The sequence below is a fragment of the Leptospira chreensis genome (assembly GCF_016919165.1).
GTDB lineage: Bacteria > Spirochaetota > Leptospiria > Leptospirales > Leptospiraceae > Leptospira_A > Leptospira_A chreensis.
In genome coordinates this window covers 1-57,671 of record NZ_JAFFPS010000017.1, presented here as the reverse complement: position 1 = coordinate 57,671, position 57,671 = coordinate 1, and the positions used below count along the sequence as shown (strand labels likewise).

General features: G+C 39.3%; 53 protein-coding genes (1 of these 53 running past the window's edge). 37 read left to right on the top strand and 16 right to left on the bottom strand.

Features of this window, described 5'->3' with window-relative positions; genetic code table 11:
• Positions 1-1,325, bottom strand: partial view of an NAD-dependent succinate-semialdehyde dehydrogenase gene (locus JWG41_RS05550; RefSeq protein WP_205268946.1) — the 5' portion only. Its footprint begins 133 nt before the window's first position; 1,325 of the gene's 1,458 nt are visible here — the first part of the coding sequence; the start codon lies at positions 1,323-1,325; its stop codon lies beyond the left edge, outside the window.
• A 139-nt stretch (positions 1,326-1,464) separates the two neighbouring features.
• On the opposite strand from JWG41_RS05550, the gene JWG41_RS05545 reads away from it, so the two are divergent.
• The 16 genes from JWG41_RS05545 (at position 1,465) to JWG41_RS05470 (ending at position 20,007) form a co-directional block, all read left to right on the top strand.
• Complete coding sequence (locus JWG41_RS05545; RefSeq protein WP_205268945.1) at positions 1,465-2,634, top strand: ABC transporter substrate-binding protein; 1,170 nt, start codon at positions 1,465-1,467, stop codon at positions 2,632-2,634.
• Positions 2,635-2,667: 33 nt separating this feature from the next.
• Complete coding sequence (locus JWG41_RS05540; RefSeq protein WP_205268944.1) at positions 2,668-3,693, top strand: ABC transporter ATP-binding protein; 1,026 nt, start codon at positions 2,668-2,670, stop codon at positions 3,691-3,693.
• Between the two features lie 10 nt (positions 3,694-3,703).
• Positions 3,704-4,621: an ABC transporter permease gene (locus JWG41_RS05535; RefSeq protein WP_205268943.1), complete on the top strand. Its 918-nt coding sequence runs from the start codon at positions 3,704-3,706 to the stop codon at positions 4,619-4,621.
• Positions 4,611-5,414 carry an ABC transporter permease gene (locus tag JWG41_RS05530; RefSeq protein WP_205268942.1) on the top strand — a complete coding sequence of 268 codons (804 nt, stop codon included), beginning with the start codon at positions 4,611-4,613 and terminating at the stop codon, positions 5,412-5,414. Before JWG41_RS05535 ends, JWG41_RS05530 begins: the two co-directional genes overlap by 11 nt.
• Before the next feature lie 132 nt (positions 5,415-5,546).
• Positions 5,547-5,978: a universal stress protein gene (locus tag JWG41_RS05525; RefSeq protein WP_205268941.1), complete on the top strand. Its 432-nt coding sequence runs from the start codon at positions 5,547-5,549 to the stop codon at positions 5,976-5,978.
• 101 nt (positions 5,979-6,079) lie between these two features.
• Positions 6,080-7,339: an AfsA-related hotdog domain-containing protein gene (locus JWG41_RS05520; protein ID WP_205268940.1), complete on the top strand. Its 1,260-nt coding sequence runs from the start codon at positions 6,080-6,082 to the stop codon at positions 7,337-7,339.
• On the top strand, positions 7,336-8,100 hold the full coding sequence (locus JWG41_RS05515; RefSeq protein WP_205268939.1) for an SDR family NAD(P)-dependent oxidoreductase: 765 nt from the start codon (positions 7,336-7,338) through the stop codon (positions 8,098-8,100). The genes JWG41_RS05520 and JWG41_RS05515 overlap by 4 nt, the downstream gene beginning before the upstream one ends.
• Positions 8,101-8,109: 9 nt before the next feature.
• On the top strand, positions 8,110-13,824 hold the full coding sequence (locus JWG41_RS05510) for an AAA family ATPase (RefSeq protein ID WP_205268938.1): 5,715 nt from the start codon (positions 8,110-8,112) through the stop codon (positions 13,822-13,824).
• Between the two features lie 11 nt (positions 13,825-13,835).
• Complete coding sequence (gene acpS / locus JWG41_RS05505; protein WP_135579194.1) at positions 13,836-14,219, top strand: holo-ACP synthase; 384 nt, start codon at positions 13,836-13,838, stop codon at positions 14,217-14,219.
• On the top strand, positions 14,219-14,440 hold the full coding sequence (locus tag JWG41_RS05500; RefSeq protein WP_205268950.1) for a hypothetical protein: 222 nt from the start codon (positions 14,219-14,221) through the stop codon (positions 14,438-14,440). Before acpS ends, JWG41_RS05500 begins: the two co-directional genes overlap by 1 nt.
• 5 nt (positions 14,441-14,445) lie before the next feature.
• On the top strand, positions 14,446-14,814 hold the full coding sequence (locus tag JWG41_RS05495; RefSeq protein ID WP_205268937.1) for a bactofilin family protein: 369 nt from the start codon (positions 14,446-14,448) through the stop codon (positions 14,812-14,814).
• 1 nt (position 14,815) lies between these two features.
• On the top strand, positions 14,816-16,597 hold the full coding sequence (locus JWG41_RS05490) for a sensor histidine kinase (protein ID WP_205268936.1): 1,782 nt from the start codon (positions 14,816-14,818) through the stop codon (positions 16,595-16,597).
• A complete protein-coding gene (locus JWG41_RS05485) occupies positions 16,594-17,451 on the top strand; it encodes an SDR family oxidoreductase (RefSeq protein ID WP_205268935.1) in 858 nt (285 codons plus the stop codon). Before JWG41_RS05490 ends, JWG41_RS05485 begins: the two co-directional genes overlap by 4 nt.
• 2 nt (positions 17,452-17,453) lie before the next feature.
• Positions 17,454-17,819, top strand: coding sequence for a cupin domain-containing protein (locus JWG41_RS05480; RefSeq protein WP_205268934.1), 366 nt, complete (start codon positions 17,454-17,456; stop codon positions 17,817-17,819).
• Between the two features lie 272 nt (positions 17,820-18,091).
• A complete protein-coding gene (locus JWG41_RS05475; protein WP_205268933.1) occupies positions 18,092-18,970 on the top strand; it encodes an acetyltransferase in 879 nt (292 codons plus the stop codon).
• Positions 18,967-20,007, top strand: a complete 1,041-nt coding sequence (locus tag JWG41_RS05470; protein ID WP_205268932.1) for an SMP-30/gluconolactonase/LRE family protein — start codon at positions 18,967-18,969, stop codon at positions 20,005-20,007. Before JWG41_RS05475 ends, JWG41_RS05470 begins: the two co-directional genes overlap by 4 nt.
• 46 nt (positions 20,008-20,053) lie before the next feature.
• Here JWG41_RS05470 and JWG41_RS05465 read toward each other — a convergent pair whose 3' ends face one another.
• The gene (locus JWG41_RS05465; RefSeq protein ID WP_205268931.1) at positions 20,054-23,146 is read right to left on the bottom strand and encodes a beta strand repeat-containing protein; all 3,093 of its coding nucleotides are present in this window, start codon (positions 23,144-23,146) and stop codon (positions 20,054-20,056) included.
• Between the two features lie 83 nt (positions 23,147-23,229).
• Here JWG41_RS05465 and JWG41_RS05460 point away from each other — a divergent pair, with 83 nt between their 5' ends.
• Entirely contained in the window at positions 23,230-23,856 is a 627-nt protein-coding gene (locus JWG41_RS05460) for a trimeric intracellular cation channel family protein (protein WP_205268930.1), read from the top strand.
• Positions 23,857-24,053: 197 nt separating this feature from the next.
• Positions 24,054-25,574 (top strand): HDOD domain-containing protein, encoded by a 1,521-nt coding sequence (locus tag JWG41_RS05455; protein ID WP_205268929.1) that lies wholly within the window; start codon positions 24,054-24,056, stop codon positions 25,572-25,574.
• 22 nt (positions 25,575-25,596) lie between these two features.
• Here the strand turns inward: JWG41_RS05455 and msrA are convergent, their stop codons facing one another.
• The 4 genes from msrA to JWG41_RS05435 all read right to left on the bottom strand — a co-directional run bounded on the left by msrA (position 25,597) and on the right by JWG41_RS05435 (position 29,833).
• Positions 25,597-26,292, bottom strand: a complete 696-nt coding sequence (gene msrA / locus JWG41_RS05450) for a peptide-methionine (S)-S-oxide reductase MsrA (RefSeq protein WP_408611737.1) — start codon at positions 26,290-26,292, stop codon at positions 25,597-25,599.
• A 44-nt stretch (positions 26,293-26,336) separates the two neighbouring features.
• Positions 26,337-26,861, bottom strand: coding sequence for a hypothetical protein (locus JWG41_RS05445; RefSeq protein ID WP_205268927.1), 525 nt, complete (start codon positions 26,859-26,861; stop codon positions 26,337-26,339).
• 85 nt (positions 26,862-26,946) lie between these two features.
• The gene (locus JWG41_RS05440; protein ID WP_205268926.1) at positions 26,947-28,137 is read right to left on the bottom strand and encodes a diguanylate cyclase; all 1,191 of its coding nucleotides are present in this window, start codon (positions 28,135-28,137) and stop codon (positions 26,947-26,949) included.
• 115 nt (positions 28,138-28,252) lie between these two features.
• The gene (locus tag JWG41_RS05435; RefSeq protein ID WP_205268925.1) at positions 28,253-29,833 is read right to left on the bottom strand and encodes a methyl-accepting chemotaxis protein; all 1,581 of its coding nucleotides are present in this window, start codon (positions 29,831-29,833) and stop codon (positions 28,253-28,255) included.
• A gap of 245 nt (positions 29,834-30,078) precedes the next feature.
• On the opposite strand from JWG41_RS05435, the gene JWG41_RS05430 reads away from it, so the two are divergent.
• The 3 genes from JWG41_RS05430 to JWG41_RS05420 are packed head-to-tail and all read left to right on the top strand — an operon-like array spanning position 30,079 to position 32,227.
• Positions 30,079-30,843: a response regulator gene (locus tag JWG41_RS05430; protein ID WP_205268924.1), complete on the top strand. Its 765-nt coding sequence runs from the start codon at positions 30,079-30,081 to the stop codon at positions 30,841-30,843.
• A 51-nt stretch (positions 30,844-30,894) separates the two neighbouring features.
• A complete protein-coding gene (locus JWG41_RS05425) occupies positions 30,895-31,371 on the top strand; it encodes a hypothetical protein (RefSeq protein WP_205268923.1) in 477 nt (158 codons plus the stop codon).
• Between the two features lie 37 nt (positions 31,372-31,408).
• Positions 31,409-32,227, top strand: a complete 819-nt coding sequence (locus tag JWG41_RS05420; protein WP_205268922.1) for a metallophosphoesterase — start codon at positions 31,409-31,411, stop codon at positions 32,225-32,227.
• Between the two features lie 49 nt (positions 32,228-32,276).
• On the opposite strand, the gene JWG41_RS05415 is transcribed toward JWG41_RS05420, so the two are convergent.
• Together JWG41_RS05415 and JWG41_RS05410 are read right to left on the bottom strand one after the other, a co-directional pair.
• Positions 32,277-33,116 carry an SGNH/GDSL hydrolase family protein gene (locus JWG41_RS05415; protein ID WP_205268921.1) on the bottom strand — a complete coding sequence of 280 codons (840 nt, stop codon included), beginning with the start codon at positions 33,114-33,116 and terminating at the stop codon, positions 32,277-32,279.
• 47 nt (positions 33,117-33,163) lie between these two features.
• Positions 33,164-33,766 (bottom strand): TetR/AcrR family transcriptional regulator, encoded by a 603-nt coding sequence (locus JWG41_RS05410; protein WP_205268920.1) that lies wholly within the window; start codon positions 33,764-33,766, stop codon positions 33,164-33,166.
• Positions 33,767-33,866: 100 nt separating this feature from the next.
• Between JWG41_RS05410 and JWG41_RS05405 the strand changes: the two genes are divergently transcribed.
• Positions 33,867-34,334 carry a nuclear transport factor 2 family protein gene (locus JWG41_RS05405; RefSeq protein WP_205268919.1) on the top strand — a complete coding sequence of 156 codons (468 nt, stop codon included), beginning with the start codon at positions 33,867-33,869 and terminating at the stop codon, positions 34,332-34,334.
• A gap of 70 nt (positions 34,335-34,404) precedes the next feature.
• Here the strand turns inward: JWG41_RS05405 and JWG41_RS05400 are convergent, their stop codons facing one another.
• Together JWG41_RS05400 and JWG41_RS05395 are read right to left on the bottom strand one after the other, a co-directional pair.
• Complete coding sequence (locus JWG41_RS05400) at positions 34,405-35,265, bottom strand: AraC family transcriptional regulator (protein ID WP_205268918.1); 861 nt, start codon at positions 35,263-35,265, stop codon at positions 34,405-34,407.
• Between the two features lie 67 nt (positions 35,266-35,332).
• Positions 35,333-35,725, bottom strand: a complete 393-nt coding sequence (locus JWG41_RS05395) for a VOC family protein (RefSeq protein WP_205268917.1) — start codon at positions 35,723-35,725, stop codon at positions 35,333-35,335.
• A 347-nt stretch (positions 35,726-36,072) separates the two neighbouring features.
• Between JWG41_RS05395 and JWG41_RS05390 the strand changes: the two genes are divergently transcribed.
• Positions 36,073-36,936: a DUF6544 family protein gene (locus JWG41_RS05390; protein ID WP_205268916.1), complete on the top strand. Its 864-nt coding sequence runs from the start codon at positions 36,073-36,075 to the stop codon at positions 36,934-36,936.
• Positions 36,937-36,959: 23 nt separating this feature from the next.
• Here the strand turns inward: JWG41_RS05390 and JWG41_RS05385 are convergent, their stop codons facing one another.
• The 6 genes from JWG41_RS05385 to JWG41_RS05365 all read right to left on the bottom strand — a co-directional run bounded on the left by JWG41_RS05385 (position 36,960) and on the right by JWG41_RS05365 (position 44,246).
• Positions 36,960-38,468 (bottom strand): LA_3751/LA_3752 family putative glycosyltransferase, encoded by a 1,509-nt coding sequence (locus JWG41_RS05385; protein ID WP_232373734.1) that lies wholly within the window; start codon positions 38,466-38,468, stop codon positions 36,960-36,962.
• Positions 38,469-38,658: 190 nt separating this feature from the next.
• On the bottom strand, positions 38,659-41,700 hold the full coding sequence (locus tag JWG41_RS05380) for a PAS domain-containing protein (RefSeq protein WP_205268915.1): 3,042 nt from the start codon (positions 41,698-41,700) through the stop codon (positions 38,659-38,661).
• A 423-nt stretch (positions 41,701-42,123) separates the two neighbouring features.
• A complete protein-coding gene (locus JWG41_RS05375; RefSeq protein WP_205268914.1) occupies positions 42,124-42,852 on the bottom strand; it encodes a class I SAM-dependent methyltransferase in 729 nt (242 codons plus the stop codon).
• Positions 42,849-43,484, bottom strand: coding sequence for a hypothetical protein (locus JWG41_RS20900; RefSeq protein ID WP_232373726.1), 636 nt, complete (start codon positions 43,482-43,484; stop codon positions 42,849-42,851). The genes JWG41_RS05375 and JWG41_RS20900 overlap by 4 nt, the downstream gene beginning before the upstream one ends.
• Entirely contained in the window at positions 43,453-43,923 is a 471-nt protein-coding gene (locus JWG41_RS20895; protein ID WP_232373724.1) for a hypothetical protein, read from the bottom strand. The genes JWG41_RS20900 and JWG41_RS20895 overlap by 32 nt, the downstream gene beginning before the upstream one ends.
• Positions 43,905-44,246, bottom strand: coding sequence for a hypothetical protein (locus tag JWG41_RS05365; protein ID WP_205268913.1), 342 nt, complete (start codon positions 44,244-44,246; stop codon positions 43,905-43,907). The genes JWG41_RS20895 and JWG41_RS05365 overlap by 19 nt, the downstream gene beginning before the upstream one ends.
• A gap of 158 nt (positions 44,247-44,404) precedes the next feature.
• Between JWG41_RS05365 and JWG41_RS05360 the strand changes: the two genes are divergently transcribed.
• The 14 genes from JWG41_RS05360 to JWG41_RS05295 all read left to right on the top strand — a co-directional run.
• On the top strand, positions 44,405-44,623 hold the full coding sequence (locus JWG41_RS05360) for a hypothetical protein (protein WP_205268912.1): 219 nt from the start codon (positions 44,405-44,407) through the stop codon (positions 44,621-44,623).
• A gap of 179 nt (positions 44,624-44,802) precedes the next feature.
• Positions 44,803-45,036, top strand: coding sequence for a hypothetical protein (locus JWG41_RS05355; RefSeq protein ID WP_015679594.1), 234 nt, complete (start codon positions 44,803-44,805; stop codon positions 45,034-45,036).
• Positions 45,037-45,038: 2 nt separating this feature from the next.
• Complete coding sequence (rpsB, locus tag JWG41_RS05350; protein WP_205268911.1) at positions 45,039-45,971, top strand: 30S ribosomal protein S2; 933 nt, start codon at positions 45,039-45,041, stop codon at positions 45,969-45,971.
• A complete protein-coding gene (tsf, locus tag JWG41_RS05345) occupies positions 45,971-46,567 on the top strand; it encodes a translation elongation factor Ts (protein WP_205268910.1) in 597 nt (198 codons plus the stop codon). Before rpsB ends, tsf begins: the two co-directional genes overlap by 1 nt.
• Positions 46,557-47,303, top strand: a complete 747-nt coding sequence (pyrH, locus tag JWG41_RS05340; protein ID WP_004786252.1) for a UMP kinase — start codon at positions 46,557-46,559, stop codon at positions 47,301-47,303. Before tsf ends, pyrH begins: the two co-directional genes overlap by 11 nt.
• Positions 47,293-47,844: a ribosome recycling factor gene (gene frr, locus JWG41_RS05335; protein ID WP_205268909.1), complete on the top strand. Its 552-nt coding sequence runs from the start codon at positions 47,293-47,295 to the stop codon at positions 47,842-47,844. Before pyrH ends, frr begins: the two co-directional genes overlap by 11 nt.
• A gap of 45 nt (positions 47,845-47,889) precedes the next feature.
• Complete coding sequence (locus JWG41_RS05330; RefSeq protein ID WP_408611738.1) at positions 47,890-48,564, top strand: isoprenyl transferase; 675 nt, start codon at positions 47,890-47,892, stop codon at positions 48,562-48,564.
• Complete coding sequence (locus JWG41_RS05325; RefSeq protein ID WP_205268907.1) at positions 48,561-49,472, top strand: phosphatidate cytidylyltransferase; 912 nt, start codon at positions 48,561-48,563, stop codon at positions 49,470-49,472. Before JWG41_RS05330 ends, JWG41_RS05325 begins: the two co-directional genes overlap by 4 nt.
• A 30-nt stretch (positions 49,473-49,502) precedes the next feature.
• On the top strand, positions 49,503-50,663 hold the full coding sequence (dxr, locus tag JWG41_RS05320; RefSeq protein WP_205268906.1) for a 1-deoxy-D-xylulose-5-phosphate reductoisomerase: 1,161 nt from the start codon (positions 49,503-49,505) through the stop codon (positions 50,661-50,663).
• Positions 50,660-52,366, top strand: a complete 1,707-nt coding sequence (locus JWG41_RS05315) for a site-2 protease family protein (protein ID WP_205268905.1) — start codon at positions 50,660-50,662, stop codon at positions 52,364-52,366. Before dxr ends, JWG41_RS05315 begins: the two co-directional genes overlap by 4 nt.
• A gap of 43 nt (positions 52,367-52,409) precedes the next feature.
• Entirely contained in the window at positions 52,410-54,170 is a 1,761-nt protein-coding gene (locus JWG41_RS05310; RefSeq protein ID WP_205268904.1) for a proline--tRNA ligase, read from the top strand.
• Positions 54,171-54,364: 194 nt separating this feature from the next.
• The gene (trpB, locus tag JWG41_RS05305) at positions 54,365-55,555 is read left to right on the top strand and encodes a tryptophan synthase subunit beta (RefSeq protein WP_205268903.1); all 1,191 of its coding nucleotides are present in this window, start codon (positions 54,365-54,367) and stop codon (positions 55,553-55,555) included.
• Positions 55,552-56,352 (top strand): tryptophan synthase subunit alpha, encoded by an 801-nt coding sequence (gene trpA / locus JWG41_RS05300; protein ID WP_205268902.1) that lies wholly within the window; start codon positions 55,552-55,554, stop codon positions 56,350-56,352. Before trpB ends, trpA begins: the two co-directional genes overlap by 4 nt.
• 90 nt (positions 56,353-56,442) lie before the next feature.
• A partial coding sequence (locus JWG41_RS05295) for a CHASE2 domain-containing protein (protein WP_205268901.1) occupies positions 56,443-57,671 on the top strand: 1,229 nt, incomplete at its 3' end.

The following is a 57,671-nucleotide window of genomic DNA, read 5'->3' as shown; positions in this document are numbered from 1 at the left end:
TTAATCCCCACCATTCCGTATTCTAGATGTTCGGCGACTCTAAAAATGCGTGCCATATCCTTTGTATACAAATAGGAAGCCAGTCCAAAGTCGGTATCATTTGCTAATTGGATGGCCTCTTCTTCTGTTTGGAAGGTTTGGATGCAAGAGACCGGCCCAAAGGTTTCTTCCTTAGTCATAATCATAGAGGAGTTGACGGGATAAAGCACGGTTGGCTCAAAAAAATTCCCACCGAGACTATGTTCTTTTCCTCCAGTAAGAATTTTGGCTCCTTTGGATACTGCGTCGCTTATATGTGATTTTACTTTTTCCAAAGCGGCATCATTGATGAGTGGGCCTTGTTGGGCATTCGGTTCCATCCCATTGGCAACCACGAGTTCTTTTGCTTTTTCCGCTAACTTCTTGGCAAAGACTTCGGCTATGGACGCTTGGACTAGGAAGCGGTTCACACAAACACAAGTCTGTCCTGTGTTTCTGTATTTGGAAAGCATGGCACCCTTGACTGCTTCATCAATATCAGCATCTTCAAAAACAATAAAGGGAGCATTCCCACCTAACTCGAGTGAGAGTTTTTTTAAGGTGGCTGCTGATTTTTCCATTAAATAAATTCCGGTTTTTGTGGAACCAGTAAAACTCAGTTTACGAACCTCTTTACTTTCCAAAATGGTTTTCCCAATTTTGATGGGGTCTCCAACTAACACATTCCATACGCCTTTGGGAAGTCCTGCCCGTTCGCCAAGTACTGCCATGGCGAGAGCCGAGTAGGGAGTGAGTTCTGCCGGTTTGGAAACCACAGTGCAACCGGCAGCGAGTGCTGGTGCTACTTTTCTTGCAAGCATGGCCGCAGGAAAATTCCAAGGTGTGATGGTTCCCACAACTCCGATGGGTTCTTTTAAAACAAGAATCCTTGTATCTTTTCTGTGAGATGGAATGATATCTCCATAAGAACGTTTTGCTTCTTCTCCGAACCATTCGATATAAGAGGCCGCATAAGCGATCTCTCCCCTAGCTTCCGTTAGTGGCTTCCCTTGTTCTTGCGTCATAATGAGAGCTAGATCTTCTTGGTTGTCCATCATGAGTTGGAACCATTTGCGTAAAATTCCGGCTCTTTCTTTTGCCGGTCGCGTTTTCCAATCTAACAATGCTTCTTTTGCGGAACGGATGGCGCGGTCTGTATCTTTTTCTTCCGAATGAGGAATATTCCCGATCACTTCACCGTTTGCGGGGTTCTTTACTAAAATTTCTTTTTTGTTTTCTGCAGGGCACCAAACCCCACCAATGTAGTTTTCTTGTCGAAAAAGGTCTTTATCTTTGATGTATTTCATACGAAACCTGTGCTTTCATCGAAATACCACCTCATAAAAATTCCTACCTTTTTTTTGAAAACCTAGGAAGTGGTTGCTTAATTTTGAGATTTTGGTATCTAAATCACTGACATAAGTAAAACCAGGAGCACATAGGTTTATGAAATTCGATTCATACAAACGAGTGGTTTTTTCTGTTGCAGTTCTCTCAATCGCATTTGCGGTTGCCTGCGGCAAAAAAGAAACAAAGGTTTCCGAAATCGGACAAGGCGAGGGAGAAGTTTCCATCGTTGCTTGGCCGGGGTACATTGAACGTGGTGAAACAGATAAAGGATACGACTGGGTCACTGAATTTGAAAAAAGTTCTGGCTGTAAAGTAAATGTAAAAACTGCCGCTACATCTGATGAGATGGTAGCACTCATGAATGAAGGTGGATTTGACCTCGTGACTGCATCTGGTGATGCATCGCTACGTTTGGTTGCCGGTGGAAAGGTTCAAGAAATCAACACGGACCTAATCCCTAGTTGGAAAAATGTAGATTCTCGTTTGCAAAATGCTCCTTGGCATACAGTGGAAGGAAAACATTTTGGTGTGCCTTACCAATGGGGTCCAAACGTACTTATGTACAACACTAAGGTTTTCAAAAAAGCTCCCACTAGTTGGAATGTTGTTTTTGAAGAACAAGTATTAGCTGATGGAAAATCAAACAAAGGCCGTGTACAAGCGTTTGATGGTCCCATCTACATTGCTGATGCTGCTTTGTATTTGAAACAAGCAAAACCAGAACTGGGAATCCAAGATCCTTATGAATTGGATGAAAAACAATATACTGCTGTCATTGAATTATTAAAGAAACAAAGACAACTCGTTCCAAAGTATTGGCATGATGCCATGGTCCAAGTGGATGACTTTAAAAAAGAAGGACTTGTTGCTTCTTCTACATGGCCATTCCAAGTGAACCTTCTTGTGAGCGAAAAACAACCTGTAGCCTCTGTTGTTCCAAAAGAAGGAGCGACTGGTTGGGCTGATAGCACCATGTTACACAAAGATTCCAAACACGTAAACTGTGCTTACAAATGGTTAGAACATTCTCTTTCTCCAAAAGTTCAGGGTGACCTTGCTTCTTGGTTTGGATCAGTTCCATCCGTTCCATCTGCTTGTAAAGGAAATGCTCTTCTTGGGGACACTGGTTGTGCCGTAAACGGATTCAACAACTTTGAAAAAATCTCTTTCTGGAGAACTCCAAAAGAAGATTGTTCCGGTGGAAGAAAATGTATACCTTACAAAAAATGGGCTGAAGATTATATTTCCATCATCGGAAGTAAATAGATCCTAACATAAAAGATAACTGAAGGAGAAGGAATGGACCAAGTTTACGATGTTGAATTTCAAAATGTTACAAGGAAATTCGGCCAATTTATAGCGGTGGATGATGTCTCCTTCGGGATTAGAAAAGGTGAATTCTTTTCAATGTTAGGCCCTTCCGGGTCTGGAAAAACTACCTGCCTCCGAATGGTGGCAGGATTTCAAGATACGACCTCGGGAAGGGTTCTTTTGGAAGGTGTTGATGTCACGGGCATCCCGCCTTACAAAAGAAATGTGAACACTGTCTTTCAAGACTATGCCTTATTTCCCCACATGACTGTGGCGGAAAACGTGGGTTATGGTTTAAAAATCAAAAAAACTGGAACCAAAGAAATCGAACAAAGAGTCGCAGATATGCTTGCGATGGTTCGCCTCCCCGATGTGGGAAATCGCAAACCATCAGAACTCTCCGGTGGCCAAAGACAAAGGATTGCCCTCGCTAGGGCCCTTATCAATCGTCCGGGAGTTTTGCTTCTCGACGAACCACTCGGAGCTCTTGATTTAAAACTACGGGAAGAAATGCAGTTGGAACTCAAAGCCATCCAAAAAGAAGTGGGAATCACTTTTATCTTTGTCACTCACGACCAAGAAGAAGCGCTTTCGATGTCAGATCGGATTGCAGTCTTTAATAAAGGTAAGGTGGAGCAGATCGCCACGCCGGAAGAATTATATGATCGTCCTAAAACCGAATTTGTTGCCAACTTTGTAGGAACTTCTAATATCCTTTCTTTAGAGGAAACCAAACGACTCACTGGCCAAACTGGAAAGGGAATGATCCGACCAGAACGAGTCCATGTATTTGCGAACGCCAAAGAGGATAACCATTCCACGGGATACAGAACCTTTAAAGCAATTCTCAAAAGCCAAGTGTATTCAGGGGCCACTTCCAAAATGCATTTTGAAACTCCCAATGGATCCCGTATCATTGCATCCACTCAAAACTTAAAAATTTCTGCAGAAAACATAACTGTTGGTTCGGAAGTTCTTGTGGGTTGGAAAGATTCCGACATGCACTTACTGTAAGGATTTGTAAATGACTACTACCTTTGATAAGTTTTTTACATTTCTTTTCTATCGGAAGGGCCTTGCGATTTTTTTATTACTCGCACCACTTCTCATTTGGCTTGGTGTTGTTTATTTAGGATCACTCTTTACACTCCTCATCCAAAGTTTTTTCTCCATTGATTCGTTTTCGGGTGTGATCAAACGCGAATTTACATTAGAATCTTATTATGATCTATTTCGCCAAAGTACAAATTGGGATATCATCATTCGTACGACAACCATGGCATTCACTGTCACCGTTGTCAGTGCCATCATTGCCTTTCCCATTGCTTATTATATGGCGATGTATGCGGGCCCTAAACTAAAACCCATTCTTTATTTGGGAGTGATGTTGCCACTTTGGTCGAGTTATCTTGTGAAAGTGTATTCCTGGAAACTCATTATGGCAAAAGAAGGAATCCTCACTTGGTGTTTGAATGAACTCGGGTTACTCCATGTTTTGGATGCCATTCTTTCTCTTCCCGTCATTGGAGGGACATCTTTGTCCTTCTCTTATATTGGGATGTTTTTAGTTTTTGTATACATTTGGCTTCCTTATATGATTCTTCCTATCCAAGCGTCCTTGGAACGGATTCCTAAGTCACTGCTCGAAGCTTCTTCGGATTTAGGCGGTGGCCCATCTCAAACTTTCTGGAAAGTTATTTTACCGTTGGCTTTCCCGGGTGTTGTCGCAGGATCCATTTTCACCTTTTCGCTAACGTTAGGTGATTATATCATTCCGACCATTATCGGAAATTCTAGTTATTTTATTGGAATGGCAGTTTACACTCACCAAGGGACTGCGGGTAACATTCCTTTGGCGGCGGCTTTTTCTGTGATCCCGATTATCATCATGATGGTTTATCTTATGATTGCCAAACGATTAGGAGCTTTCGATGCCCTCTAAGTGGAATTTTGGAACCATCGGACTAAAAGTTGCCACCATCCTTGGTTTTCTTTTTATCCATATCCCTATTTTTATCATCATCATGTACGCCTTCTCTACTGATGAAAAAACATTTCAGTTTCCATTACCAGGATTCACCACTAAATGGTTTGGTGTGGCTTGGGACAGAAATGATATTTGGGAAGCCATCATCCTCTCTTCACAAGTGGCTTCTATCTCCACGGTGATGGCCATCATCCTTGGAACCTTGGCTTGTCTTGCCGTCTATCGTAGCAAATTTTTTGGAAGAGAAGTCATTTCCTTTTTAGTGATTTTGCCCATTGCTCTTCCCGGAATTGTGACGGGGATTTCATTACGATCGGCCATGTCTCTTTTTGGAATTCCATTTAGCACCTGGACCATTGTGATTGCACATGCCACATTTTGTATTGTGACTGTTTACAACAACGTACTTGCAAGACTTCGTAGAAGTTCTCACTCGATGGTGGAAGCCTCTATGGATTTGGGTGCCAATCCTTGGCAAACATTTCGATTTGTGATTTTGCCAAACATTGCCACTGCGTTGTTAGCTGGTGGTATGTTGTCCTTTGCATTATCATTTGATGAAGTGATTGTGACAACCTTTACTGCGGGCCAACAGTCCACGGTTCCTATTTGGATGTTAACCGAATTCATTCGTCCAAGACAAAGACCTGTGACCAATGTGGTTGCCGTATTTGTGATTCTTGTGACAACACTTCCCATTCTTGTTGCCTATTACTTAACCAAAGAAGATGAGGGTGGGAAAAAATAATCCCACCAAATCCAATGAAAGGAGCTTCTCTTCGCATTCCGAAACTCCTGAAAACTGTTTAGATACTTCAATTTTGACATTTATCAAAGGAATTTCACTTTCCCTTACTGGGGAAGGTGATAGACTTCTTGTATGGAAAAATTGATTCAAAAACTGATCATCCCCATCGATGGTTCACCAAGTTCTGCCAAAGCACTGGAATTTGGTTTGGCAATCGCGAAGGCAAGTAATGCAAAATGTTACATTGTCGAAGTGATTGAGGATTTTGGTCCTTTGCCAGGCTATTATGATGCGGCTCCTGTAGGAAAAGACCGAGTGAAGTGGATCTCTGAGCAACGTTTTGAAAAAATACATCCGATTTTGGATGAGACCACTGTAAAATGGGATCGAGTGGTCGTAGAAGGTTATCCTGCGGAAGAAATATGCAAACTTGCTGAAAAAGAAAAAGCAGATTTGATTGTGATTGGAAGTAGGGGACATGGAATTCTTGGAAGATTCATTATGGGAAGTGTTTCTGATCGCGTTGTACATTACGCACCTTGTTCCGTAACGATCGTTAGGTGAATTTGACATAAATTTGTCAATACATTGTTAATTTAGTTGCGCTGAATTCTATCCTATCGGAATCTACGGACTAACCCTAGAGTAGATTTCCGGTTATCCATATGAAGGTTTTTGAAAAAGAAGAATTCCCCGCAGTTTTACCTCTCGATAAACGTTATACAAGAACTTATTATCAAGATGATAGTTTTGTTTCTAACATTCGACGCGCACTGCCTAGAATGATTACAACAGCTATCATGGAAGAACATCTCTTTCCTAAGCTAAGTAGTGAAGAAATCGATTTTTTGCTACAATACTATGCAAAAAGACAAGATACTAGCGGCAGTTATTATCAACTCAAAACAATTCCGTATCGCATTCGCAAAGAATCGGCGGAAAGAATTTTAGAAGATGCCGGAGTTGATGAAACTCAAAGAAATTTTATTAGCACCTTTTATCATTTTGATTCAGACCAACAACAATATTTATTAAATGAAAATGTTACCGAATCTGATGAGATTCGTATCCTGCAGATGATCAAACGCCGAGACTACTATGTTGGCAATGTAGAGAAGTCAAAGATATCTGCAATTTTCGAACCAGTGGTAGAGATTCCTAAAAAGGATACTTTTTTTGCGAATCTTTATATTCCCCCTGGCCATAAGTTTTTTTCACCACCCAATCTAAAACATATTTCTGGAATGCAAATTGTGGAAGCCGCCAGACAATTTGGGATCGCTTGTAACCATATGTATGGAAAGGTTCCTTTTGAAGGAGTCACCTTCTTATTGTTATATTTGAATTCAGAATTTTTCCAATATGCGAAAATGAATATGCCGATCAAACTCCGAGCCAAAGCGATTGAAACAAAGAATAGTAAATCAGGGTATTGGAATTACTCGAAATTGGAAATTACCGCTTACCAGGAAAACCAGGAGATCACGCGGATTGAAATGGCTGCGAGTATCCTGCCACTAAAAGTCTACAAACGCTTAAAAAGCACGCAGGAAGAAGTTTATGAAATTGATCCAAGATTTCGAATTTTGGACCAATTCAAGAACAACATTTCTGTTAGGGAAAATGGACGTAATATTGTCTCCACTATCGAAAATATTTCCAGTTCTGGGTTTATGGTGCGGTGCTCCGGGATCCATCCCGGCGAATTGGCCAATAGCCAAAACCTCGAATTTTTTATGCATTTTGATATTGTCGGTTTCGTTCATGGAACTTGCATTTTATTATGGGTCAAAGAAGACGATAATAATGAGGACACCTTCTTTGCCGGTTTTCGTTTTGAATCGATTTCCGAACTAGACCAGGCAAATGTAAAGGAAGCAATCAATCGTTATGGACGTTTGATCGAAGAAAGGGAAATCCAATGAGCGGAAAAAAAGTAGCATTAGTCACCGGCGGAACATCCGGGCTCGGAAGATCTATTGTTTTAGAATTTGCAAACGCTGGTTACGTGGTTGGATTTTGCGGAAGACGGAAACAAGAAGGGGAAGAGACCTTGGCCCTACTTGAAAAACAAGGTGGCACGGGAATCTTTGTTCGTTGCGATGTCACACAATCGGAAGCGGTTCGTAATTTTGTTGAATCAATTGTCAGCAAATATGGATCCATCGATGTTGCGGTCAACAATGCCGGAATTTCTGGTGTATTGAAGGCAACAGCCGACTATCCATTAGATATTTTTGATTCTGTAATGGATGTAAATTTAAAAGGTACTTTTCTTTCGATGCAATTTGAGTTAAAACAGTTTTTGACTCAAGGGAATGGTGGAGTGATTATCAATGTATCTTCCGCTTTGGGTGTTCGGGGAAAAGAAAAAGCCGGCCCATATTCTATGACAAAACATGGAATCATCGGTCTTACCAAATCGGCAGCTTTGGAATATGGATCTGCCGGGATTCGAGTGGTGGCGTTGTGCCCTGGCGGAATCCAAACAGAAATGGATGATGTATTTTATGCCAATGTTCCCAACCCGGAAGAAGTAAAAAAAGAAAGAATGAAATCCTATGCTTTGGGTAGAATGGCAACACCGGAAGAAGTTGCAAAAACTTGCGTATGGTTAGCAACTGATGGAGCTGCTTTTATCACGGGCGCTGTGATACCAGTAGACGGTGGCAAAACAGCTAGATAAGGAATTTCATTGTTTACTGTAGGAAAATATAAAGCGATCAGAGAACTTCATTTAGGGAAAAGAAGTTCTGTTTATACAGGGGAATCTGCGACCGGTAGTTCCGTTGTGATCAAATTACTCAATCGTGATTATCCAGACAATCAAGAGATCACTCGCTTTAAAAGTGAATTTGAAATTTTAAAATCCATTGATTCCCCTTATACATTAAGACCTCTCGATTTAGAATCTTACCAAAATACTGTTGCCATTGTATTTCCAAATGTTGGGTATACAGACCTCGCAAAACTTCAATTAAGCGGCAAGTATAGTAATATTGCTACTTTTTTGAATATTGCTATCGAAGTTTGTCGCGCTCTAATCGACATTCATAAAGCAAAAATTGTTCATAATGATATCAAATCTCAAAATATAATTTATAATCCAGATACGGGAACCTTAAAGGTAATTGATTTTGGTTCAGCAACTCTTTTGACCCATCGAAGTTTTTATCTTCCGATGAACCAAAACTTAACGGGGACTCTGGCGCATATTTCTCCGGAACAAACGGGTCGAATGAATCGGACTGTGGATTATAGAACAGATTTTTATTCCTTTGGCGTCACCTTATATCAGTTAATTACCGGGGACCTTCCTTTTTTATATACAGATAGTTTGGAGATGGTGCACGCTCACCTTGCTAAAACTCCTCTTTCTCCAAAAGAAAGAACTGGGGCTCCTCGAATCATTTCTGATTTGATTATGAAACTTTTGGAAAAAAATCCAGAAGATCGTTACCAAACGGCAACTGGTTTACTTTCCGATCTTTCCGCCATCCAATCCGTTCTTTTGGAAAATGGACGTGAGGCATTGAATCAGTTCCAAATGGAACTGGCAAAAAACGATAAATCTTCCAGGTTTCAAATTCCAAAAAAGTTATATGGAAGGGAATCCCAACTCCAAATCTTCGAAGAAAAATTTTTGGATGCGAAAGAAGGTAAAATTGAAATTTTTCTAATCTCGGGACGTTCAGGGATAGGAAAGTCCGCCCTCATCAATGAAATCCAAAAACCGGTGACCCGGGAGAAGGCATATTTTACTTCGGGAAAATTTGATTTATATAAAAAATCCATTCCGTACCGTGCGATCAACTTGGCCTTACAAGGCCTTGTTCGTCAGTTACTTTCTGAAAGTGAGTCTTCAGTTAAGGAATGGAAAACAATTCTTTCCAATGCACTTGGTACGAACGCAAAGTTAATCATAGATGTAGTTCCTGAACTTTCACAATTGTTAGGTGAAATGCCGACTCCACCAGAACTCGATAGTTTGGAGACAGAAAATCGGTTTCATCTGGTATTTCGAAAATTCTTGCGTACAATTTGTACCAAGGAACACCCTGTTGTTTTATTTTTAGATGATATGCAGTGGGCAGATTCTTCGAGTATTCTTCTTTTGAAAGAAGTTTTAACAGATCCTGAAATTTCACATTTTTTTATTATTCTATCTTACAGGGACAACGAAGTATTTCCTACGGATCCTTTTTTTCGACTGTTAGAGGAACTTCGCGAAAACCAAGTTCCCATTACAGAAATTCGTTTGGAGCCACTGAGAGAACGAGACGTTGCCTCATTGGTTTCAGAAACACTCGTGGTTCCGGAATCAGAAATTCGTCCCATTGCGGAAGTTCTTTGGAAAAAAACCAAAGGGAATCCATTTCACGTAAATGAGATGTTTAAGAATCTTTATGAAAGGTCTTACATTCATTTTACTGATGATCATTGGTCTTGGGATAAGGACAAAATTGATGCCGTCAATATCTCTGACAATGTCATCGATTTAATTATCGATAAAATCAATTTACAATCTGCCGAATTAATTGATGCCCTAAAACTCACTGCTTGTATTGGAAACTGGTTTCGTCACGATATTTATGCTACCATTGCGGAGAGGCCATTTCATAAAGCTTCTATGGATTTGGTGGCCCTTGCCAATGAAGAGTTTTTAATTCTTGGGATGGAAGATGCTAACTTCACTCATGATAAAATCAGGGAAGCCATTTACAAAATCATTTCACCAGAAGAAAAATCCAAACTACATTATAAAATTGGAAAAACATATCTCTCTATTCTTTATAAATACAAACTAGAAGATCATTTGTTTACGATTGTAAACCAATTGAATTTGGGTTCTTCTCAAATGAAGGGTGGGGAAGAGTTAGCTGAGTTAAGGATTTTGAATGAGAAGGCTGGTTTTAAAGCATTAAACTCCTCTGCCTATGATGCTGCCTTTACTTTCTTTGACAGAATGGCCGGACTCATGACAGATGAGGAATGGAATTCCGAGTATGAAAATACTTTAAAACTCCATTTGGCTTATGCAAGGTCAGCTTACCTTTCTAAGAACTTTGAAGCAGCAGAAAAAAGTTTTAATTATATACTCAAGTTTGCTCGGAACGATTTAGATAAAATTTTGGTTTATGAACTCCAATCTTCCATGCTTGTGACCCAAAACAAGATGAAAGAGGTATTGGAAACCTTAAAACAAGCGTTAAAGCTTGTTGGCGTGAGATTACCCAAAAAAGCAACTCCACTTTCCCCTCTGAGTGAAATTCTAAAGTTTAAATTTAAATTAGGTAGAAGGTCCATTGAAAGTTTGGAACACCTACCCGTTTCTGATGATCCAAAATATCTCGCAATCATGCGACTTCTCAATGCTTGTATTGCACCTTCCTTTCTTGCAGAACCGAATTTGTTTCCTGTGATTGTCCTAAAACTTGTCAATCATACTCTGCGTTACGGGCTTTGTGAAATCAGTGCTTTTGGATTTTGTGCGATGGGGATTATCCAAGGTTCCGGTTTGGGGAATTATGAGGATGGACTTAAATTTGGTGAGTTAGGTGTTAGACTTCTTGATTCACTTGATGCAAAAACATTCCGTTGTAGAACTTTATTTATGTTTGCCTGTATGATTTCTCCTTGGAAAAATCATGCTAGAGATAGTCGCCCTATCTTTTGGGAAAGTTTTCTTGCGGGAATGGAAACCGGAGACTTACAATATTCTTCTTATTCTTTAAATAATATCCATTTCCAGGGTTTGTCTTTTCGAGAAAATTTAGAAGACCTTTACAAAAGCCAACTTCGTTACGACGCTTCCCTCCTTAGTTTACGCCAAAACCATGCTTACCAAGTGCATCGTCTGAACCTCCAGTTGGTTGAGAATATGAGAGGGGAGTCAGCAGACCCTATGTGTTTGGAAGGTAGATATTTTTCCGAAACAGAAACTGTCGCGGAATGGTTGTCCACAGGAAATGCCAATGCCCTTTTTGATTATTATTTATGTAAGTTACGAATTGAATACTTCCTTGGGGATAAGGAAAAAGCTTACGAATATTCTACAAAACTAGATACTTTAGAAGGTGCGATGTTTGGAATGATGTTTGTACCGGAACATGTATTCCTCGGAGCCCTTGTTGCTTTTTCATTGATTGTGGATGAAATAAATCCTCCTGGTGTCACAAGGGCAAGTCTGAAAAAAAGATTATTTGTCTTTGAAAAACGAATGAAGGTATGGGCAAAAAGTTCACCCGAAAACTTCGCCCATAAGTACGAAATCATTTCTGCTTTAATATTATACATAGCGAATGAAAAAACCCAGGCCGTGATTGCCTGTAAGGCGGCCATCTCCTCTGCACGTGAATCAAGTTATATACTGGAAGAAGCAATTGCAAACGAGTTTTTGGTCCGAATGTGGAAAGAAACTGGATTTGAACAATACAGTAACTTGCATTTGGTGGAAGCCCACTATCGTTATGGAAAATATGGGTTTTTATCTAAGGTAAAACAACTCGAAGTAAATCATATTTCGCTAAAAAAATACATTGGTAGGAACTTTAGGACCGATTCCACGGATAGCCTTTCTTTATTTAGCACAACAAAAGATATTTTTGGAGACGTGGGTTCTTCTTTAGATATCAATACGGTCATCAAAGCTTCTCAAACCATTTCTGGAGAAATCCAACTCAATCGTCTTTTGGAAAAGATGATGAAGATTCTGATCGAGAATGCTGGGGCCGAAAGAGGATACTTTATCCTCAAATCCGATTCAGGTTGGCAAGTTTTGGCGGAATCAGAAGCTGAAAAAGAATCCGTTTTTGTTTATTCTGAATCTCCTTTTGCGATCGATTTTCTAGAACCTGTGGCCTATGTGAATCAAAACAAAATCCCTTCACAAATCATTGGTTATGTGGTAAGAACTGGCCTTGTTGTGATCTGTGGGGATGCGGCGCGGGAAGGTGATTTTAAAAATGATCCTTATGTAAAATCAACTCTTCCAAAGTCCTTACTTTGTTATCCAATTTTAAGCCATGGAACGGTGGTTGGCATTGTTTATTTGGAAAACAATCTAACAACGGATGCCTTCACTCCAGGTCGTGTAGAGATTTTAAAAATTTTATCTTCGCAAATTGCCGTTTCCATCGAAAACTCCCTTCTGTATACCAACTTGGAACAAAAGGTAGATGAAAGAACCAAGGAATTGAACTACGCATTAACAGAAGTGAAAGGTCTTAAGGAACAACAAGATGGGGATTATTTTTTAGCCTCATTACTCATCGAACCCTTAACACAAAATCTTGCCACTTCCTCCAATTTGAACATTCAGTTTCTTACGGAACAAAAGAAGAAGTTTTCTTATAAACAATGGAGTTCCGAAATTGGTGGAGATCTATGTGTCTCATCTTCGATCCAATTACAAAACAAAAAATACATAGTTGTTTTGAATGGAGATGCGATGGGTAAGTCCATGCAAGGAGCGAGTGGAGCCCTTGTGATTGGATCAGTATTTGAAGCCATCATCAAAAGAAATGGCCAATCGGAAGAGGTGCGTGATATCACTCCTGAAAAATGGGTGAGTAATGCTTATACGGAATTACATAGCACTCTTGTGACCTTCGACGGTTCCATGCTCATCTCTATGTTTCTTTGTTTGATTGATGATGAAACTGGATTCTTTTATTTTCTAAATGCAGAACATCCGCGACCTGTAATTTACAGAAATCATAAAACATTCTTTTTACCGCATAACTATGTTTGTGCGAAACTTGGACTTTTGGCATCCAAAAAAGCTTTGCAGATCAATACCTTCCAACTGGAGAAAGGGGATCTACTCCTCGTTGGTTCAGACGGGCGAGATGATATTTTGATTGGTTCTGAAATTGAAATGGAAGTCAATGAAGACGATGAACTATTTTTAAAAACGACCTTGGAAGGCCAAGGGGATTTGGAATCCATTCGTGAGGCAATCAAAAGTCATGGGGATTTGATTGATGATTTGTCTTTGATCCGAGTGGAATACACGGGGCAGGGGTCACCCATTCATGTTCCAACAAGCCATCCCAAACATTTTGTATACTTACGAGCGCTCACATTGTACAAACAAAAAAAATGGACCGATGTGGAACAAATGATTTCTTCCAATTTTGATTCGATCCATGAGGCGCCTCTTTCAGTTCAAAAAATTTACCTATATACGGAACACAGAATGTCTGCGTTCCCGTTAGAATTTGCCGTAAACTATGTCCAAAAAAATCCTTCAGACAGCCTAACATTATTTTATATTGCAGAAGCCTTGTATGAAAATGGGGATTTTTCTGCAGCTTTTGATTATTCGGAAAGAGTGCAACTCAGACGTCCCTACCACAAAGAAAACAATATATTATTTGCTCGACTCTTAGAACTTCGGCGAAAATAATAAATCATCTTATGTTATCCGTCGGGAACGACATTGTTGAAAACCAAAGGATCCGTGAACTCCTAGAGAAACATGGGGACCGATTTCTGAAGCGGGTTTTTACCGACGAAGAAGTGGAATACTGCCACAAACACAAAGACCCGGTTCCCTTCCTTGCTGGCCGATTTGCCTGTAAAGAGGCCGTAATCAAGGCCCTAAACCTAAATCCCGGGGAAGTGGCGGATATGCGAGAGATCGAACTTGCCGGCACCAATTTTGGTAAAAAAACGCTAGTCATCCATGGGAAAACTGAGAAGTTTTTCCGAGAGAAAGGATTTACTACCAGTTCCGTATCCATCAGCCATGCTGACCACTACGCAACCGCCGTTGTCATTTTCTATAAGGAGCCAAAATGATCGTTAGTGATAAAATGAAGGCAGTGCTTGTTCATTACAACCATGCACTTACCTTGTACAAGTCGCGAAAGTTTGCAGAAGCAAAAGAAGAGTTCAAAAAGGGACTCGCGATTCATCCAGAAGATGGCCCCTCGAAACTATACATTGAAAGATGCGATGATTATATCGCAGATCCCCCACCAGAAGATTGGGACGGGGTATATAACATGAAAACTAAATAGGAACTATGTCAAAAAAAGAAATGCAACCAACCATCACCGAACACGGAGTTATTGCCACTATCCTCGGAAAAGAAACAGCATTTAGCGGAACTTTAGCCTTCAAAAAACCTCTACAAATTTCCGGTGACTTCACTGGTGAAATCATCTCTGATGGTTATCTTGTGATTAGCGAAGGAGCTAGGGTCAAGGCAAACATCAAAGCTGGAACTGTTGTTGTTGGTGGAACCATCATTGGAAATGTAACTGCAACACAAAGATTAGAAATGTTAGCCACAGGAAAAGTGCAAGGTAACATTCGTACAGCGAAACTTCAAATTGCTGATGGAGTTGTTTTTGACGGAAACTGTGAAATGCTAAGCAGCGAAGAAACTTAGTTTGTGGCAATTCCATCCTTATAGTCTACTTTTATTTTTAGCATTCGGCTTCAATCTTGTATTGGGGCTATTCGTTTTAAAATCCTTCCGATTAGATATTGTTAAATACCTTTTAGTTTTAGTATTCGGTTCCATGATGTGGACCGGATTCTATGGTATTGATTTTGTTTTTATCAGTCCTGCTTTACACAGATCCTTTATCGCTTTGTTGTACATTGGAGTTACCCTTGCCAATCTGGGAATGGTTCTTGTTTCTCTAGAGTTTACACAAAACAAACATTTGCTGACGAGAAAGTTTTGGGTAATACTCACTATCCAACCACTACTGACCTTAGCAGTTTGTGTCCTGGATCCTATTTTCAAAACCCTAACACTCGATACTTACTTAGTGAATATCAATGGAAGAATCCAGTGGGTTCAAGAAATCAATACGGGTGGATTTATTATTTCTTACTTTTTTTCCTTTTTTTGGTCTGTATTTGTTGGTTATTTATTAATTAAGGGAATCGTTGTTTCTAAATCTACCGAGAGACGACGGTATACCTTGATTTTAGTTTCCTATTTATTCATTTGGGTAACTGCCATTTTGCATAAGTTAGGTTTTCGGCCATTGCCTGGACTCAATATTACTGCGGTAATGAGTACTATGCAGGTAATTCTTATTTTCTTTGCTATTGGTTATTACCGTATGTTTGATTTAGTCCCCTTGGTGCGCGGGGAGATTGTAGACGAACTCGATGAAGCCGTTGTGATTCTTGATTCTAATAATCGGATTGTCGATTGGAATATGACGGCAGAACATTTATTTCATATTACCTCTAAAAATTCCACCTTACTATCTTATAAATATTTTTTTGCATCTGCCCCTGGAATCATTTCTAGGCTCGATCATTTATCGGATAAACGTACGCTCACGAAATGGATCTGGGAAAAAGATGAAAAATATTGGGAAGTGACTGCCAAACAGATCCGCGATGCCAATCGTAAGAAGATTGGGATGGTGATTGTTTTTAGAGATAATACTGAACAACGAAATTTAGAAAAACAAATGTCGAATGTCAATCGTGAGTTGATGGTCGCTAATGAAACCAAAGATCGATTTTTATCTATCATTTCTCATGACTTACGTGGTCCCCTTGCTGGTATCAAAATGTTACTCAAAGTTTTGAATGAGGACATGAAAAAAAAAGAGGATGCGCTTGCGGGGATGACACAGTCTCTCGTGGATGCCACAGAATCGGTTTTTTCCTTATTGGAAAATCTTTTAGAATGGTCTAAATTACAACGAGGCCAGGAAGAGTTTCGTCCCCATTACTACAGGTTAGATAACATTGTTAGAGAATGTTTGGAGCTTTTTGTTTTGAGTGCTTCCAATAAAGGAATCAGTTTTGAAATCGAAGTCCCTTCTCATGCAATGGTGTTTTGTGATGATAGAATGATCATTACTGTGATTCGGAATTTAGTTTCGAATGCCTTAAAGTTCAGTCATAACAATGGGAAAATTTTGATTCAGGCTTCGGATGTGAATGGAGATTGGCAAGTCTCCGTTGTAGATTCGGGAGTGGGTATGTCAAAGGCTACCGTTGACAAACTGTTTAAAGCAGGGGAAGTCATCAAATCGACTGGAACTGGCGGGGAAACGGGCAATGGGATTGGGCTTTTGCTCTGCCATGAATTTGTGACTGTGAATGGTGGGACTCTTTTTGCCGATAGTGACGGTGTTTCTGGATCCCGTTTCGTTTTTACCATTCCTAAAAAAATACGAGAGGAGATCATTTCATGAAAAAGGTAATTTTAATTACAGGTGCAACCGATGGAATCGGGAGGGTATGCGCCCATTCATTCGCAAAAAATCAAGACGAACTGATATTAGTTGGTCGGAATGCGGATAAATTAGCGGCTCTTGTTTACTCATTACATATCACAGGTGCTGTGGTTCATTCTTATGTTGCCGATTTATCCTCTGCAAAAGAAACCTTTGTTTTGTCGGAAACCATTCGTAAGGATCATCCAAAGATCGACGTTTTGCTCAATAATGCAGGTGCTTATTTTGACAAACGTACAATTACCAAAGAAGGGATTGAGTCTACATTTGCTTTAAATCATTTGAACTATTTTATTTTGGCACTGGGTTTACTTCCTTCGCTAAAGAAAGCAGGGGAAGCGAGGATTGTCAATGTTGCTTCTCGGGCACATATGGGTGTTTCCTTAGATTTCGGTGACTTACTTGGTGAAAAAGATTATTCCGGTTGGAAACAATACCAAAGATCCAAACTAATGAATATTTATTTTACCTATGAACTTGCAGAACGATTGAACCAAACGAAAATTACTGTCAATTGCCTACATCCAGGTTTTGTAAAAACTAAATTTGGACAAAATAACGAAGGTTTGGCGAAAGTACTTTTAACATTTGCTCAAAATGTGTTTGCAATCTCAGAAGATAAAGGGGCCGAAACTTCGATTTTCCTGGCAACAGATCCGTCAGTAACATCCATTTCTGGTAAATATTTTGCAAAAAAGAAAATCACAAAAAGCTCCGATCCTTCTTATGACCTTGCTGCCAGAAGAAATTTATGGGCTTACACCGAAGACCTTTTGAAACATAAGTTTAGTTTTAAATTCCCCGGTTTTTAAGTATGGGTTTTAAACACCAAACAAATCCCATCCAAATTCCTGTGCCTGGAGGGAAAACCATCGCAGAACATTTTGGAATTCCTTCTACGGGAAATTCTGATATTTCGATCGCTCACATGGTGGCACCACCTGGTTGGGGAGAACCTTTTCAAACACCTAACTTTGATGAGTGGACACTGATGGTTCGTGGTAAAAAACAGGTCGAAGTTGATGGAAACAAGGTGATACTTTCTGCAGGCGAATCCATCCATATTGAGAAGGGAACAACGGTTCGGTATTCCAATCCTTTTTCCGAAGAGGCAGAATATTGGTCCATTTGTAAACCTTCCTTTTCGATCGACTTGGTGAATCGAGAAGAAGAAATCTAAGATACGATCCTATTAAACACAATTGACTTTTGGCCTTGGTGACCGTTTATTTATGATATCGGACGGGTATTGGGAACAGGAAAACTGGAAAGGGATTCTCCTCGGAGGGATCAAATTGCTTTCCAGTTTTGAATCTGCTAAGAGTTTGGATTTAAATCTAGCAGACACAATCACATTGTTAATGGATGCGTTTCATTCCTTCAGAGGGGAGCCGCTTTGATAATGATGTTACGATTCTTGGAATCTGCACAACGTATCAATAGGAGTTTTTTTTGGGTTTAATCATTGCTTATATTTTGTTTCTTTTGAATTTATTATCGATCATACCAACTATGTATCCTTTGTACATTTGGAAGTTGGTCACAACTGGTTCGGTAAGACGGTTAGGTGACAGACTTCTTCTGAAAGTAGGTGAGATCTGGATCGAAAACAACTATCGAATTTCTAGAATGTTGTATGGTGTCCAATTTGAAGTGATTGGAGAAAGTTTTAAAGATTTAAAACAAGACGGTCGTTATATGATTATTTGTAACCACCAATCTTGGTCTGATATTTATATCATTCAATCTGTTCTTAATCGTAAAATCCCGCTGATTCGGTTTTTCATCAAAGATTCGTTAAAGTATGTTCCCATTCTTGGACATGCATGGCTTGCCCTCGACTTCCCATTTGTAAAAAGAAGTACAAAAGAGCAGCTGAAAAAAAATCCAGAACTTGCTTCTAAGGATTTGGAAAACGTAAAAAAAGTTTGTGAGAAGTTTGCGGGAATGCCTTTTTCTATTTTAAACTTTCTGGAAGGCCACCGTAGGACTCCAGAACGGGTTCAAAAGCTACTGAAGAAAAATCCCTACGAAAATTTACTCCGTCCTCATAGCGGAGGGATTTCCGTGGTGTCTACGGCACTAAAGAATTCGCTTGATGCTTTTATCGATTTAACGATTGTTTATCCAACAGAAAATCCCAGTTTTTTAGACCTGATGCAAGGTAAAATCCGCAAACTAAAAGTATTTGTGGAAGTGATTCCTGCATCCCTTGTTCCCGTGGAAGAGAACGAACAGTTTGCGCCAATGTCCAAAAAAATGAAACGATGGGTGGATGAACGATGGGCTTTAAAAGATACTTTGATTAGGAAGGAGAAACATTCAAAATGAAATACCTAGGAATTAACATACTTCTAGTTTCGGTTTTTTTTTCTTGTAGGACATTTGAACCGGTAGCCTATGAACCACCTATCAAACCGGAACCTGTTGGAGTCTACGCACCAAATACCGAATTGCAAAAATCCATCCTACTCGCCATTGGAAAAGTAAAAGGATTAGAATCTTTGGATGTCGATGCCGATGGAAATATCTACGGCGGAGACAAAGAGGGTCGTATCATACGGGTTACTCTCAAAGGGGAAATTAAACCCATCGCAAAAACCGGTGGCCGCCCTTTGGGAATCCAGTTTGATAAACTGGGAAACCTCATTATTGCCGATGCTTATCGTGGACTTTTATCTTTGGACAAATCAGGAAATTTAACGGTTCTTGTTTCCGAATACAAGGGGAAACCATTCCAATTCACGGATGACTTGGATATTGCACAAGATGGTAAAATTTACTTTTCTGATGCTTCAGTCTATGAACAAAAAGAATACCTTTACGATCTTTTAGAAGCAAGGCCATACGGACGAGTTTTTGTTTACGACCCAAAAACAAAAGAAACCGAACTCCTTGCGGACGGATTGTACTTTGCGAATGGAATCGCCTTATCCAAAAATGAGGACTACCTTTTAGTCAATGAAACCTATCGGTATAAGATCACAAAACTTTGGTTAAAAGGTGCAAAGAAGGGAACCAAGGAAACAGTGATCGAAAATCTTCCCGGTTTTCCGGATAATATCACCCGAAACGAAAACGGAGATTTCTGGGTGGCCTTATTTACTGTAAGAAATGATCGAATGGACAATATGCATCCTTCTCCTGTTGTCAAAAGAATGATTTCCTTTTTGCCAAAGTTTCTCTGGCCTAAGGCGGAACCTTATGGATATGCACTGAAAATCGATGGAAATGGAAAAGTGCTTATGACTTTACAAGACCCGGGCGGCGAACACTTAAAAGAAGTCACGAGTGTTTTGGAGAAGAAAAGGCAACTCTATATCGGAAGTTTATATAACGACCGCGTGGGAGTTTACGTTCTACCTTAAATAAGAAAGATGTGGAGCCAGTGTCCCTTAATCAATCCTGTCTTGATTAAGGAGTGCAAGCATGGTCGTATTCTACAGCACCGAGACTCACAGCCCCATCGCTTCCTGGCCTTGTTCCCGCTCCATTATAACTATCTGTCATGAGGAAATTCGTTGATTTCGTAATCAAACAAGATGTTGCCGTTGTAGGTGTGTAAACCGCAACTACTCCAAAATTAGATACAAAGTTAGGATTGAGGTTTAAGTTGTTCCCAAAGTTAGCAGCAGAGCCAAGTGGTAGGGTACAGCCGAGTGCACCGGGAATTCCGCCGGCACAGAGAGAATAATTTAAGGCATTATGAACCACTGGAGTGGAGAAGCAGTTAAATAAAACATTATACTTAATTGCAGTTTGTACTCCAAGTCCTGCATTATAAATACAAGCATTGCTTGCAGAGTCATTATTCAACAGAAACACATTGTTTTGGATATCTGCAGAGGTGGAAAGGGCGCCTATGTACAGTGTTGCTTCGTTTCCGATCGCTCCTGTTCCACTACTGACAGTATTATGATAGATTCTAATTGGATTAAAGACACCTGTGATTTCTATTCCACGAGCTCGTGCACTACTCGTTCCATTTTGAATCCAATTGTTTGCTACTAACATTGCCAAAGGTGCTGATAACTGAATTCCAGATACAGTGGAAGCAGACCCTCCAGTAGCATTACCTAAGCGAAAATAATTGCCAGAGATGTTTGATGTCGCATTGAGTGAAATTCCATAAATTCCAAGTACCATTGCTGAGGCAGTTGGCGCTGTCGCATTCCCTATCTGAAGGGAGTTGCTTTCAATCGTTGTTGTGACTCCGGCAGACGAGACTTGGATACCGGTAGATGTGGAGAAAGCAGCAGGGTTTGTTGTATTTCCGGTTTGGATGACATTCCTTCGTATTACATGACCGGAAACTAAATAAATTCCATAGGATCCATAAACTGCATTCCCTGAAGTGATCAAATTCCCTTGAGTGGTTGATCCAATTTGTATAGTTGTAGCGGGTTGAATTCGAATTCCGATTGATTGGTAAGCGGTGCCTGAAGTGATTACATTTCCTGAAAGGATGCCTGAGGAACTAGTTCCTGCATTTATGTCCATAGCAATACTATCACTAGCAGAAGGTGTTGTATTATATACTGCCTGACTTATAATATAGTTCCCTCGGATATTGGTCACATCAATTCCGGAAGAGCCGATATATTGAATTCCTTTTGACTTCCCATCTGTAATTGAGGGTAGGTTCCCTCCCGCAATGATATTAGCTAATACAATGGGTGTTAAGATGGTGGTAGAGGAAATATAGAGGCCAACAGAATAACAGCCAGTTGCCGCACAGAGCCCTCCAGCAATAGTATTTTTAATTAAATACGGATTGCTATTGATGGCATGAACACCAGTAACACCATTGATACCAGATCCTCCATCAATATCATTGTTGATGAGGCGGACATTGTTTGTGGAGTTTAAAAACACCCCTGTCATATTAGGTGCTATATCTGGTCCAGATTGAATTCTGAATCCTGATACGGTAACATTATTTGTCACTGATGCATCGCCAACGATAGAAGCACAAGGTGCAGTTGCAGAAGAAATTGAACAACCTACAGGTGTTGTGTCCATAAGAATTACCGAGGAGTGAGAATCAGGGTTCCAAGTTCCGTAGTTAGTTCCAGACACATAACTTCCGTATAACGAAATGCCTGATACGAGTTGGATTGTTCCCCCAATAACCGTGGGGTCATAGGATCCTGCTTCCACTAATACAGCACAGTCCCCGGTGGCACACCCACCAAAATCATTAATCGCGGCTTGGATATTCCGTTTTGGCGTTAATGGGGTGAGGCCATTATTTAAATCATTTCCTGTAACATCTGCAACATAACGAAGAGAAGACGGTATCAGGTAAAGTAAATTTACTGTAGAGGACAGAGGATATCCACCTACACTATTACAATTGAGTGTTAAGGTTTTATGACCACTTGCCCAAGAGTCTGTGGCCGCTGGTGAGACAATGAGAGTATCATTCGTCAGAGTAGTTGTGGCCACTGCAAACTGGATTGGAATGCTTAAGTTTGTATTTAATGTCCCAGTTGACCCAACACAACTTCCTGCATTGATTGCATCAGAGAACTGCAAACGTAGACTTTCTAGTGGTTGGAGAACTCCTCCATTGGAAGGATTCATAGTTAGGACACTGAAACAATTAGCAACGATAGAGATCGTACCGGTCACTGTTCCCCCGGAAGCAGAAAGAACGCACTGATGGTTTGCAGGTGTGGAGACGACTTGAAGACTATAAGTATTATTTGTTATGATATTGGTTGGAAACCTATGTAATCCATTGGTGGAGATTGTGAGTAGTTCCGAATTATTATTTCGAATGGATAAGGTTCCAGAAGCAATCCCCACAGCAGTGACTTCAATGGGAAAGGCTATGGATGTACATGCAATGGTGATGTTTGTGATATTGGTTCCAGCGATTGTCCCGGCCCCGTTTGTGGTAACACAATTTTGTACAGGATGGTTTGGTTGTGTGGTAACGGAAACACTATATGCAGTTCCATCCAAATAGGTTTGGGTAAAAGCAAAAGCTCCCGAAGCCACTGCTACATTCAATGTAGATCCATCAAAAGAATTCGTTAAAACAAGTCCTGTGATTCCATCCAGACCTGTGATGGTTCCCCCAATGGTATAACGCAAAGGATCACAATTCACAATGATGGAAGTGATATCACCAAATCCCACCACACCTGTTCCTCCACTAACAGAACAAGTTTGCACGGGAAGAGTGGGTTGGGTAGTGATCGCTACATCGAAATTGCTTCCGGTAGTGAGTTTCGTTGTAAATTGATAGGAACCGTCAGTGTTAATCACCTTGGTTTCGACACCGGAATTTAAATTGATGGTTAAGTTAGAACCAAGAAGACCAGAGACCGTAACGGAAACAAAAAACGGACCAGTAGAGGCAGGATTGACTAAACTACGTAATTGGAGAAAGTCAGTCACGGATTGTAAAAACCCTTTGGACAAACTAGGGATACATGCCTGGAAAAGAAAGGTGGGGATAAGGACGGCATTCCTAAAAAACTTTGCAGACAATTTCATATTCGCTACTTTATACAACAATTGAGGCATTGAAAGATTGTCATTTTGTTTACGTCTAAATGAATAAAAGTAGGATAGAACCCGTGGATTTTAGTTTTTCTTATTACATAGGGCTTGCTGGGATCATGGTTTTTACTATATCAGGAGCCCTTGCGGCCTTGGAGCACGATGACCACCACCACGATCTTTTTAGTGTGTTTTTTACCGGTTTCATCACTGCCATTGGCGGGGGAACTTTGAGAGACATTACTCTTGGCAATTATCCTGTTTCTTGGGTTCGCGATGAGAATATTCTATGGACTATATTCATTGGATTTCTACTTGTCATTCTTTTGCCACGGTTGCTCACAAAACTCAAAGACGAATTGTTTTTATTTGATACTTTAGGAATTGGAATTTATACGGTGCTTGGAACAAGGATCGCTTTGGACCATGGGGTGAACTTTTTTGCATCCGCTCTTCTTGGAATGATTTCAGCCATTTTTGGTGGTGTCATTCGAGACACACTTATGAACGAAGTGCCATTTATTTTTCGAAAAGAAATTTATGCTACGGCCTGTTTGGTGGGATCCATTTTGTATATCGTTCTGAATGTTTGGGAAGTGAATGCAAATCTGAACTTAATTGTCTCCGCAAGTGTTGTTGTGGGCATTCGTTTGGTGGCTGTTCGATACAACTTGGGTTTGCCAAAGATCAAAATCTTTGATTAATTATTACACAAATGTAGCAAAATCAGTGATTTATCGTAAGTAGTAGTTCGTACTTACCGCAAGACTTTTCCTAGCTCGTAATTTTATTGTTAAACGCTTGCGTTAGTAAAATATTTACGTCGAATGGAAAAGAAGTGTCTTCACAAAAACCAGTCTAGGGAAATCCCTTTCGGCGCTTCTTCACTACTTGAGGTTTTATGGCAAGTCCGAAGGCTGTCACATTAGAATACAAACAAGACTTAGGTCTTCATTCTAACATAGATGATATCAATCATCCTATTTTAGAAAATGCCCCCTTTCATTTTAAATTTTTTCAAATTACTGATGAAGTAGAAAATACATTGTATCAGGTTTTGGATCGTTTTTTGTTGCAACTTGACCTAATTATTGTTAGGGATTCAGTTCTTGCGGCGGTAAAAGAAACTGTTACGAATGCAATCAAAGCAAATGCAAAACGAGTTTTTTTTAAAAACCGTGCGAGTAATATCGAAGATGAAGCTGAATATGAAGCAGGGATTGCTGAATTCAAAAAAACCTACCTAGAAAATCGAGACACGATAGAAGAGTCACTCCAGAGAAATAATTTTGGGGTTTTTGTTTCGTTCATTCATAATAAAAGTTTAATGCGCATACGGATCATGAACAATGTGCAACTGACTACGGCAGAATCAGCAAGAATCAAAGAAAGAATTGATAAAGCAAAAACGTATAACGATTTAGCAGAAGCCTTTATGGATATGTCAAGCGAACAAGAAGGTGCTGGCCTTGGTTTGATTATGACACTCATGATGTTGCGAAACGATGGTTTAGGGGATTCTGCTTTTAAGTTTGAATCTGGCGAAAACAAAACTGTTTTTATGATCGATATTCCTTCTAAGGTTTCTAAAGAAAGCCAACAGTTGGAAAAAATTGATGATATAGTTTCTCAAATTGATAATTTACCAACATTCCCTAAAGCGATCAAAGACATTCAGGATGCCATTGACAAACCAAACTCAAGTATTGGTACCATCGCTGAAATGATCAAACGGGACATTGCTCTGTCTGCCAACATATTGAAACTTTCCAACTCGGCTGCATTTAGACGAGGAGGAAGAGTGGAAAGTTTGGATCGTGCGATCCAACTCATTGGTTTAAAAGAATTACAAACTTTATTGTATAGCCTTGGAACCAAGCAGATGTTAGAAGATAAGTTCCCTGCTTTTGCCGCCATTTGGGAAAAATCGAACGAGTCTGCTTTTTATTGTAAAGCCATTGGGCAAAGGATGGGGATGAATAAATCAGACCTTAGTAATCTGATTGCGGCATCTCTTTTGCACGATATTGGTGAAATTTTACTTTTGTCTTTTGACAAACAACATATGTCAAAAATCAAAACTTATTCTAATTCTCGGGAAATAGCTTCTACTATCAGTATGGAAGAGTCGGCGATTGGAATCACTCACTCGAAGTTAGGTGCTATGGTTGGTGAAAAATGGAGTTTCCCGGTTCTTTACATTAAGGCAATGGAATTCCATCACAGACCCCTTGTCGCTGACGAAGAATATGCATCGATCGTATTTCCTATTTATTTGAGTGATATGATGATATCAATCAATGCTAAAGAAGCAAAATCTTCGGAGATCCCTGCCGAAATTCTCAAACTTTGTAAGTTTCATTCGAAAGCAGAGTTTGATTCCTTTCGCACCAAACTCAAGGAAGAATTTTTATCCTACTAATAGAGAATCGAGATCTCTAAAATTATTTTTCCTTTTTTGTCGTTTTGTAAAGTTCATACCGAGATTGGAATTCTTTGTATCTTGGAATGGAAACACCGCGCACATAAGACTGGTTCGGATTGTTTTGTATAAAATTTTGGTGGTATCCTTCGGCCCGGTAAAATTCTTTTAATTCTTGAAATTCTGTAACAATGGGATCTTTCCAGATTTGTTTTTCTTTCAATTCCCCTTGGATTTTTTTTGCAATTTTTAATTCTGCATCGGAACTATAAAAGAGAATGGATCTGTAAGAAGATCCTTCATCGGGACCTTGTCTGTTTAATGTGGTTGGGTCATGGGAAAGAAAAAAGATCCTACAAAGTTCCGCATAATCGATCTTAGATGGATCATAATAAACCAAAACTGTTTCTGCATGTCCTGTAGTTTCTGTGTTTACTAAATCATAACTTGGATTCTTTGTATGTCCTCCGGCGTATCCAGAGACAACATCCAAAACTCCAGGTACCGATTCAAAGATATGTTCTGAACACCAAAAACAACCTTCGGCAAAGGCGGCAATTTTTTGACCCTCTTTGGGTTGTAGGAAAATTTTTTGGACAGCCTCATCCTTTTCCGAGAAAAGATGGCACTGGAGAGTGAGGAAAGCGGAAATCAAGAATAAGATTCCATAAGTGAAGACACGAGAAGAAGAAAGGAATTTTGCAGATACCATATCCATTAGATTGGTTTTTTACAAGTTTTAGTAACAAAAGACCAATGGATTTAAGGAGGAGTTACGTCTTTTTCCTTAGGAAACTGGTCTGGGTTTGGTGGAAAACCACCTTCTTTTCCGCCCCGATAAACGAAGACCCCTTTGGATCCAGAGAAACTTGCCATTGGTTTGTAAAAGTTTTGTTTGATGAAGTAACCAAGAACGGTTGTTATTAAAGCTATGGTATAAACGAAAGGTTCTAAACCTCTCCCGTATCCAAAAACAAAGGAACCGGAAAGGATGAAAGTTTGGCTCACCAACCAAACGGTTGTTCTGTTGAGGAGGAATTTATACCAACCAATTTCGGTGACTTGGTTTCTGATCCCTTGTAATAAAATTCCGACAACGGGGATTCGGAGTAAAAATCCCAAAAGCCCAAAAACCACGACCAGAACGAGGAGTAACCAAAAAGCGGAAAAAATGAGATTCCACCAAAAAAGGAATTGGAGTGGGGGGATGAGACCAGACGGCCAGGAAAACTCAGGGGAAAAGAAACGAATGAGGATCCAGAAAAAGCAGAGATAAAAACCGAACACGAATGAATGGAAACTTAAATCCAAACTACCGGCAAGGAAAATTTATTTCATTTTCAAGGGAATGCCGGATTGGCTTCGGACTTATTTACACACCGGTTGGAACTTTTGATTTGTATCGGTGGAGTGTATAAAGTTCCGATAACTTGGTTTGGTCTTCGGGAGAGAGTTCTAAAAACTCAGCACCCATATGGTATTTTTGGATTCCCACTTCTTCCTTTCTGATCACTTTGATTTTGGCATTAATTTCATTGTGTGAATCAGACTCGCGAAGTTTGACATCAAAGGATTCATTGAGAGTGATATCGTCATCTGTATCAAAAGCAATTCCAGTGACTGAAATATTTTTTGAAATGGTTTTTAGAGTTTTGTCCGGCAGAATAAAAAGAAGTTCTAAGTTCGCATCAAAACGCAAACTACTGCGTTTTTCATTGGAATAAGCAACAACTTGGTTTTTTCCAGAATATTTTGCTGTATACAAGGCACGGTCTGCCAGGTCATACATGTCTCCGCAAGTTTTTACTTTTTCTGGATAAGATACGATTCCACCGCTTAAGGTCACAGACTTTCCGCTCAATTGGATGGTGCGACAAGCCTCTAGAAGTTTTTCTGATGCAATGAGTGCTTGTTCTTCATTAGTCTGCGGAAAAATCACAGCAAACTCTTCACCACCTATGCGGCAAGCCGTATCCTCAGTACGCAAACAAGAGGTAATTTGTTTTGCCACTTTCGTAAGGATTTCATCACCAGTGGTATGTCCATAGGTATCATTGATTTTTTTGAAATCATCAATGTCAATAATGAGGAGGGAAAGATTTTGATTGTATCTTGTAGATTGTTTGAATTCGCGATTGAGTGCCGTTTCGAAATGTCTTCTGTTATACAATCTTGTGAGTTCATCAACTAATATTAGTTTTTCGGTATCAGCGAAAAGTCTCATTTCGATGATTTTTGGATTTTTGATTTTTTTATTGATGTTTGTGAAATAATCTAAAGTAGCAATTCGAATTCCGACTTCGCGACCCATACAGTGGGTAAGTTTGTTTTTGTTATCTATAATATTTTGCCAAATGGACTCGGATTCATTTTCAGGGACATCTAAGGAAGTTAGAACCTTGAGTAAGGCAGAATAAATTTGAGAATCATCTAAAGTATGGATATGCCCGTCTTTGATTTTTTGGACTAGAGTTTCCTCGGAACAAGGATCCTCTTCCAAAATTGCCATTATGGTATCTTCGATTCGTTGGCCGGGTCGACCGGGTTTTTTAGATTTCAACATGGCAAGCTTTAGCTGGGCAATTTATTTCCTACAATTGCCCAGGATTTTAGGAAAGCTACCTATTGTAAAGACAGGTTTTATTCCTAAAACTTTGTTCAGTCTAAAGGGAAATCCCTCAGGTCGCTGTTAGCTGTTTCGATTGCGAATGGATCTCATTGATTTCCTCAGCGAGGAGTTGGACAGAATCAGCGAGTTTCTGTGTGGTTTCATCAATGACAGTGATCGCATGGTTGATTTCTTTACTACCGGTCATTTGTTCCTGGGCAATCACTCCAATTTGTTCGGAAAGTTCGTGGAGTTCAGAAAATGTAACTCTAAGTTTGGCGTTCAAATCTTCCTGTTCGGTGACATGACCTTCTAAACTCAAAATTTCGCTTTCGATTCGCAGCAATTCTTCGTTTTGGCTTTCCACTTGGGTTTTGACTTCCTGGGAAAACCTAGTTCCCTCGTTGATTTTCAGTCCAGCATCCTTTACAATTTTTGCGATGGTACCTGCATTGGACTGAGAACGGTCGGCAAGTTTTGCAACTTCTTGTGCCACTACGGCAAACCCTCGGCCATGTTCTCCGGCACGAGCTGCTTCAATAGATGCATTTAACGCAAGTAAGTTGGTTTGGTCTGCGATTTCTGACATCATTTGGTTGATTTCTTCTACTTTCGAAAAGGCTTTGTTCAGTTCTGCATAAATACTGTTGAGTTCTTCTGAGGAAATTTTTACTTTTTTGCTAAAATCGGCAGAGAGACTTACATCTTTGGCAATTTGATTGGTTTTCGATTTTACACTTTCACTGATATTTTGAAGTGATAAAAAGTTTTGATCCACAATTTTGACTTTTGTTACTTGGGTTTCAACTAGATTGGCTGAGCTGACTGCAGAAGAAGAAAGTTCTTCTACGGAAGCCGAGATTTCTTCTACCGAAGCTGCTTGGTTTTGCGATTGGTTGTGGAGTTCATCCGACATGGATTGGAGAGTGTCTACTGAAGCGGCAAGAGTCACTGCCGACTTCTCCATTTGGTTTGATTTATTTGTAATGAAGGTTTGTTTTTCTAAAGTATCTTTTAGTTTTATTTTTAAATCAGTTTGCATTTCTCGCATCAAAGAAACAACGTAACGTAAACTAAAAATAACTCCAAAGTAAAAGATAATTTTTTGGATTTCTGTGGTTACGATGATATGGTTTGCTCGGATCATTTCGGGATAAGGTTTTGCAATGGGAACGGATCCAAGTGTTGTCGAAAAATAAATCCCACCTAAATACAAACAGGTGGAAATCACTCCCACAGCTACAACAAGTTTTGTTTCAAAAAGAAAACTAGAATAGATCGCTATGAATACAAAAATAATATAAAAAATCCCTGTACTCAGAGTGTTACTCGCATCTCCCTTTGTATGACTGTTATAAATATCTAAATAAAAAAAACAAAGAATGATTAGGAGATCAATAAAGATGATAGAATTTGCGGCCAACCGGCTAATTTCTTTTCCTTGGCGTAGTCGAATCCCAGGGACAACCCCGTTTAACAAGAATACAAGCGATCCAATTAAATTGGGAATAAAACTTTTTGTTGAATAGTTTGAGGCAACACCGAGTAAAAAAACAGCACTGAGTCCGTACTTTGTGAACACAATCAGGGAGATTCCCTTACGGAACAAGGTTCTTTCGAACCGACTGATTTCGTTTGTTTCTGTGGACATTCCTAATCTCCTCGATGGATGTTCTTATTTCTGGTGTTATGGGTTGGTTCTGGACCAGCGATCCTGTAACAAGATGTATGTTCTCTTTAAAGATTCAATTTATTTATTTTGAATACTTTCGTAGTTATCCTAAGTCTTAGGGTTGCCTCTAGTCTCTTCTTGGTTCGTCTCCTAGGAGAGAATTTCACCTTCAGTGTATTATGAGTTGTTCTTTCTTAAGGAAATAATATTTTTATCATTAACAAATGATAGTAAATGATAGTTCTGTACTTGGTAAGTCCATTCTTCTCGTTGAGGACGAAGCGATACTGGCAATGATGCAGATTCGAATCTTAAAATCTGTTGGTTTTGTTGTCCATCATGTTAGTAACGGAGAGGCTGCGATTTCATTTTTGTCTAGAAAACAAAATCCAATCGATATCATTCTTATGGATATTGATTTGGGTCCTGGAATGGATGGAACAGAAGCAGCAAAAGAAATTCTCTCGAGACATTCTATTCCTTTAGTTTTTTTGTCCTCACATACAGAACCTGAAATTGTCAATCGCACAGAAACAATTACTTCCTATGGTTATATTGTAAAAAATTCAGGAGAAATCGTTTTAATTGCTTCTATAAAAATGGCCTTACGTTTGTTTGAAAGTAACAAAAAACAATCAGAAGCTCAGGAGCTTTTTGAAAAAGCATTTTTAGTAAGTCCAATTGCTATGTCGTTACATGACACAAGTGACAATTTTAAGTTTGTAGATGTGAACCCTGCATTTGAAAAATTAGTTGGTTATGAAAAAAAAGAAGTTATTGGTAAAACTAGTTTAGAACTGAATATGTATGTTAATGATGCAGATAGTGCAGAAATTAGAAAAAAAGTTTTAACTGATGGGAGACTGACTGGGTTTAAACATAGATTCAAATTAAGGAATGGAGAGACTCGGGAAGGCAATTTAAGTATCGAAATGGTGGAAATCAACGGGAAGACGCATGCACTGACTTTCCAAAACATTATTTTTTAATCAATGTCTTCTCGTTGTTTTTTAGTTTAGGTATTATTGAAGAGGTGAGAAATGGAAATTTTTAATTTTATATGGGTCGCTTTTATTGCCGTTACGACCCTAAATGCCTTCGTTTTAAAATATAGATCCCAAAAATACATAAAAGGAAAACCGGAGTTAGAATCTGGGTATAATCAACTGGTAAAAGGAATTATTTTTTATGGAAACATTCCTTGGGTCATTATTGGAATCGGCAATCTTTCTAAGTATACAATCAGTTTGACCGACTATCTTTATATAAAATCTCTGAATCCGTTTATCATTCTTTTCTATGTTTCTGTTTTCACCCTTTGGTTGTTAGGTATCCGTTGGATTTATTTTAAAAAAGGGGCGGAGTTTTTGGAGGAACATCCTGGACTCGTCGTTGTGAAAGGTACCGGTAATCCGGAGATTGTAACTGCTAAGAAGATTAAACTTTTTTTTGGACTTATATCTCTTTCTAATTTGATTTTCTTTTCATTTCTCTTATTCCAATTCAATCAAACCTGAGTTGAATGAAAAAAATAGTTTAGTTTAAATGCAGTTTATGAAAAAAATAAAATACATCATTTGGTTCTTGTTATTCTTATTTGTTAATTCCTTTTTTATCGAAAGGTATATTGTCCGATTCCCTGAGTATGAATTTTATTCCGAACGAATTCCAAAGGAGTTTGATGGTTTTAAAATTGCAGTGGTTACTGATCTACATTATGGTTTTTTAAATCCAGAATTTTGGATTCAACATTTAGTCTCAAAAACCAATGATTTAAAACCTGATGTCATTGTTGGATTAGGTGATTATGTAAAAAAAAGAAATCGTGATGTAGAACTATTAGCTGTTTGGCCTATCCTCAATCAGTTTTCATCAAAGGAAAAGGTTCTTTTTGTGAACGGAAACCATGACCATTGGGCCAATCATAAACTCTCACTGAAGTTATTAGAAGAGAGTGGAAAATCTGTAAGAAACAAAGAGATTCTGATCCAAAAAAAGAATCAACAAATCGCCTTTTTGGGATTAGGTGATTATTGGGAGGATCACTTTGAGATAGACTCGGTGAACTCATCCCAATCGGATCAAATTTTCAGAATTGTCCTCGCTCATAATCCGGATTCCACAAATACAAAACATACAACAAAAGTAGATTTGTTTCTCGCAGGTCACACTCATGGAGGTCAAGTTCGGATTCCTTTTTTCGAATATTCTCCTGTTTTACCAGTGGCTGATAAATCATTGGATCAAGGTTTTAAAAAGAATCGTTTTGGAGAAGATGTTTTTATCTCAAGTGGCATTGGCTGGTCGATCATTCCTATTCGTTTCTACTGCCCGGCTGAAATTCCTATCATTGTCCTTCGGTCTAAAAAATAAGGTCGCATAGAATTTTCTATCAATGGATTTCTGCGACTGGATTCTTTTTTTATTTCATCTTTGGTAAAATCTCTTCCAAGGCCATACCTTCCAAAATCTTTCCTCCTCGTTCATTCAAATGTATGGCATCCGTTAAATAATAGTAACCATTCGAATCACCGAGATCATCCCAAGTAGAAGTGGAAGAGTAATATTTCAAAATGGTCCAATACATTCCCCAAGTACTTTGGATATAAGGTTTTCTCGTTTTGATATTGGAAGTTTCTAATCCTTGGGAAAGTGTTTCGTGTAACGGTTTGTAGATGGCATTTTCTTTGGTCACCACTTCCTTAGTGAGTTCCGCAAACCGTTTTGACCTTTGGAAAGGAATGGAATTTGGATCCTCTCCCAAAACCGGTGGAGAAAAAACAACGAGTTTTGCTTTTGTATCCTTTTGTATGGTTTGGATGATCTTTGTTAGGTTTTTCACAAAACTTTCTTCTGAAACTGGTTCTTTCAATTTCCAAAGACTCGCATAGCGCTTGTATTCATCCTCAGAAAGAGTTGCTTTTAAATCATTTGTCCCAATGAGAAGAAATACAAAATCAGGATTTAGTTGTTCGAGATGATCTAATTGTTCCAGGATTTGCACTGTCAATCGGCTATTGATTCCTTCGTTGATGACTTGGTAATTGATAAGATTCGGATGTTTGGCGATGGAGCCTACATAATCATAACTCACACGACCGTGGGTGATACTATCCCCTAAAAAAACAATTTTTGGCGTCTTTGTGGACTTTTCCTCTAGGGCAGACTTTAGATTGTTAGAGGGAACTTTTGTGGCTTGGAAGATGACACAAGATTCAAAGATTAAAAAACTAAGGAGCCAGAGTTTAGAAAGTGATTTCATGTGGTTTGATCCTAATAAAATCCAAAAAATGAAAAAGCAAAAATTTGTTATTTTTCCAATGTTTTTAAAAATCTTTCTAACCAGGTTCGCAAATCTTGGAACTGTGGTTTTTCATGTTTGAGTAATAATCGAAAGTATAATGTGCCATAAAGAACATCCATACAAACATCGATCTCTGAATCGGAGAGGGGTTGGATTTGTTTAGATTCAATGGCATGTTGGAAAAATAGTTTGGCGGCCTTCCTTCGGGGCAAAAGATAGTTTTCCAAAATCGATTCCGATAATTCTAAGTCTTGTTGTCCAGCCCCAATCAAAGTCGAAATGACACGCCCAAATTTGCCAGAAAACACAGTTGATAGTGCTTCCATTTGATCGAGTAATGCCTTCTTGAAGGGAACATCTTTTGGAAATTCTAAATAGGGAGAGATCATATGAGTCACAGTGCTCATGGCTAGATTTGCTTTGTTTGGCCAACGTCTGTAAATGGTAGTTTTAGCAACTCCTGTTTCCAAAACTATATCATCGATAGAAAACCCATGGTAACCTTTTTTCGCTAACATCTCGTATGTCGTTTTGAGCACCAAAGGTTCCAAATCTTCAGACCTTGGACGGCCTGCAGTTTTCGGTGTGACTTTCTTTTTTACAGCCATAAGTCAGAATATTCTAAAAAAAACTTGACTGTCAACTTTATTTCGATACGTATGGTATCGAATAACGATACTTACGGTATCGTTATTAAAGGAGATATAAATGAAATCGATCGTAGTTTTTGCTACACTGTTGTTTGGAAGTGTTGGATTGTTTGCCAAATCTGCTTCTCCCTCTGGGGAAAAGGTTCTGGGAACGTTTTTTAGTGAATTTGGGAAAGGGAATGCAAAAGGCGTATTGGATTGTTTCCATTCACAAACAACGATTACAGCGGTTCGCAACCAAGATCGTTCTGAAAACCAACTGTATGGAACCTATACGGGTATTTCAGGAGCAGAAGAGTTTTTGAAAAATATGGGATCACAGTTTGACACAAAAAAATTCCAAGTGGATCAGATTGTTGGAAAAAAGGATTGGGTGTTTGCCAGTGGAAGTTTTTTGCATGTTTTAAAATCAACCGGGAAACCTTTTGCCAGTGATTGGGCTTTGAAAGTTCAAATCAAAGATGGAAAAATTTTCTCTTACCATTTTTATGAAGACAGTGCCTCTTATGTAAAGGCAGTAGATTAATCAACGATTCATTGGTTTCAAAAACCATTGGAAGTATTGACCAACTTGGGAAGTGAGTCAAAAAAATCCATTAGCGAATCGGAATATAAATATCTGTAATTCGTTTATTTTCTTCCTTTTCATAGGGATTCAAGTAACACTCCCAAGGTGGTTGGTTTTTAATTTGATAGGGATTGGATTTAAAATAATCATTTAAAATCCAATCATAGATTTTTGGTAAATTGTAGTAACTGCCTTGGTAACGAATTTGAAGATACTTACCACCAGGAATGGTTTGGATTCCGAGTCCCTCTGGAATTTGTTTTGGTTCTGGTCCCACAGTAATTCCTAAATCGAATCGTATTTTTCCTTTGGGAGAAATTTTTGGATCATCTTGGCTAATTCCTATCCACTTATGATTCGAATTTTTAGAATTCCAATTTTGTATTAAAGATTGAATGGAAAGAACTTCTTTTGTTCCCGCGATCGGACCTGGTAGTTCTTCATAATTTCCAATATGGCGGACATAAACAATAGTTAAAGAAGAGATGGTTTTGATTTGAAACCCATGTTTTGAAATTCCGTCTGGTATGGTTATGTGGTCCTTGAGAGACTTTCCCTTTTTCTTTTGAAACTGTTTGCGAAACTCGGAAGGTGTAGAACCAATCACTCGTTTGAAGGCTTTTGAAAATGCTTCATGAGATAAAAAACCGGCCTCGATTGCAATTTCTAAAATCGGAAAGTTTGTGATTTTTAATTCGTAAGCTGCTTTTTCTAAACGTAACCGGCGTATGTATTCCTTTACATTCTCACCTTGCACTTTTTTAAACAAACGATGGAAATGCCAATCACTATATCCAGTAAAAAAAGCAATTTGGTTGAGACCAATGGTTTCATCCAGTTGTCCTTCCATTTTGTTCCAAATCGGATAGAGGTTGGGTGTTTGTGGCAAGGGAGAGTCCTTTCTTACTTTCTAAAACAAAGTTAAGAAAGGTCATCCCTATTTGTCTTTCTAAATTTTAACCAGGATTTCGTTCCTGGACAATATCGATTCCAATTCCATTCGGATCAATCAAAGTGAAATGCACATCTCCCCATTCTTCTTTTGTCAAAGGAAGGTCAATTGGTGCTTTTTTTTCTTTCATCTCTGCAAATTCTTTTTCCACATCTTTAGATTCGAAGATAAACCAAATTCCTTTTCCCGGGTAGGGAATTTGAAAGTAGGGTTTTCTCACCTGTTCTTGGTTAGGTTTCATAATTGCCAACTCCACTTCGGGACGGTTGGGTAAGCAAAGTAATACAAACCAGTCCGATTCGAATTTGGTTGCGAGTCCTAACCATTTTTCATAAAAGGTTTTTGTTTCGGTTAATTTTTCGGTAATGATTCCTGTTTGAATTTGTTGGAATGCCATAATTTCTCCTTTTGTAAATCCTAGTTTACCAAAGATAAAAATCTATATTGGATCGTTTTTGCTATTTTTTCTGGGCGCATCGCACGAGTGCGACCGCGCTCTCCGCTCCAATCTTTGCTTCGCAAAGGATTTACGCTACGATCCCTTGCGCTTCTTTTTAGAGCCGAAATAAATACATTTCGACAACGGCACGATAGAGTAAGATGAGTAAAAAATGCAACATGGCGGAATGAAAACGTAGAATCAATCTAATGATTTCCAATCAAATTTTTGCTTTCTATTTGAATCACCTAGTATCAAAAAAAGAATTAGAGTCAGATAGGATTTTTTTTAGGAGGATTCTAAAAATGAATCAATGGAAATCAAATATCCGATTGAATGCAGTAGGGATCGGTTTGGCCTGTGGTTTTGTTTTTGCATGCAATAGTGTCCAATCTTCTTTTGATTCTAAAGTGGAGTCCGAGTTCAAGGCACAGCCGTTAGTCGATGAACAAATGGTAACAGAATCCCAAATTCAATATATGCCCCCACCCGTACGGAAATATCTAAAATACACTGGTGTGATTGGAAAACCGAAAGTCCAAAATATACGGATTGTATTTGAGGAGTTGATGTATCAAAATTCGGAAGCGAAACCAATGGTATCTTCTTCGGATCAGTTTAATTTTTTTAAAAAACCCGCCCGGCATTTTTTTATGAAGGCGAGTATGATGGGAATTCCCTTTCGTGTTCTACATTCCTATTCAGAAGAAAAGGCAACGATGGTGGTTCGTGTGGCTTCTCTTTTTAATGCGGTCAATTTATCTGGAGAAGAACTTTCCATCGCAGAAACGGTGACTCTGTTAAACGACCTATGTTTGTTTGCACCTTCCGCACTCATTGACAAGAGAGTTACTTGGAAACAACTAGATTCGCTCTCTGCCAAGGTAATTTTTCAAAACGGTAAATATAAGGTATCTGCCATTCTTTATTTTAATGATAGGGGAGAGCTTGTCCAATTTGTTTCGGAAGACCGTTCTGCATTACAGGATGATGGAAGTTTGCGAAAGGCACGTTGGACAACTCCCGTTCGTGATTATAAAGAGTTTCACGGAATCAAGGTTCCTACTTATGGGGAAGCCATTTGGAATTATCCAGAAGGGAATTTTACTTATGGGAAATTTTTCTTAAAATCTTTGGAATACAACAGAAAAGGACAAAAATCAGAATAAAGAAATCTATCTTAAGAAACCGATCATTTTTCGATTTTGATACAGCTGCGTGCGATCACTCTTGCGGAACGTTCTTCCTTAGAACAATCATAACCTGAGGGTTTGGCTTCTGATAGGATTGCCGCAAACACATCTTTTTCGTCTCTATTGTATTTGGTTTCTTTGCCGACTGTCAGGATCATAAATTCTTTTTGTCTCACGTTCTGCAGGTTGTAAAATAGATATTTTGCAAAGTATTCGCTTCGAAGAGAAATTACTTTTTGATCCAATAGATTCAAACCATAACTTCCTGAAAGAAGTTCATTGGTCGTGATAATTAAGGGAGAATTAAATTGAGATAGTTCATTACGTAGTTTTTTTAGTTCTTGGCTGGAAAAGTAAAACACAACCAAAATAAGTAACGTACATAAATAAGACCACGTAATGAGCGCATAGAGACGGATCTTGTTCTTTTTAAATTCCTCCATTTGGTCGTTTAAAAGAAAAGAAAGTGGGTAAACCAAAACGAGTAAATACCTGCCCGTTAGTGTCACTCCATCGTTAGGGGATGTGAAAGCAACGAATGATAAAAACAAGAGCACAACGGCTAAATGAAAGAGTAGGTTTAGATTTTGAAAAATTTGTTTTTTTTGGAGTTTGACTAGTGCATATAAAAATATAGGGGTATGGATAAAAAAACCTAAAGACCAAACATTGGATCTTGGATAGGTGAATGCAATCGCCAGAAAAATTTCGATTTGTTCATAAAACTGATTTTCAATTTTCCCAAAATTGGTTAGATATCTTGTTCCGAATGGATGCGAGTATTGAGCGGCATTCCATATCAGGAAAAATAACAAAAAAATCAAAAAAATAATATAACGAATGGGATGAGCGGTTTCTCTAAGGGGTTGTTTCTTTATATAAAAGCTGATGTACCCAATTGTGAGTTGGATGGCTAAAAATAATAAAATACCTTCTAAGCGAAACCAAAGAGATAATCCGAGAAAGATATTTCCCCAAACCCAGTTTTCTTTTTTATGATTTAAAAAAGCCTGAAACAAAAAAGTATATCCATACCCGGCCAGAATGAGGAATAAACCGTTTTCTGAAAAATCAACTAACAGAGGAAATGCGACAGTCCCGAGTATTGTTAGGACTAGAACAGAAGGTAAAATTCCGTTTTTGAATAATAATCTTCCGAATAGAATTAAAAATACAAAATTGAGATAGGGAAGAAAGGGAAACGGTAAAAATCCAAATAGGGAATAGAAGAAAGTAAATCCGATGGGGTATTGTCCAATGAGTTTTCCTTCATGCAAAAAAACAAAAGATTCGTTGAAAGGGCTCATTAGAAAGAGGGGATCTAAATCTTTTGTAGGAGATAGAATTCCTTCCGTGGACCAATTCTGTTTCCAAAGGGAAATGACTTGAATCATCTTCACGAGCGGATCTGACAAATAGTAGGTATCGACTCGAATTAGGAATTGGACTAAAAGTAAGGAAAGGGATATACAGAAGAGGATGATGGCCGTGTTTCGAGACTTTGTCACGATGCCTCTGGTATAAGGGAAGGATAAAAATTGGCAAATATAAATTGACTAGTTTTTATAAAAGGAAGAGAAATTGTCTCTGGACAGTTTTGCGTACAGATTATACGGATAATTCCTAGATTTTGAAAATTTTATGTTCCCGTTATGTTTTTTTGAAATTAAAAATAAATGACTGAACAGCTGTCTACTTTTATGTTTCTCTTTCTATGGGCAATAACACCGTAAAGCTGGTTTTTCCCGGAGCGGAGTTTACTTCAATATGTCCATTGTGTTTGAGAATGACTCTCCGTACAATATCAAGCCCCAAACCACTTCCTTCTCCTAATTCCTTTGTTGTGAAAAAAGGTTCGAAGATTCTTTCTTTTATATTTTCCGGAATCCCGCAGCCAGTGTCCTCGATGGTCACTTCCACGTAGGGTGTTTTGTTTGTTGTTGAAATTTTTTCTTTTACACAAAGAGTTAGAACGCCTTTGTAGTTCATGGCTTGGATGGCATTAAAAATTAAATTGGTCCAAACTTGAATGAGGTCATCAGGATAGCAGAGTATTAGTGGAAGGTTTTCGGGATAATCCTTCATCACAGTGATTCCATTTTTGATCTGGTTGTTATAAAGAGTCAAAACAGTTTCAATATTGGAAATTAGGTCTGCCTTTACTTTCACTCCTAATTTGTCGAAGTGAGCAAAGTTCTTAAGTGCATATAGAATTTTAGAAACACGTTGGATGGATTCCAGTGTCGAATTTAAGTATTGCGCCGCTTGGATGTAGTCAATGCCATAATTGAATAACTCTATAAAATCATCTTCTTTGGCGAGATGTTCAATCATGGGAAAAGAATCTTGAATTCCTAAATCAACCACTTCTTCAGCAATTTCTTCAGAATATTTACAACCCAACTCATTCAGATGAATGGCTAATAGTCTTTTCTGTTTTCTAGAAACGGAACCGTGAAAATGATTTTTGATATTAAAAGATTTTAAAAGCCAAGCAAAATAAACTTCTCGCACTTCTTCGGGTTTCCGATTCAAAAAATGGATGATTTCACTTTGCCTAGGAATTTGATCTTTGATTTTATTCAAAATCAATTCACTCGATGCTTTGATCGCACCTAAAGGATTGTTGACTTCATGGGCAATCCCTGCAATCAATTGTCCGAGAGATGCCATCTTTTCATTTAGGATGAGTTGGGATTGCGTAAGCCTTAATTCTTCTAAAGCCCTTTCGAGTTCTATTTTTTGCGAAACAATGCGATCGTTTCTTTCTTGGATATCATCTAATGCACGTTTAATGGATTCGGCTTCATGGATGGAGGTTAGGTCAATGAAAGAAAGAAGATACCTTCCATCACCCAAGGCTTTTTTGTTGATTTGTAGAGGGATCGAAACACCGGCCTTGTTGTGGCCCTCGGTAGAAAAACTTTTGTCCTTAAAGGATAATCCCATCCATAACGGATCCCCAATCAAACTAGAGATTGTAATTTCGTGGAAGGAATCATACCCAAATAATTTCTGAAAGGCAAAATTGGCATCGACGATTTTGTCTTCCTCGGTAATGACAATCGCTTCATTTGCAAAATTATAAAAGTTTCTAAATCTTTTTTCTTTGGTTTCAATGGTTTTAAGAAATTCCACTCTGGCAGCAACGTTTTCTAATACACCGACTAGTCTCCCCGGTTCCGAAGGATCTTTGGATAAAAAAGCTCCTCTTTCTTCGATGGGTGTAAAACTCCCATCTTTTTTACGAATTCGGTAGTAGGCTCGGTAAGGGGTTCTCGTGGCGATTGACTCAGTCAATGCTTGCATCGTATGCAATCGATCTTCTTCATGGAGGAGATTCTCCCAACCATCAATATCAAATTGGTTAAACTCATCTTTCTCGTAACCTAATACGGATTTAATGGCCCCGTCCCAAACAATTTTTCCCGAACCTACATCGTAATCATAAATGATGAGTCCAGTTTGTTCCGCGACTTTATGGAATCGATTTTCGTTGTCTAGAAGTTCGATTCTTTTTTTTCTGGAGTCGTCTATGTTTTCAATACTTCCAATAATTTTGAGTTGCTGATTTGTATCTTCTAATAGTTTTCCTTGGACCCGAACCCAAAATCTGGACTTAGCCATCATCTCTAGTTCTAAATCGAATGGTTCTTTCTGTAATTCTGCATCTGAAAGTGCAAAAATGATCCTATCCTTAGATTCGGGTGTGAAAAAATCAATTAACTTCTGTTTGGTGGGCTTGTAGGTTTTCGGATCAGTGCAAAGTAAAAAATAAAGATCGGGAGTCCAAAACATGGTGTCTGTTGCGACTGTCCATTCCCAAACCCCTGATTTGGAAGTGCGGCGCATTTCTTCACCGAGTTCGTTTTGTTTTTTAAGATTGAATTCAATGTTTTTAATACTAGTGATGTCTTGCGCAACGCCTAATACTTCTGTCGGAACTCCATCCGCACTGAAAGAAAAATTGGTTTCCCAAACTCGAAGCCAATGAATGTTTCCATTTTTATGAAATACTCTAAAATCAATTTCGTATATTTCTGTATTTTTCTCTGACAACATCCGTTTGGCATGTTCATCAATACGCGGGACATCTTCAGGGTATAAAATATTTTTAATTAAAAAATCATAGGTTAAAATGGAATCAACATTATACCCAAGTTGCGATTCCAATGTATTGTTCAGATATAAAAACTCATCTGTCGCCATCGATTGGATATAAATGATTCCCGGTAGGGTTTGTGTTACTTTTGATAGGAGTTTTTCTTTTTGTTCTAGTTTCTTTTGCAGTTGCACCACTTGATCTTTCTTTTTGATCACCGCTCTTGCAAAAGCGCCTCCATTGGCTGTGGAGTAGTTGTATAAATGCACTTCACAAAAAACTTCTTCTGCTTTATGGTTTAAGTGTACCCAGTCAAAATGAATGTTACCGTGTTTGAATCCTTCGCTAATGTAATGTTTGGCGAGAGTCTCTGAGGGTTGCCCGTTTGGTTGGTATTTGGGGCTGATATCCATTACGGATAGTTTTGTAAATTCTTCCTTGGTAAACCCAAGAGTTGCTGTTAACTTTGCGTTACAGTCTGTAAACAGACGACTTTCGATATCAAAAACAACGATGGCTTCTTCATCTTGGTCAAAGAAAGTTTTATAGGTATTTTCTTCCTTCTCCTGAAGGATTCTTTCCAATTCAGCGATTCTTTTTTTGGCATCCTCTAGGCTCATCGTGTCTTCGGCTTTCATGGTAAAAATTCCATAGGGCTAAATTAGAATTAGAAAAATTTCAGGAATATTATACAGCAAATTATGGGATTTCCCTGAGGTAAAGAATTTGTATTGTTTTGTCTGCTTAGACTGAAGAAAGCTCAGATTTTTTTTCTTTCTCCTTCACTTTATTTTTTTAAGCTTTTTCTTTTGCGCCTTTTCCGGCTCTTCCTAAGGCGAGGGCGCTCGGTTGATCCGGGGCGTGATTCTTTTCTAAAGAGAAATCTTAGATCCTGAAAAGATATGGGATAAGTCCTAATTTTTGAAAGCGGGTCTCTTTTTGCTTTCCCTATCCTACTATACGGCTCAGGTTCTTGTATAAAAAACGTACAATTCATACATACTGTTTCTTGTTTTCGCAAAGCCAGCGATAAAACCAATTCGATGTTTGGTGCCTGGGATTTATTTTTTAGCAAGTATGGTAATCATTCTTTGGAAGATCTCTGTCCACTCGATCTGAAATCCTAATCCTTCCAAATAATGGAGGCATTCTTCTTTTTGGAGCCGCACTTTGAAATAAGAACTAATCGACATTTCCCATAAATTGTTCTTTTTTGTATAGAGTTGGTCTGTGACTCGAATCCGATTTTCCTCATATTCTAATATACAAGTATGAATTTTAGTATCATCCGACATCACGGGGATAAACCTTGAATCACCTTCCAGGTTTTGCGAATAATCTCTAAAGGATAAAAGTAATTTTCCATTTGGATTTAAGCATTCATAACAAGATTTTAAAAACTCTTTGATTTCTTCTTTAGAAGAGAGGTGGGTGATTGTATCTCCCATGCAGAGGAGGAGTGTGGGTCCCTTATGTTGGAACTTAGCCACAGAAAGAATATCATCTTCTATAATTTCTATCGGATGGCTTAAGGTTTTTGCGTTTTCTTTTAATTCAGATAACAGTTGTTTGTTAAAATCAATGGAGATCACTTCATAACCTAGTTTTGATAAGGCAAGCGATTGGATTCCATTCCCTGCACCCAAATCAATGGCCACTTCCTTCCCCTGAGCACCGAGTGATTTTGATTTGAGAAATTCAAAAAATTCGGTTTGTTTGGTTTTCCAATCTCCAAGCATCCAGGAATAGAAATTTCCCAGATGGTTTGAATAGTGGTCTTTTGTATTCATAACTTTGATTCCTTTAAAACTTCTAAGGCCCATAGTTTTTTTGTATAAAAAATCATTCTCTCAAAGTTGTCTTTGCCTTGATGGATTTTGTCTTTTGCTTCTTTTGTTTTCATTAGAATGGAAAGATCTTCTTTGAATTTGCTGAGACATTGTTTTTTTTCTAACCCATTTGTTGTTTCTAATTCGTTCGATTTTTTTAAACAATCGTATTTGGATTTGCAAACATTGTCCAGACCATACAAATCGATGGGACAGGTAGCATAGATGCTTAAATCCGGTTCCTTGCGGCAATAACATCCAAAATAACTTTGGTTTGTTGTCATTTGGATTTTGAATTGTAAGGATTGCAAAAAAGTATTTGGGTTTTGTTTTTGATCCAGAGTCGATCGCAATCGAATTTCAGAAAGGTAATTGGGATCATTCGCACATTCGAAAGGAAACTCCAAACAATAATCGATTAGCTTGTCATTGTCTAAATGCAGAAGTTCGGATTTTGTTTTAGAATCCCATATTTTTGGTTTATAAAAAGGATTCTTTGTTTGGTTATAATCTAGCTCTTTTTTTTCTCTTAATTCTTGAATTTTTTGGGATAGAATTTTCTCATCGATTAAACTGTATTCTCGAAATGCCATGATGGGAAGATCTGGCCCAGTAGTTTTTTCCCTGTCGTTTGCATTTGATATTTAATTTTTCTTTTGAGTTTGGGTCTAAATAGAGTAGATAACCAGTTAGGTGGTATTGGTCGCAATGATAACCAGAAAATAAAGGAATAAAAGATAAATACCAGGTATAATCATGCGATTGGTAAATCCGCAAATCTTCAATGAGATCAAAAGGTTCGTTATTTAAGAATGCGATTCGAAACTCCCCGTTCTCCCAAATACGTATAAGAATGTATGTTTCTAGTAAGCCATTGGAAAAAATTGCCTTTCTGTCGCAAATGTTAGCAAGGAAGGGGAGGCGTTTTGTGGTTTGGTATTCATTCTTTGGAATTTCCACCTGTTGGAAGGTTTGGCGGCCAAGACAACAAAAGAAAATACCAAAAAGGGAAACTAGTAATATTCGATACATAAATAACTCGAAGTTTCGTAAATAGAGACGATTGTTCTTTCGTCTAAAAAATCTATTTTTTTGATTAATTCCGTTTCGTTTCTTTCGCAGATTCGTTTTTTCTTTTTATTTGAATCTATGTTTTCCGATTCATCGATCACAACATCACCCAGTTTGATGATGTTCCCGCGAAAATTCGGTATGGTTTCAAAATTGTTTGTTTTTTCGTTAAAGTGGACTCGGTCGCGGTTCCTTGCGGAATCCGTATTTCCAAATCCATGGAAACTGGAGCCAATGATACAACTTTGAAAAATAAACAGAAATAAGGTGGTGATCCTCTTCATTTGGTTCCGACTGTAAATGAGTAGGGATTATGAATCAACCTTCTTTTAGTATTTTATAGATTATCGAACGGATGCCTTTACCTTTTTAAATTTATTATTTTTGGTATTATTGTAATGTTATAGCGCTTAACAAGAGGTTGGTGTAAGGGGGTGGCAAAATGAATTTTTCCTTATTTTATAATGTGGTTTTAAAATGGGATCTGCACTATGAGGATGATGGTGTTGGAGATTGTGAAGAAGGCTCCTCCTTACTAAGCCTTGTGAGTATGATTTCCGCGCCAGGGATCTGGAGGGCTTGGTCTGCCTTTTGGCAGACGGGAGCGAATGCGGACCCCGAAGGAGCCCGGTCCTTGCAGGTCGGACTCGGGAAAACCTAGGGATCGGAGGCGCCCAAGCAAAGAACATTCGGTTTTTTGGATTCCTTTGGGGACTTGTATTGGATTTTTAGCGAACGGGGAACCAAACAGGTCTTTTTGGAACCTTAAGATTCCTTTCCCCTTGACAATCTGCCCAAATTCCAAATTCTGACAGGGAAGCTTGACAAAGGTGCTTTTGGATGAACAAAACCCAAATCGGGAACCTACTTTTGGTGCTTTTTTTGGGACTGATGGCGGGAGCTGTGGCGGGAGTGGTCCTTGACCGACTTCTTGGCACAACTTATCTCTCTCGGTATTTGTTCGAATCACCAGTATCTCTCGAGCTTTACATAATTAAAGTCGAGTTCCAGCTAACCCCTGCAAGTATCGTTGGTCTTGTAGCGTCTGGATATCTCGCACTAAAAAAGGGGTAACTATGTCAGTAATTTCCATGAAAAGTCTGCTAGAAGCAGGCGTACATTTCGGTCACCAAACACGTCGTTGGAATCCAAAAATGAGCCCGTACGTTTATACGGCTCGTAACGGAATCCACATCATTGACCTTCAAAAAACAGTTCAAAAAACTAAAGAAGCTTACGATGCTTTGAAAAAACTTACCGGTCAAGGTAAGAAAGTTCTTTTTGTAGGAACTAAAAAACAAGCTCGTGGCGCGATTGAAAGAGCAGCACAAGCGTGCAGTATGTACTATGTATCTAACCGTTGGTTAGGTGGTCTACTTACTAACTGGAATACAGTGAAGAAGTCAATTGCTCGTTTGAAAAGACTCGAGCAAATGGAAGAGAACAACTCTTTCGAACAAGAAGCTAGAACTAAAAAAGAAGCACTATCTCTCAAGCGTGAGTTAGAAAAACTCCGCCAAACACTTGGTGGGATTAAAGATATGGCTGTTGTTCCAGAAATTCTTTTTGTGATCGATCCTAAAAAAGAAGAAATTGCAGTCAGTGAAGCAAAAAAACTTGGTTTGAAAGTGTTCGCAGTGATTGATACTAACTGTGATCCAGAACCAATCGATTACCCAATTCCAGGTAACGATGATGCGATTCGTGCGATTTCTCTATTCCTTGATACTATGGCAAATGCTGTACTCGAAGGAACTGGTGGAGAAGTCATTCAAACTAATTTTGCTGAAGATATGGACGCAGAACAACTTGCTCTTGAATACCAAGGTGAGTATGATGAGTCCGGAAAATTCATTATGGACGATGAACTTCCTCCAGTTGCAAAAGATATTCCTTTAGATCCAGAAGCGGCAAAAAAAGCGGCTGAAGCTGCGGCAGCGACACCAACAACAGATGCTCCGGCAGCAACGGCAGAAGAAGTAAAACCGACTACAGAGGTGAAAGAGTAATGGCAGTTAGCTCCGAACAAATTAAAGATCTCCGCGAACGTACAGGCGCGGGGATGATGGATTGCAAAAAAGCCCTCGAAGAAAACGGTGGCGACATTGATAAATCAGTCACTTATTTGAGAGAGAAAGGTTTGGCAAAAGCGGCGAAACGCGCTGGTCGTGAGACTGGTGAAGGTAAAGTCATCGCTTACATCCACGGAACTGGAAAAACAGGAGTTCTTGTTGAACTTAACTGTGAAACTGACTTCGTTGCTAACAACGAAGCGTTTGAAGCTCTTGGAAAAGAAATTGCTCTTCAAATCACTGCGATGAACCCACTTTATGTAAGTGAAGAATCCATTCCTAAGTCAGAAATTGACAGTGAGATGAGTGTTCAAAAAACTCTTCTTGAACAAGAAGGGAAAAAACCAGAACAAATCGAAAAGATCCTTCCTGGTAAAATGAAAAAATACTTTGAAGAGATTTGTCTCATCCACCAAAAATCGATTCGTGACAACTCCAAAACCATCAATGACCTTCTTCAAGAAGCCATTGCGAAATTTGGAGAGAACATTACTGTTGGTAGGTTCTCGAGGTTCCAAGTAGGTGGGAACTAGTCCGCGTTTCAAAAGAATTTTAATCAAACTCTCCGGCGAGGCTCTTGCCGGTGAGGGTGAACTTGGTATTGATACCAATAAAACATTTTCACTTGCCGGTCAAATTAAGGAAGTTCATGACTTAGGTCTCGAAGTTGCCGTAGTTGTTGGTGGTGGAAATATGATCCGTGGCGAAACTTTAGCCAAGTCCGGAATGGACCGAGCGACAGCAGATTACATGGGAATGCTTGGCACCATTATGAATGGTCTCGCCTTACAAGATGCATGTGAAAAACAAGGGATGTTTACCCGAGTTCTTTCGGCCATCGAAATGAAATCTGTTGCAGAACCTTATATCCGTAGACGTGCGGTTCGTCATTTAGAAAAAAATCGTGTTATCATATTTGCTGGTGGGACAGGGAATCCATATTTTACAACGGATACAACTGCCTCGCTTCGTGCTGTGGAAGTAGGATGTGAAGTCATCCTCAAAGCCACAAAAGTGGACGGTGTGTACACTGCGGATCCAAAAAAAGATCCAAGTGCAAAACGTTACTTAGAGGTTTCTTTTATGGAGTCCATTAAACACCGGTTAAAGGTGATGGATTCTACTGCTTTAAGTCTCTGTATGGACAATAATATGCCCATAATTGTTTTTGATATCTTTAAGGCGGGAAATTTAAGGAAACTGATCGATGGGGAACCTATCGGTACGTTAATCTCCAATTCAGAGGAAGTGATTCTAGATGGTAGATGAAATTATAAAATCCATGCAGTCCAAAATGGACAAAACTGTTGATGCTTTGAAAAAAGACTTCGGTACGATCCGTACGGGGAAAGCAAATCCTATGATGGTAGAAGATGTAAGAGTGGACTATTATGGAACACTCACTCCCTTGAACCAACTTGGTAAAATTGCTTGCCCGGAACCTCGTGTGATTCTCATCACTCCTTTTGAAAAAGGAATGTTGAAAGACATTGAAAAAGCAATTTTTGCAGCAAGTCTTGGCCTTACTCCCAATAATGATGGTTCTAGCATTCGTATCAATATCCCTGAGCTAACAGGGGAAAGACGAAAAGAACTCGCGAAAGTTGTGAAACAAAAAGGCGAAGAAAAAAAAGTAGCAATTCGTAACATCCGCCGTGATGCCAACGATGAGTTAAAAAAACACCAGGCAGAAATGTCCCAAGATGAAGCAAAAGGCCACCAAGATAAGATTCAAAAAATTACAGATTCTTATATTGCCAAATTGGGAGAATTGGAAAAGGAAAAAGAAAAAGAGATCACTACTCTTTAATTTCCTATGAAGTTTAATACCATCCCCGCGCACATTGCTGTCATTATGGACGGAAATGGAAGGTGGGCCGAAAGCCAGGGGAAAAAAAGAACCGAAGGCCATAGAGAAGGGGCGAACGCAATCGATCGCCTTTTGGATGTGGCTTTGGAATATAAAATCCCCAACATCTCTCTATATGCTTTCTCTACAGAAAACTGGAAACGCCCCATCACAGAAATCCAAGCCATCTTCGGTTTGTTAGTTGAATTTATTGAAACTAGACTCGACTCAATTCATGAGAAAGGGATTCGTATCCATCACAGTGGTGCGAGAAATAAACTTTCTAAAACTGTTTTAAGTAAAATTGACCATGCTATGGCGGTCACAAAGAAGAACAAAAAACTCACTGCCAATTTTTGTCTGAACTATGGTGGGCACGAAGAGATTTTGAGTAACTTTTCTCGGATTATGGCAGTGCGGAAGTCCAAAAAAGAAACCTTGGACAAACCCATAAGCCCCAAAGAATTTGAAAAATATTTGTATACATCTCCTTTACCACCCGTAGATTTATTGATCAGAACTGCGGGAGAACAAAGGATTTCCAATTTCCTTTTATGGCAGAGTGCGTATGCTGAAATGTATTTTACAAATACACTTTGGCCGGACTTTGGAAGAACCTCTTTGGAGGAAGCCCTTCTTTTTTTTGATTCCCGAAAACGTAAATTTGGTGGTTTGTTATGAGTGAGACAACACTCCGTATCCTATCTGCAATCGTATTAACATTCGTATATGTGTTTATGATCTTCCATAGTTCTTGGTACTATTTGGAGTTCTATGCCTTCGGTTGTGTGACCATCTACTTGGGTTTAAAAGAACTCTATGCATTTTGTAAAAGGGAAGATTCCAAACCTTTCTTTGGAACTGGACTTTTCTTTTCGCTTTTAATTTTTACTGTATACTACATCCAATTTTTAGGAATGCAGTTTGAAGTCACTCCTCCGGCTTTTGTTTTGGAGTTGTCTAAAATTCTCAGAGAAGGGTTCCATCCCATTCCTTTTTTACTCTTCGCTCTTTCCATTACCGTTTGGATTTTGCAAATTCTAAGACGCCCGTTAGACGGCGCTTTGTTTTCGGCGAGTGCGACCATCCTTGGACCGGTTTACTTAGCGATTCCAATCGGACATTTTTTACTCCTTCTCGCATTTCCTTTTGGTGCTTATTATATCTTTTTAGTATCTGTGATTACTTTTATGAGTGATGCCGGTGCTTATTTTGGTGGGCGTTGGTTTGGAAAACATCCTGCCGGACTCAAGATCTCTCCTAAAAAAACTTGGGAAGGGTATGTGACGGGAAATATCACGGCAGTTCTGGGTGTACAAATTCTGAATGTCACTTGGGAACATTTCAGTGGTGTAAAATTACCAGTGGGAATTCTCGAATCGATCCTTGTTGCCTTTGTGGTTTCCGTCATTTCTGTGATGGGAGATTTGGCCGAGTCAGCGATGAAACGCGATGCCAAAATCAAGGATTCCGGAAGTCTGATTCCCGGTCACGGTGGAGTTCTCGATTTAGCGGATGCACTCCTTTTTACCGTCCCTGTAATTTACTATTACTTTCTCTTTAAGGGAATCCTCGGATACTCGGTCTGATTCTCATCCTGAGAACGGTCTAACAGTTACATGGTTGGAGTCTCCGTATTAGGAATTTCTGGTTCTGTTGGTTCTTCCACAGTAAAGGTTTTACGCCAATTTAGAGATTCCTTTTCTTTACGTAGTTTTTCGGTCCATGCGAACCTGGAGCTTGCCAAATCACTGATTGAAGAATTTTCCCCGGAAGTAGTTTCGATCACCGATTCTAAATTAGAGGGAAAGTTGGGATCCAAATACAAATCCACAACCATTCTCTATGGCGAAGATTCTCTTTCTGATTTAGTAAGACTCAATTCCGTGGATGTTGTTGTTACAGCAGTTGTGGGTGCCCGCGGTGTAAAACCTACGATTGCGGCCATTGAAGCTGGGAAAAAAATCGCCATTGCCAATAAAGAAACGCTGGTGACCTTTGGACCACTGATCAACCGTTTGGTGGCAAAACACAATACATTAATGGTTCCTGTCGATTCCGAACACAATGCACTCTTCCAATTGATTGAAAGGGAAAAAAGATCCAATATTCGTGCCATCACCCTCACGGCTTCGGGGGGAAGTTTTCGCACTCTCCCGATCGAAGAATTGGAACATGTGTCCGTAAAACAGGCATTAAACCATCCTACTTGGTCCATGGGTCCAAAAATCACTGTAGATTCAGCAGGCCTGATCAATAAGGGTCTGGAAGTGATTGAAGCTCACTTTTTATTTGGATTTTCTTATGATGAAATTGAAGTGGTGATTCATCCGCAATCTTTAACTCACGGAATCATCGAAACTAGGGACGGGGCTTGCTTGCAATACACAAGCCATCCCGATATGGTTTATCCCATTGCTCATTCTTTATTTTATCCGACACCAACGCCGGAAATGCTCATCGAAAGAAAACCTTCCACTTGGAAAACATTGGAGTTTTTCCCACCAGATCTAGGTCGATATCCCGGTCTTACTCTCGCTTACCAAGCGGGAAGGGCGGGCGGTGCCGCTCCTTCTATATTCAATGCAGCTAATGAAGAAGCAGTGGCATTGTTTTTAGAAGAAAGAATTTCTTTTACCGCCATTCCCAAGTTAATCGAGTCTGCGTTAAACAAGATTTCCAATTCCTTTCCTGATGATTTGGAAGGGTATTTAGAAAAAGATAGGGAATCACGTCATTATATTCAAAAAGAATTTGTGAAAGGGGGAGTGACTATATGATAGTAATGATACTCGGCGCCGTATTCATGTTAGCGGTTTCTATTTTTATCCATGAATTGGGGCACCTCTTGTGTGGAAAATTGGTCGGAGTGGAAGCTCGGATTTTTTCGTTAGGTTATGGAAAGGGGATTTGGAAAAAGAGAATTGGAAAAACCATTTACCAAATCACTGCCATCCCCATTGGGGGATATGTTCTCTTTCGCGGAGATGACTATAGTAAAAACAAAAAACCAAAACAGGGAGATCTACTTTCCACACCACCACTTCGTCGTATGATTCCCGTTCTTGGTGGCCCTTTCGCCAATTTAGTACTCGGTTTTGTTTTGTTATTTATTTTGGAGTTATCGGGTGATAGCCCATCGTCGAACCGAATCTTTATTGAAGATGCTAGTAAAGTATCAAGTCCGGCTTATACTGCGGGTCTTCGTACGGGTGACCAAATTGTTTCCATCAATGGTAAAAAAACAGAAAGTTTTGAAGATATTTTTACTAATGTGAGTTTGACTTCGGGGGATCCCGTGGACGTCTCCTATAAGAGAGATGAAAAGATCACTTCCGTGCAGATTGTACCTAATTTGTATTCAGCAGGAGGTCATCCCACGATTGGAGTGATGCCTTATGGCGAAAGACGAGTAGTCGCTACTTTCACATACGGGGAACAAATCGGCCATTTTGTAGCGAACTTACTCGATCGTGATGATAAGTCCTCGGTTTACTTCCAAGAAAAAATTGAAGAACGAAAAGATGAAATTCCAGAAGAACTCTTAAAACAAAGAGAGATAGCGGAAAGAGAAAAATCCTTACGTAGGCGAGCTCTATCCTATCTGAAAGATGGGGATATGATTTTGCAAGTGGCAGGTGTGGATGTTCATACTGTTCCTGAATTGCAAACGGAGCTTGGAAAACACCAGGGAAAAACAATTCCGGTGGTTGTAGAAAGAAAAACCTACCCACTCCTCACACCTTGGGCCACAGAGACTGTGACCATCCAAATTCCTGTATTAGGTGCTAATGTATTTGAATTTTGGGATATTAGACATCCAAAGTTTGCCGAATTAGGAATTTCTTATTTCCGATTGGATAGTTACGATGCAGAAATTGAAAATCGACTTTCTAATATCAAAATCCAAGACAAAAACTTTGAAAAGGCGGACTCTCTTTCAGAATATCTGAAAAGTAATTCCGGAAGAAAGGATATCTGGATTGGAAACATGAAGTATTCCGCAGATGTCAATTTGAAGCCGATCGGTTTACTCGGATTTCGTGCTTCGATGAAGTTTGAAGCAGAAAAATTACAAAAAGAATCTACAGTATATTCTTCGTTTGTTGGGGCTTCAAACAAAGTCTATGAAAACGTATCCACTACCTTAAAAGGGATTGGGATGTTGTTTTCTGGATTATTGTCTCCCAAAGAAAACCTTTCTGGCCCGATTGGGATTGTACAAATTGCAGGGATTAGTTTGGAATATGGTTGGGTGACCTACCTAGACTTTGTTGCTAAAATTTCCCTTGCCCTTATGGTAATGAATCTATTACCGATTCCAATGGCTGACGGCGGACACATTGTACTTTATGCCTATGAAGCCATAACAGGAAGACCACTTCCAAGAAAGGCCATTGAAGCCATCTTCCGATTGGGATTTTTCTTTCTCATTGGACTTGGTCTTTATGTTTCCTTTAATGATGTGATGCGTATTTTTTAATTTTTGTTTTTACAATTGATCTATAAATTTAAGAGAAATATCGATGAAAGCTAGTTCCTATTTAATTCCTACCGCAAAAGAAGATCCGCAAGATGCTGTGGTAGCATCGCATAAACTGATGATGAGAGCAGGTCTTGTTCGAAAATCTGCGGCAGGTCTTTATTCCTATTTGCCTTTAGGGCTTCGTATCTTAAAAAAAATTGAAGGGATTGTTCGTTCGGAAATGGATCGGGCCGGTGCTTTAGAATTCCAACTTCCGATTTTGACACCCAGTGAAATTTGGAAAGAGTCGGGTCGTTGGGATAAAATGGGTAAAGAGATGTTTCGTTTGAAGGACCGTCATGACAACGAAAGTTGCCTTGGCCCCACTCATGAAGAATCTTTCTGTGTCCTTGTCAAACCCATGGTTCGTTCTTATAAAGACCTTCCGATCAATGTCTATCAAATCCATACAAAGTTTCGAGATGAAATCCGTCCTCGTTTTGGTGTGATTCGCTCTCGTGAATTTACAATGAAGGATGCTTATTCCTTTCATTTGGATGATGAGTCTTTGGACAAAACTTACCAAACGATGCGTAAAACCTATCGAAGGATATTTGCTGGGATGGGACTCGCCACAATCCCTGTGCAAGCGGACTCCGGGAATATGGGTGGATCAGCATCAGAAGAATTTATGGTCGTATCTCCGATTGGAGAAGAGACACTCACGATTTGTCCATCCTGCCAGTATTCCGGAAATATTGAAAAAACTCCAGTGATCCAAAATCCCGAGACCAATAAACAACCGTTTGCTGGTTCGGAGAAGCTCCACACTCCTTCGAAAAAAACCATCACGGAAGTGGCTGAGTTTTTAAAAACAAAGGATGAAAATTTGCTGAAGGCTGTGGCTTTATGGGCAGACGGAACCTATGTCCTTGTCTTTTTAGAAGGGGACCGGGAACTCAATGAAAACAAACTAAAGAATCATTTGGGTTGTAACGAACTAAGACCAATGGGTCCCAAAGAGATGGAAACTCTTGGTTTAGTTCCTGGATTTATTGGCCCTGGTTTTCCGAAATCGGAACAACTGAAGGTGATCATTGATACTCTAATCGATGGGAACTTTGCTTATATTTCTGGAGCTAACGAAGTCGATCACCATACATCTGGAATCCAAATATCCAAATTTTTTAAAGAAGAAGAAATCACTAAAATTGACGTTTCGCAAGCGAAGGTGGGGGATCCTTGTCCGAACTGCGGAACCGGTCTTACTGCTGAAAAAGGAATCGAAGTAGGTCATATCTTTAAGTTAGGCCAAAAGTATTCCAAAGCCTTTGATATTACTGTTCTGAATGATAAGGGTAAAGCCACAACAACAACTATGGGTTGTTATGGGATTGGTGTGAACCGTTGTATGGCCACTGTCATTGAACAGTGTAACGACGACAAAGGAATTTATTGGCCAGTCTCTATTGCTCCATTTACTGTCTGTTTGGTGAGTATTGCAAAAAATCCAGAAGACATCGCTAAAATTGATTCTATTTACCAAGCTTTAGTGGCAGCGGGGATCGAAGTCCTTTGGGATGATCGTGACCTTGGGCCTGGTTTTAAGTTCAAAGATTCTGAACTCATTGGTTTTCCGATTCGTCTCACTTTAGGAAAAGGATTTTTGGAGAAGGGTGAGATTACGATTCTCGATCGCAAATCGATGGTAGAAGAAACGGTTCCTTTTACAACCAATGAAGATTTGGTGGGTAAACTCCAAAAACAAATCCAAAGCCTTCGTGAGTCCCTCATAAAAGCAGTGGAGCAAGTGGGAACATGAACTTCCCCGGATTATTTCTTTAGAATTTAGAGAAGGGATGGAGAAAATTCGGGCTTTGTGATAGAAGGAAGCCATTGGGTGGCGGGTGGTTAACCCCACCCAGTTCAATCAGGGCGGGGATCTATACCTAAAAACCCCCACCCCCCCACCAAGAAGCAGTTTTCATATTCCCCCATTCCCGTATTTTGGGATATATGGGCAAAAACCTACCTGGATATTTTGGTGAATTCGGCGGCCGTTACTCTCCTGAGATTTTAACGGAAGCATTAGAAGAGCTTGAATCCACCTATCAAAAGTTAAAGAAAAGTAAGAAGTTCAAAAAAGAACTCGAATACTATTTACGGAACTATGTCGGAAGACCTAGTCCGCTGACCTATGCCGAACGTCTCACCAAACATTGGGGAGGTGCTCGTGTTTGGCTCAAACGCGAAGATCTAAATCATACTGGTGCTCATAAAATTAATAATGCTATCGGACAGGCGCTCATCGCTCGTTTCATGGGAAAAAAAAGAATCATTGCGGAAACTGGTGCAGGCCAACATGGCCTTGCGACGGCAACTGTGGGTGCTATGTTTGGAATGGAGACTGTTGTCTATATGGGCGCAGTGGATGTACAAAGACAAAACCTCAATGCCAAAAAAATTGAGATGTTAGGTGCTAAAATTCTTCCTGTGACAGCAGGCGAAGCCACTCTCAAAGAAGCAACCAGTGAAGCCATGCGCGACTGGGCCCTCAATGTTTCAACAACTCATTACATTGTTGGTTCGGCAATTGGCCCTCACCCATTCCCTACCATCGTTCGTGATTTACAAGCAGTCATTGGAACGGAAGCAAAGTCACAATTCAAAAAGGAAAATAAAAAACTTCCGACTGCGATTGTTGCCTGTGTGGGTGGAGGATCCAATGCCATTGGAATGTTTCATGCTTTCCTTAAGGACAAACAAGTTGCCATCTACGGAGCCGAAGCTGGTGGTCTTGGTCCAAAACCAGGAGAACACTCCGCTACCTTAACCTATGGAAAAACAGGATTTTTACATGGTACAAAAACCTTAATCATCCAAGATGATTTTGGTCAAATTGTGCCAGCGCATTCTGTTTCTGCGGGACTTGATTATCCGGGAGTGGGACCAGAACATGCTTTCCTTTCTCAGTCAGGAAGAGTGGATTATCGTATGGTGACAGACGAACAAGCATTAGATTGCTTTTTGGAAGTCACTCGTGTGGAAGGAATCATCCCTGCATTGGAAACGGCTCATGCCTTTCATGTCGCTCGAGATGTAGCAAAGGATCTCGGGAAGAAAAAGGATATCATCATTTGTCTTTCCGGTCGGGGTGATAAGGACGTAACGGAAGTTTTACGATTGTTAGGTGAAAGAAGTAAATGAGTAAAATAAAATCACTATTCGAAAGCGGAAAATTTAAGTCCGCTTTTATTCCTTATTTTACCTTAGGTGATCCAAACTATAATGACTCTATCGAATTTGGAAAAACTATTTTAGATAATGGAGCTGATATTTTGGAGTTGGGAATTCCTTTTTCCGATCCCGCGGCCGATGGTCCGGTCATCCAAAGGGCCGCAGCTCGTTCCTTAAAAAATGCGTTTTCCTTTGATGAGCTCTTTCGTGTCACAAAGGCCATTCATGATCACAAACCAGAAACCCCTCTTGTCTATCTTACTTACTTCAATCCGATTTACCATTGTGGGATTACGAAGTTTTTAGAGCGTGCCAAAGAGTCAGGGATCGTTGGACTTGTGATTCCTGATTTGCCATTTGATACCGAGGAAAGTGAGAACCTGTTTCGGGAACTGAAAGCTCGCGATATGGATCGAATCCATTTGATCACTCCGGCCTCAGAAAAAAAGAGAATCCAGGCACTTGCCAAAACATCCTCAGGTTTCATCTACTATGTAACTTCTTTTGGTGTTACGGGGGAAAGACGTGAGTTCTCGGTGGATTTGCAGGAAAGGATTCGGTTTTTGAAGGATACCATCCAATTACCGATTTGTGCTGGGTTTGGAATCTCCACCCCAGACCAAGCCAACCAAATTTCACAGTATTCAGACGGGATTATCATTGGTTCTGCCATCCAAAGGATCATTGAAGAAAACGGGACAGATCGTTCTAAGGTCGTTTCTGCATTGGCGGATTACATTTCTAAGATCAGGGCATCAATTTCCTAAATTTTTTTCCCTTATCTACCAAAAACATTTGAGTCTCTTTAAAAAATCCGGGAAAATGGTCGGAAATTCCCAAACGAATAAAGAGGCTCTATGTCCGACAAAGAATCAAAATCGCTTTCGATTTTGGACTATCTCAGTGTTACCGTTGCCACCCTAGGAACACTCGGTGTAATCATTTCTGTCATTATGACAGGCTGGGAATACGAATTTTCCTTCCTTATCGGAGGTTTGCTTGCCCTTCTTGTTTCCTCTTACTTTGTTTATAAAACCATTTCTAAGGTTTCCAAAGACAAACAGAAGTCAGGTGCCATTTGGTTGTCTTATGTGATCGCCATTTTTATGTATGCGATGGTCAATACCTTCCAACCACTCAAGGATTTGGAAGAAAATTCCGTTTCCACTCGGTTCCAGTTTTTACGTGGATCCAACACCAAAACAGAAAGTGAAGGGGACACAGGTCGTATTGAATACATCCAGTTCCAACCTCCCGCTAAGGCTCGTAAGGATATCAACATCATTGGTATCACAACGGAATCTCTAGAAAAACTGCAAGGAACTTGGCCTTTGCCTTGGAGTTATTACGCCGACATCATTGAAACTTTCAAAGAATCAAATAACATTCTGATGTTCGATATTTTCTTCGTAGATTACAAACCCGGTCAAACAGAAGAGATGGCAACAGCTCTTCAAAAGAACCGGAATGTCCTCTTCGACTTTCCAATGGAAGTTAGTGCGGAATCGAAAGAAGCGGTTCTCAATTTAGAAAAACGAATTGATATCCTTCGAAAATTCCAACTCAAAAAAGTAATCGATGAAAACGATGCAGGAATTTCTTGGGTGAAGTTCCCTCAGCCACCGATTGAACCTATTGCTGAATTGTCAGCTGGTCTCGGTTTTGCGAACGTAAAAAAAGATGAATCTGGTTTGAATCGTAAAATGCCACTCGTGGTAAAGGTGTATAACTCAGGCAGAGACAGAGAAACAGAATATTTCCCATCCATCGACTTACTCATTGTTTGTAAATACTACGGTATTGATGTGCAAAGAGATGTGGAAGTCAATATGGGACATTACATTAAGTTGTCCCGTATCCCTAAAAAAATCATTCGTGAGTTCAACATCAAAGAACGTAAGTTTGAAGAAAGAGATGTGATGCAAGTTCCAAACGAAAAGAGAGAAGTTGTCATTCCTATTGATTGGGAAGGACAAATGGAAATCAACTTCGTGGGCGGAAGATACTCTTTCAAACAAAACGAAATTTTTGAAGTTACAAATGATTGGGATGCTGAGTTACTCGAAGCCAACCAAATCAGTAATAA

What these genes read in the sequence shown, in the direction of transcription:
- JWG41_RS05380 (WP_205268915.1), bottom strand. Translation starts at nt 41,700, where the DNA reads ATGAAAGCCGAAGACACGATGAGCCTAGAGGATGCCAAAAAAAGAATC.
- JWG41_RS05515 (WP_205268939.1), top strand. Translation starts at nt 7,336, where the DNA reads ATGAGCGGAAAAAAAGTAGCATTAGTCACCGGCGGAACATCCGGGCTC.
- JWG41_RS20895 (WP_232373724.1), bottom strand. Translation starts at nt 43,923, where the DNA reads ATGTATCGAATATTACTAGTTTCCCTTTTTGGTATTTTCTTTTGTTGT.
- JWG41_RS05420 (WP_205268922.1), top strand. Translation starts at nt 31,409, where the DNA reads ATGAAAAAAATAAAATACATCATTTGGTTCTTGTTATTCTTATTTGTT.
- tsf (WP_205268910.1), top strand. Translation starts at nt 45,971, where the DNA reads ATGGCAGTTAGCTCCGAACAAATTAAAGATCTCCGCGAACGTACAGGC.
- JWG41_RS05325 (WP_205268907.1), top strand. Translation starts at nt 48,561, where the DNA reads ATGAGTGAGACAACACTCCGTATCCTATCTGCAATCGTATTAACATTC.
- JWG41_RS05465 (WP_205268931.1), bottom strand. Translation starts at nt 23,146, where the DNA reads ATGAAATTGTCTGCAAAGTTTTTTAGGAATGCCGTCCTTATCCCCACC.
- JWG41_RS05485 (WP_205268935.1), top strand. Translation starts at nt 16,594, where the DNA reads ATGAAAAAGGTAATTTTAATTACAGGTGCAACCGATGGAATCGGGAGG.
- JWG41_RS05365 (WP_205268913.1), bottom strand. Translation starts at nt 44,246, where the DNA reads ATGAAGAGGATCACCACCTTATTTCTGTTTATTTTTCAAAGTTGTATC.
- JWG41_RS05405 (WP_205268919.1), top strand. Translation starts at nt 33,867, where the DNA reads ATGAAATCGATCGTAGTTTTTGCTACACTGTTGTTTGGAAGTGTTGGA.
- JWG41_RS05535 (WP_205268943.1), top strand. Translation starts at nt 3,704, where the DNA reads ATGACTACTACCTTTGATAAGTTTTTTACATTTCTTTTCTATCGGAAG.
- trpB (WP_205268903.1), top strand. Translation starts at nt 54,365, where the DNA reads ATGGGCAAAAACCTACCTGGATATTTTGGTGAATTCGGCGGCCGTTAC.
- JWG41_RS05360 (WP_205268912.1), top strand. Translation starts at nt 44,405, where the DNA reads ATGAATTTTTCCTTATTTTATAATGTGGTTTTAAAATGGGATCTGCAC.
- JWG41_RS05545 (WP_205268945.1), top strand. Translation starts at nt 1,465, where the DNA reads ATGAAATTCGATTCATACAAACGAGTGGTTTTTTCTGTTGCAGTTCTC.
- JWG41_RS05525 (WP_205268941.1), top strand. Translation starts at nt 5,547, where the DNA reads ATGGAAAAATTGATTCAAAAACTGATCATCCCCATCGATGGTTCACCA.
- JWG41_RS05415 (WP_205268921.1), bottom strand. Translation starts at nt 33,116, where the DNA reads ATGAAATCACTTTCTAAACTCTGGCTCCTTAGTTTTTTAATCTTTGAA.
- JWG41_RS05455 (WP_205268929.1), top strand. Translation starts at nt 24,054, where the DNA reads ATGGCAAGTCCGAAGGCTGTCACATTAGAATACAAACAAGACTTAGGT.
- frr (WP_205268909.1), top strand. Translation starts at nt 47,293, where the DNA reads ATGGTAGATGAAATTATAAAATCCATGCAGTCCAAAATGGACAAAACT.
- JWG41_RS05530 (WP_205268942.1), top strand. Translation starts at nt 4,611, where the DNA reads ATGCCCTCTAAGTGGAATTTTGGAACCATCGGACTAAAAGTTGCCACC.
- dxr (WP_205268906.1), top strand. Translation starts at nt 49,503, where the DNA reads ATGGTTGGAGTCTCCGTATTAGGAATTTCTGGTTCTGTTGGTTCTTCC.
- trpA (WP_205268902.1), top strand. Translation starts at nt 55,552, where the DNA reads ATGAGTAAAATAAAATCACTATTCGAAAGCGGAAAATTTAAGTCCGCT.
- msrA (WP_408611737.1), bottom strand. Translation starts at nt 26,292, where the DNA reads ATGGATATGGTATCTGCAAAATTCCTTTCTTCTTCTCGTGTCTTCACT.
- acpS (WP_135579194.1), top strand. Translation starts at nt 13,836, where the DNA reads ATGTTATCCGTCGGGAACGACATTGTTGAAAACCAAAGGATCCGTGAA.
- JWG41_RS05480 (WP_205268934.1), top strand. Translation starts at nt 17,454, where the DNA reads ATGGGTTTTAAACACCAAACAAATCCCATCCAAATTCCTGTGCCTGGA.
- JWG41_RS05520 (WP_205268940.1), top strand. Translation starts at nt 6,080, where the DNA reads ATGAAGGTTTTTGAAAAAGAAGAATTCCCCGCAGTTTTACCTCTCGAT.
- rpsB (WP_205268911.1), top strand. Translation starts at nt 45,039, where the DNA reads ATGTCAGTAATTTCCATGAAAAGTCTGCTAGAAGCAGGCGTACATTTC.
- JWG41_RS05390 (WP_205268916.1), top strand. Translation starts at nt 36,073, where the DNA reads ATGAATCAATGGAAATCAAATATCCGATTGAATGCAGTAGGGATCGGT.
- JWG41_RS05315 (WP_205268905.1), top strand. Translation starts at nt 50,660, where the DNA reads ATGATAGTAATGATACTCGGCGCCGTATTCATGTTAGCGGTTTCTATT.
- JWG41_RS05430 (WP_205268924.1), top strand. Translation starts at nt 30,079, where the DNA reads ATGATAGTAAATGATAGTTCTGTACTTGGTAAGTCCATTCTTCTCGTT.
- JWG41_RS05395 (WP_205268917.1), bottom strand. Translation starts at nt 35,725, where the DNA reads ATGGCATTCCAACAAATTCAAACAGGAATCATTACCGAAAAATTAACC.
- JWG41_RS05375 (WP_205268914.1), bottom strand. Translation starts at nt 42,852, where the DNA reads ATGAATACAAAAGACCACTATTCAAACCATCTGGGAAATTTCTATTCC.
- JWG41_RS05470 (WP_205268932.1), top strand. Translation starts at nt 18,967, where the DNA reads ATGAAATACCTAGGAATTAACATACTTCTAGTTTCGGTTTTTTTTTCT.
- JWG41_RS05435 (WP_205268925.1), bottom strand. Translation starts at nt 29,833, where the DNA reads ATGTCCACAGAAACAAACGAAATCAGTCGGTTCGAAAGAACCTTGTTC.
- JWG41_RS20900 (WP_232373726.1), bottom strand. Translation starts at nt 43,484, where the DNA reads ATGGCATTTCGAGAATACAGTTTAATCGATGAGAAAATTCTATCCCAA.
- JWG41_RS05410 (WP_205268920.1), bottom strand. Translation starts at nt 33,766, where the DNA reads ATGGCTGTAAAAAAGAAAGTCACACCGAAAACTGCAGGCCGTCCAAGG.
- JWG41_RS05330 (WP_408611738.1), top strand. Translation starts at nt 47,890, where the DNA reads ATGGACGGAAATGGAAGGTGGGCCGAAAGCCAGGGGAAAAAAAGAACC.
- JWG41_RS05425 (WP_205268923.1), top strand. Translation starts at nt 30,895, where the DNA reads ATGGAAATTTTTAATTTTATATGGGTCGCTTTTATTGCCGTTACGACC.
- JWG41_RS05355 (WP_015679594.1), top strand. Translation starts at nt 44,803, where the DNA reads ATGAACAAAACCCAAATCGGGAACCTACTTTTGGTGCTTTTTTTGGGA.
- JWG41_RS05495 (WP_205268937.1), top strand. Translation starts at nt 14,446, where the DNA reads ATGTCAAAAAAAGAAATGCAACCAACCATCACCGAACACGGAGTTATT.
- JWG41_RS05310 (WP_205268904.1), top strand. Translation starts at nt 52,410, where the DNA reads ATGAAAGCTAGTTCCTATTTAATTCCTACCGCAAAAGAAGATCCGCAA.
- JWG41_RS05440 (WP_205268926.1), bottom strand. Translation starts at nt 28,137, where the DNA reads ATGTTGAAATCTAAAAAACCCGGTCGACCCGGCCAACGAATCGAAGAT.
- JWG41_RS05540 (WP_205268944.1), top strand. Translation starts at nt 2,668, where the DNA reads ATGGACCAAGTTTACGATGTTGAATTTCAAAATGTTACAAGGAAATTC.